Here is a 54,966-nt window from a genome sequence, read left to right on the forward strand (position 1 = left end):
GTGACGGCGCTCTTGTGACAGCAAGGCCCCTATCGGGACACGCCCCCAGCCGCCCGGTGGCAGCAAGCACCGCACGCGACGACAGGCCGACAGATCCAGTCAAAGGCAAACCAGACCAGGCACAAGTTGGGTCAGACCCACCGCCGCGAACGGCACTTGACGATCCTCACAGGCACAAGTGCAGCGACACGCCGCCAGAACGCCTGCTTTTGTGCCCGGTCGGCGGAGTTTGTTGGGGGGGTCAGGTCAGGGGGAGGTACATCACGTGGAGGCCGACCAGGCCGTGTTCGCGGTGGTCGAAGGCGTCGGGGACGGTGCCGATGATCATGAAGCCGAGGGCCTGCCAGAGGTGGACGGCGGCGGTGTTGGTCTCGACGACGGCGTTGAACTGGATGCCGTGGAAGCCGTTCCGGCGGTGCCAGTCGATCATGTACGTGGCGAGGGAACGTCCGACGCCGCGGCCGCTGCGGGTGGGGTCGACCATGAAGCTCGCGGTGCCGATGTGGCTGCCGGCGCCGGGCCGGTTCGGGCCCATCTTGGCGCTGCCCAGCACCTCGCCGTCCTCGACCGCCACGACGGCATGGTCCGGCGGCGGCTGCAGCCACAGGTCGCGGGCCTGGACGGCGGTCAGGTCGAGCGGGTAGGCGTAGGTCTCGCGGGCTTGCACGATGCGATCGAAGAACGGCCAGATCTGCGGCCAGTCCTCGGCCGTCGCGGTACGGATCTCCACGGGATCACGGTATCCGGCTCTCACCCCGGTGATGATCGAGCAGTCGCCCGAGCAGCCGGACCAGGGTCTTCCGCTCGGCCGCGCTCAGCGGCGCGACGAACTCGTCCTGAACGCCGGTGACGATCCGGTGCAGCTTGCGCAGCCGGCGCTTGCCGGCGCCGGTGACGGTGACGACGTTGCGCCGCCGGTCCGCCTCGTCCGGGGTGCGCTCGATCAGGCCGTCGGCCACGAGTTCGTCCAGGGCGGCCACCACGTCGCTCCGGTCGATGCCGGTACGGCGGCCGAGCTCGGCCTGGCTGAGCGGACCCGACTCGTCGAGAGCCGCCAGCAGCCGGAAGTGGTACGGCCGCGCACCCTCCTCGGCCAGCCGGTCGACCAGCAGCCGGTGGCTGAACAGGGAGGCCTGGCCGACCAGCCAGCCCGGCATCTCGGCGAGCTGGGAGAACGCGGGCTTCTCGGCAGGGCTCATGGACGGAGTCTAGCGAATTCATTGGTATCCCCCACGGAATGGGTTACTGTTGGCGGCACCAACATTGGCAACACCAACAGATTCGGGGAACTCCCATGAAGACGATCGACGTACTGGACTCCTTCCTCGCCTACCGCGAGGCCGGCACTGGCGGCCCGACCGTGGTCCTGCTGCACGGCAACCCGACCTCCTCCCACATCTGGCGCAACGTACTGCCGGTGATCGCCGAGCACGCCCGCGTGCTGGCGCCGGACCTGATCGGCATGGGCGAGTCCGGCAAGCCGACGCTGGCGTACACGTTCCATGATCACGCTCGCTACCTGGACGCCTGGTTCGACGCGGTCGGGATCGACGAGGCGGTGCTGGTCGGCCACGACTGGGGCGGCGCGCTGGCGCTCGACCGGGCCGCCCGGCTGCCCGGAACCGTCCGCGGGATCGCTGTGCTGGAGACGTTCCTGCGCCCGCTCAGCTGGTCGGACTATCCCCCGCCGGCCGTCGAACTGTTCCAGGCGCTGCGCACCCCTGGCGTCGGCGAACGGATGGCGATCGACGACAACTGGTTCATTGAAACCGCCTTGCACGCAACGAATCCCGGCATCTCCGACGACGACCTCGCGGTCTACCGCGCACCGTACGCCGACCCGGCGAGCCGGCTGCCGCTGCTGCAGTGGGGCCGGTCCCATCCGGTGGACGGTGAGCCGGCCGACGTAGTGGAACGGGTGCTGGCGTACGACCGCTGGCTGGCCGACAGCCCTGAGGTGCCGAAGCTGCTGCTGACGACCGAGCCGGGCAGCCTGGTCTCCCCCGCGATCGTCGACTGGGCCCGGGCGAACGTCCCGTCGCTCGAGGTGCAGAGCATCGGCCCGGCCGGCCACCATGCGCCAGAAGATCAACCCAACGCGATCGCCTCGGCGGTCACCGGCTGGCTCGACCGAGTCGGCAGTTCAGCAGCGACACGCCGCTGAAACGCCTGCTTTTGTGCCCAGTCAGCGGGGGTGGTGTGGGTTATTGGTTGATGCGGTAGACGTCGTAGACCGAGGGGACGCCGCGGACGCCGCGGAGGACGTGGTCCAGGTGGGTCGGGTCGGCGGTCTCGAAGGTGAAGCGGGCCTTGCAGATCCGGTCCTTGGTGGTGGACAGGGTGGCCGACATGATGTTGACGTGCTGGTCGGACAGCGCCCGGGTGATGTCGGAGAGCAGCCGGTTCCGGTCCAGCGCCTCGACCTGGATCGCCACCAGGAAAGAGCTCTTCGCGGTCGGCGCCCAGCTGACCTGGACCAGCCGTTCCGGCTCGGACTGCAGGTTCGAGGTGTTCACGCAGTCGGTCCGGTGCACCGAGACGCCCTGGCCCTTGGTGACGAAGCCGATGATGTCGTCGCCGGGCAGCGGCGTGCAGCACTTGGCCAGCTTGACCAGCAGATCACCGGAGCCGTCGACGTGGATTCCGCAGTCGTTCGCCGAGGTCGACGGACGCCGCCGGCGGCCGGTGACGACCTGGTCCTCGCCTGCCTCGTCCGCGGCCGCGTCCGCGCCGCCCTCGACGCTGATCAGCCGGTTCAGCACCGCCTGGGCACCGACGGTGCCCTCGCCCACCGCCGCGTAGAGCGACGACACGTCGGGCATCTTGAAGAAGCCGGCGACCGCGGTCAGGTGCTCGAAGGTGAGCAGCCGCTGCAGCGGCAGGCCGCCCTTGCGGAGTTGCTTGGCCAGCGCCTCCTTGCCGATCTCGATCGACTCTTCGCGGCGCTCCAGCGTGAAGTGGTGCCGGATCTTGTTCTTCGCGCGCGGGCTCTTGACGAAGGTCAGCCAGTCCCGGCTCGGCCCGGCGCCGGCGGCCTTCGAGGTGAAGACCTCCACCACGTCGCCGTTGGCGAGCACGGACTCCAGCGGCACCAGCCGGCCGTTGACCCGGGCACCGATCGTCTTGTGCCCGATCTCGGTGTGGATCGCGTACGCGAAGTCGACCGGGGTGGCGCCCTGCGGCAGCGAGATCACGTCGCCCTTCGGCGTGAACGCGTACACCTCGGTGCTGTTGATCTCGAACCGCAGCGAGTCGAGGAACTCGCTCGGGTCGGCGGTCTCGCGCTGCCAGTCGAGCAGTTGGCGGACCCACATCAGGTCGGTGCCGTCGCCCTTGATCTGGTGGCTCGGGCCGCCCTTGCCTTCCTTGTACTTCCAGTGCGCGGCGACGCCGTACTCGGCCCGGCGGTGCATCTCGTCGGTCCGGATCTGCAGCTCCACCGGCTTGCCCTGGGGGCCGAGCACCGTGGTGTGCAGGGACTGGTACATGTTGAACTTCGGCATCGCGATGTAGTCCTTGAACCGCCCGGGCAGGGGGTTCCAGCGGACGTGCATCTGACCCAGCGCGGCGTAGCAGTCGCGCACGGAGTCGACCAGGATGCGCAGGCCGACCAGGTCGTAGATGTCGTTGAACTCGCGGCCGCGGACGACCATCTTCTGGTAGATCGAGTAGTAGTGCTTCGGCCGGCCGGTGACCGTCGCCTTGATCTTGGCGCCCTTCAGGTCGGCCTCGACCTGGGCGATCACCTCGGACAGGAACTCGTCCCGGCTCGGCGCCGCCTTGGCGACCAGCCGCACCACCTCGTCGTACACCTTCGGGTGCAGGGTGGCGAAGCAGAGGTCCTCGAGCTCCCACTTGATCGTGTTCATGCCGAGCCGGTGGGCCAGCGGCGCGTAGATCTCGAGCGTCTCGGTGGCGGTCTTGGTCTGCTTGTCCGGCCGTACGTAGTGCAGGGTGCGCATGTTGTGCAGCCGGTCGGCGAGCTTGATCACCAGCACCCGGATGTCGCGGCTCATCGCGATCACCATCTTGCGGATGGTCTCCGACTTCGCCGACTCGCCGTACTTGACCTTGTCCAGCTTCGTCACGCCGTCGACCAGCAGCGCGATCTCGTCGCCGAAGTCGCGGCTCAACTGGGCCAGCGTGTACGGCGTGTCCTCGACCGTGTCGTGCAGCAGGGCCGCACACAGCGTCGACTCGGTCATGCCCAGCTCGGCCAGGATCGTGGTGACCGCCAGCGGATGGGTGATGTACGGGTCGCCGCTCTTGCGCAGCTGACCGGTGTGCCAGCGTTCGGCCGTCCGGTACGCCCGCGCGATCAGGCCAAGATCGGCCTTCGGGTGGTTCGCCTTGATCACCGCGAACAGCGGATCCAGCACCGGGGTCGCGCTGCGGCCGCCGCTGCCGAACCTGGCCAGCCGCTGCCGCATCCGGACCCGCGGCTGCTCCGGGCCGGTGGTCAGCCGGACCGGGACCGCCGGGCTGGCGGGCGCGTGACCGTTCGTTCCGTTCGAGGTGCCGTTGCCGTTGCTGCCGTTCGGGTCGAGTTCGTCGAGCGGCGGCCGGACCCGGGGGGTCAACGGCGAAGGAGGACGGGAGTTGTTGCCGGTGGGAGCCGGTGCCGGCCGGGCGCGCCGGGGCGTCGGGCTCGTCTCCGGGCCCGGGTCGACTGCCGGGTCAACGGCAATCCGCGGGTCGCTCACGGCGAACACCCCCTCACCAGTTCCTGCCCAAGTCTAGGGGTCGTACCGGACCGGGAGTTCAACCGCTTCGGCTCCCACGCCCGCCACGCCCGAGACTGTTCTCGCAGTTGAAACGCTCAGACTGCCTCCTGGCATTCCCGCTGGCAAGTCCTCAGCCAGGAACGCCGGGCCGGGCTTGCCCCCGAAGCCGCTTTCGTGCTGTCGCCGTACCGGCGGGAATCAGACCTCCGGTTCGGGGATCCGGTCGCCGGTCCGCTCCGCCTCGGCGCGACGCACGACGACCACCTGGTCGCCGGTCTGCAGGCTGGCCACGGTCGGGTCGTAGAACCGGCGCAGCGTCTTGTTCCGGACCACCGCGACCACGTGCTCGGTCCGGATGTCGGCGGGCTGGCGGCCCACCTCGTCGGCGGTGATCTGGCGTTCGGCGACCTCGAGTCCCTCCCGGGTGGACAGCAGGTCCTCGATCACGGTGCCCAGGTTGGGGCTGACCGCGGACAGCCCGAGCAGCCGGCCGACCGCCTCCGAGGAGGTGACCACGGCGTCGCCGCCGGACTGCCGGACCAGGGACGCGTTGTCCTCCTCGCGGACCGCAACGACGACATGGGCGGACGGGTTCAGCTGCCGTACGGTCAGCGTCACCAGGATCGCCGAGTCGTCCCGGTCCAGGGTGATGATCACCTCGCGGGCCTTGACGATCTCGGCCCGGCGCAGGATGTCCCGCCGAGTCGCGTCACCCTCGATGGCGGCGTAGCCACGCAGGTTCGCGTCGTTGATCGCGGTGGCGCGGCCGTCGATGATCACGATCTTCGACGGATCGCAGCCGCTGTTCTCCAAGGTCTCGACGGCGCTGCGGCCCTTCGTGCCGAAGCCCACGATGACGACGTGGTTGCGCATCCGTTTCCTCCACCGTCCGTCCATGAAGATCCGCCGGCCCTCGGTGGCCAGCACCTGCAGTGTCGTACCGACCAACAACACCAGGAACATGACCCGGAGCGGTGTGATCAAGATCGCGTTCAGCAGCCGCGAGTGCGGCTCGATCGGGGTGATGTCGCCGTAGCCGGTGGTGGTGACGGTGACGGTCGAGTAGTAGATCGCATCGATCAGCGACACGTGGCCGTCGAGGTTGTCGGTGTACGCGTCCCGGTCGAACCAGACCAGCGCCACCGAGGCCGCCAGCAACAGGGCCGCCAGCAGGATCCGCTGGAACAGCTGCTGGGCCGGCGACGGCCGGGTGTCCGGCAGACTGACCAGCGCCTGGTTCCGCCACCGGCCGCGGTTGGTCCGGACCCACTGCCGGCCGAAGGCGCTCACCGAGGTTCGGCGGTCTCGCCGGGCTCGGCGGGCTCCGAGCCCGCCGCGTCCTCGGCCTCCCCCGGGGCGTCGAACTGCAGCACCGAGACGACCTCGGTGATCCCCTGCTCGGCCAGCCGCTGCCGGCCGCCCAGGTAGGCCAGCTCGATCAGGACGGTGACGCCGACCAGTTCTGCACCGCTGGACCGGATCAGCTCCGCCGCGGCGCCGATGGTGCCGCCAGTGGCCAGGACGTCGTCGACCAGCAGCACCCGATCGCCCGGGGACAGCGCATCGGCATGGATGGCGAGCGACTCGGAACCGTACTCGAGGTCGTACTTGGTCTCGAGGACCTCGGCCGGCAGCTTGCCCGGCTTGCGGACCGGGACGAACCCGGCGCCCAGCGAGAGCGCCACCGGGCTCGCGAACACGAAGCCGCGGGCCTCGACGCCGAGCACCGTGTCGACCTCGGTCGGGGACAGCCGGACCAAGGCCTCCACGGCCTTGGCCAGGCCGCCCGGCGAGGCGATCAGGGGCGTGATGTCCTTGAACAGCACGCCGGGTGTCGGAAAGTCCGGCACGTCGCGGATCAGCCCCGCCAGCTGTTCCTTGGTCTGGTCGGTGACGAGGGTGGTCACGATTTCCTCCGCTGGCTCCTTGGCTTGTTCTGCGGTTGCGGCCGCTTTGCCGCGGCTTCGGACAGCGGCCGGGTCACCCGCGACGGCGGGGTTGCGGCCGAACCGACCGAGATGGGCATCGACGACTTCGACTTCGGGTAGTTCTCGAACTCGGTGTCGTCCTCCGTCGACGCCTCAGCGGCCTCGACGTCGTCGGGTTCGGCGGGCTTCTTCGCCGCCTTGGCCGCAGTCGCCGCCGGCTCCGTCGGAGCGGAGGCCTTCTCCTGCTTCGAGCGCCGGGCCAGCACCCGCGCGGCCAGCTTCTTCATCTCCGGCTCGCGCTCCTTGAGCTGGGCCAGCAGCGGGGTCGCGATGAAGATCGAGGAGTACGCACCGGAGACCATGCCGACGAACAGCGCCAGCGACAGGTCCTTCAGCGGACCGACGCCCAGGATGAACGCGCCGGCGAACAGCAGCGCCGCCACCGGCAGCACGCCGATCACCGTCGTGTTGATCGACCGGACCAGCACCTGGTTCACGGCCAGGTTCGCGGCCTCGGAGTAGGTCCGCGAGTTGCTCGTCTTGAGGTCGCGGACGTTCTCCCGGACCTTGTCGAAGACCACCACCGTGTCGTACAGCGAATAGCCGAGGATGGTCAGCATGCCGATCAACGTCGCCGGCGTGATGGTGAAGCCGGACAGCGCGTAGATCCCGACGGTCAGGATCAGGTCATGGATCAGTGCCGCCAGTGCGGTCAGCGACATCTTCCAGTTCCGGAAGTAGACGCCGATCATCAGCGACACCAGACCGAGGAAGACGAACAGCGCGATCACGGCCTGCTGGGTGATCTGCTGCCCCCAGGACGCGCCGATCAGGCTGTACGTCACGTCGTCGCCGGGGACGCCGGCGACCTCACCGATCGACTTCCGAACCTCCGGCACCTCGGACTCGGCATCGAGCGTCCGGGTCTGCACCCGGACCGTGTTGTCACCGATCGTGGTGACCTCGATGTCGTCCAGGTCGGGCACGCCCGAGCCCTTGACGGCTTCGCGCACCTGGTCGACCGTCTGCGCGTTGACCTGCATCCCGACCTGGAAGTCGGCGCCGCCGACGAACTCGATGCCGAGGGTGAGCCCACGGATCGGGATCGCGGCGAGCGAGATCACCAGCAATGCCGCGGAGATCAGGTAGAAGATCTTCCGCTTGCCGACGAAGTCGTACGAGACCTCTCCGGTGTACAGCTTGTGGCCGAACTGGGACAGCCTGGACATGTCAGGCCTCCTTCGGGGCCGGGTCGCCGACCTTGACGGTGCGCCGGCGGCCTCGGCTGCCGGGCAGGGCCGCGACACCGAGGTGGTTCGGATCGAGGCCGGACAGCTTGTGCCCGCCGCCGAAGAACTTGGTCCGGGCCAGCACGCTCATCAGCGGCTTGGTGAACAGGAACACCACGGCGACGTCGATCAGCGTGGTCAGGCCGAGGGTGAACGCGAAGCCCTTCACCGCGCCGATGGCCAGGAGGAACAGGATGATCGCCGACAGCATCGACACCGCGTCCGCGATCAGCACGGTCTGCCGGGCCCGCAGCCAGCCGGTCTCGACCGACGTACGCAGACTGCGCCCGTCGCGGACCTCGTCGCGTATCCGTTCGAAGTAGATGACGAACGAGTCCGCCGTCACCCCGATCGCCACGATCGCGCCGGCGATGCCGGGCAGGTTGAGCGCGAAGCCGACCGAGGAACCGAGCAGCACCATGAAGGCGTACGTCACGGCCGCCGCGACGACCAGCGAGGCCAGGACCACGATGGCCAGGCCGCGGTAGTAGAGGATCGCGAACGCCATCACGAGGATCAGGCCGATGATGCCGGCGATGATGCCCGCCTGCAGCTGCTCGCCGCCCAGCGTCGCTGACACGTTGTCCACCGACGACACCTCGAAGGCCAGCGGCAGCGCGCCGTACTTCAGGATGTTGGCCAGCTCGGTCGCCGTGGCCTGGTTGAAGCTGCCCTCGATCTGCGCCCGGCCGTCCGGGATCGACACCGTGGTCGGCGCCGAGATGACCTGGGCGTCGAGCACGATCGCGAACCGGTTCTTCGGCTCGGTCTGCGCCGACAGTGCCTTCGTGACGGCGGCGAACTGCTTGGTGCCCTCGTCGTTGAACTGGAGGTTCACCACCCAGCGGACATCGTTCTGCGGGATGCCGGCCGAAGCGGAGCTCAGCTTCTCACCGATGATCAGGGTCGGGCCGAGCAGGTACTTCTCGGTCTTCTCCCGGTTGCAGGTGATCAGCGGCTGGTCGGCCACGTCGGGGAACTTGTCGCCGCACTGGTACGACGCGAAGTCCGCCTGGTCGTTCTGATTCGGCTGCCAGGCCAGCGCCTTGTCCTCCGGGGTGCCCTGGCCGGGCTCCGTCGGCCGCGGCACCTTCGGCGGCGGCGGCGCGGTCGGCAACTGCGGTGCCGGACGGCCGTTGCCCGTCGGTGACGAGGTCGGCGACTCGCTGGGCGCGGGCGACCCGCTGGGCGACGGCGACCCGCTCGGGGTCGGCGTCGGTTCCGGCTCAGGCTGCGTCGGCGTCACCTGCTCGGCCGCGTAGACCGCACGGAACCGCAACAGCGCGGTCTGCCCGACCAGCCGGACCAGTTCGTCCTGCTGGACGTTCGGCACCGAGACCGTGATCTGGTTGCCGTTGGCCGTCGTCACCTCGGACTCGCCGACGCCGAGGCTGTCCACCCGGTTCTGAATGATGGTCTGGGCCTCGCTGAGACTTTTCTCGTCGACCGGCCCACCGCCGGTGACGTTACTCACCGTCAGCGTGATCGTGGTTCCACCCCGCAGGTCGAGACCGAGCTTCGGCGTCCAGGTCTGGTTGAGCGCCATGATCCCGAAGAGGGCGGCGACCAGGACGGTGAAGACGATCAGGATACGGCCCGGGTGGCCGCTGTTCGATGCCACGTGCTTGCTAATTCCTTGTCGAGAGCTGGTGCGATGTCATTCCTGGGACGCGAACGTCATTCCTTGGGCGAGGCCTTGTCGGACGGCTGCTCCGAGGCCGGCTGATCGGTCGCCGGCTGGTCCGCGGAGGCCTCGTCGGCGTCGTCGTCCTGCTTGATCGAGTACTCGCGCCAGGTCTGCTCCCCCGGCTCGTCGGCCTCGGGCTTGGCGGCGTCGGCATCGGCGTCGTCCTTGAGGTCCAGCGTCGAAGCGGGCTCCTCGGGCTCCGGCACGGTGCTGTTGACCGTCTCCGGGTTGTCCTCGTCCTCCGGGCCGGCCACCCGCACGATGGCCTGCTTGAGCACGGTCAGCTCGTTGCCGGGCGACAGCTCCAGCACGGCCTGCTTGTCGCCGATCCGAAGGATCGTGCCGAACACACCGCTGCCGAGCAGCACCCTGGTCCCCGGCTGCAGCGCGTTCAGCGTCTCCTGCTGCTTCTGCTGCCGCTTCCGTTGCGGCCGGATCATCAGGAAATAGAACGCGACGACCATGAGACCGATCAGGACGATCGTCATGACTGGCGAATTGGGGTCCATGTCTCCACAAATCAGCGTCGGGGCGCGGGGTGCGATGCCCACGCCGGATGTGCGCCGGCAAGCGCCGACCGCCGTACTCTACCCAGTCTCCCTGGGAACAGACAGGCGGCAGCGGCCGCGAGTCCGGACCGATGTCCTGACCGTGACCTCCGGAGCCGACTCCGGTCCCGGTCCCGGCGGGAGTCTCAATCCGGCGGCAGGCCCGGGCTGGAGAGCAGGCCGCCGTCGACCGGGAGGACGTGGCCGGTGATCCAGGACGCGTCGGACGAGGCGAGGAACGCCACCGCCCCGGCGATGTCCTCGGGCTCGCCGACGCGGCCGAGCGGATACAGGCCTACCAGCCGGTCGGCACCACCCGGCTGGTCGTCCCAGACCCGGGTCCTGATCGTGGCCGGCGCGACGGCGTTGACCCGGATGCCGTCCCGGGCCAGCGCGGTGGCCAGGTTCCCGGTCAGCGAGGTCAGGCCCGCCTTCGCCGCGGAGTACGGCGCGCTACCCAATGAGGTCAGCGCGTTGATCGAGGAGATCGTGACGATCGCCGGGCCTCGGGTGCTCCGCCGCAGGTGTGGCACCGCGGCCCGGCAGCAGCGGACCACGCCGAGCAGATTCAGGTCCAGCATCCGCGACCAGACGGCGTCGTCGGTCTCCTCGAAGGCGCCGTGCGCCGTGTCGCCGCCGGCGACGTTGATCAACAAGTCGAGCCCGCCGGCGGCTGCCGCCGCGAGGTCCACGGTCCGGGCCACGGCGTCGGGATCGGTGACGTCCAGCCGGTGGGCCGCATGATCACCGCCGCTCACTCCAGGGAGTTCGGCCGCCACGGCACCGGCCGCCGGCGCGTCCAGGTCGGTCACCACGACCCGGGCGCCCTCGGTCGCCAGCCGCAGCGCGCAGGCGCGGCCGATCCCGTACCCGGCACCGGTGATCAGCGCTGTGCGGCCGTCGAACCGCGAGAGTCCCGTCATGCTGAACCGCCTAGGAGAAGAGGTCGGGTGGATCGTCCACGGCGCCGCGAGCGCCGGCCGGCGCGGTCAGGCCGAGATGCCGCCAGGCGGCCCCGGTGGCCACCCGGCCGCGCGGCGTCCGCATCAGGAAGCCCTCCCGGACCAGGAACGGCTCGGCCACCTCCTCGACCGTCTCGGCCTCCTCGCCGACCGAGATGGCCAGTGTGGACAGACCGACCGGCCCGCCGCCGAACCGCCGGCAGACGGCGTCGAGTACGGCGCGGTCCAGCCGGTCCAGGCCCAGCTCGTCGACCTCGTACAACTCGAGGGCCGCGCGGGCGACGTCGCGGGTGACCAGGCCGTCGGCGCGGACCTGGGCGTAGTCGCGGACCCGGCGGAGCAGCCGGTTCGCGATCCGTGGCGTACCGCGGGACCGGGACGCGATCTCCCGCGCCGCGTCCGGCCGGACCTCCACCGTGAGCAGGACGGCGGACCGGTTGACGATCCGCTCCAGGTCCTCGTCCGCGTAGTAGTCGAGCTGGGCGGTGAAGCCGAACCGGTCCCGCAGCGGACCCGGCAGCAGCCCGGCCCGGGTGGTCGCGCCGACCAGGGTGAACCGCGGGATCTCGATCGGGATCGCCGTCGCGCCCGGGCCCTTGCCGACCACGACGTCGACCCGGAAGTCCTCCATCGCCAGATACAGCATCTCCTCGGCCGGCCGGGACATCCGGTGGATCTCGTCGAGGAAGAACACCTCGCCCTCGACCAGCCCGGACAGGATCGCGGCCAGGTCGCCGGCGTGCTGGATCGCGGGCCCGGACGAGATTCGGATCGGTGCGCCCAGCTCGGCGGCGATGATCATGGCGAGAGTCGTCTTGCCCAGGCCGGGCGGGCCGGACAACAACACATGATCAGGTACGGCCTCGCGATGGCGCGCCGCGTCCAGCACCAGGCCGAGCTGGTCGGAGACCCGAGCCTGACCGGTGAACTCGGCCAGCGTGCCGGGGCGGGTCGCCGACTCCAGCGCCCGCTCGTCCGGCTCGGCGTCCGGGTTGGTCAGTTCGATCTCGCTCATCGTGGCCATTGTGTCAAGGGCTGACGAATCGGAGCGGCCGACGGGCCGACAGGAACTGGTCCACCGGGAGTCATTGACGCGCGGGGCTCTCGCTGGCGACGATGAATGCGTATACAACGCTATCTACGGAGCCACCTGAGGTGAGCTCGACGCCCGGGAGGCGAGATGCGCTCGACACGTGTGTCCGGACGGAACCCGATCTTGATGCTGGCCCTGCTGGTCCCCGTGCTGCTGGCGCTCGGGCTCTGGGTCGTACCGGACCGGGCCGAGGCCGAACCGGCCGCCGCTCCGGCCCAGACGGTGCGCAACCCGCTCCGGGAGGGCGTCGCCGATCCGTGGCTCTTCACCCATCGCGGCAGCTACTACCTGACGTACACGACGGTGGACCGGATCGTGCTGGTGAAGGCGAAGTCCGTCGCCGAGCTGGCGACGGCGCCGTCGACGACGATCTGGCAGGACTCCTCGCCGGAACGCTGCTGCCACATCTGGGCGCCCGAGATCCACTTCCTCAACGGCCGCTTCTACGTCTATTACACGGCGCAGGACAGCAGCTCGGACCTCTCCAAGCACCGGATGTACGTGCTGGAGAGCCAGGGGTCTGATCCGATGGGCCCGTACTCCTTCAAGGCGAAGCTGGCGACGCAGAACGACTTCTCCATCGACGGCACCGTGCTGACGATGCCGAACGGGAAGCTCTACCAGGTCTGGTCCGGGCACCTGAACGGCAGCCCGCAGAGCCTGTTCATCGCGCAGATGAAGAACCCGTGGACGCTGGCGGGGCCGACGACGCTGCTGTCCGAGCCGACCTATGACTGGGAGAAGCACGGCCTGGTCAACGAGGGGCCGACGGCGCTGCGCCGCGGCGGCCGTACCTTCCTCTTCTTCTCCGCCAGCCAGTGCGCGACGCCCGACTATGCGGTCGGCACGCTCGAGTTCACCGGCGGCAACGTGCTGGACCGGCGGTCCTGGAAGAAGTCGACCAGCCCGGTGTTCCAGCGCAACGACGCCAACTGGGTCTTCGGCCCGGGACACAACAGCTTCTTCACCTCCCCCGACGGCAAGGAGGTCTGGAACGCCTACCACGCGGTGACAAGTTCCAGCGGAGCCCCGTACGGCAGCTGTGGCGGCGACCGGTCGCTGCGGATCGACAAGGTCAGCTTCGCCGCGGACGGCACCCCCAAGCTCGGCGTGCCGTCGGCGAGCTGGCAGAACGTCGCCCTGCCGTCCGGCGACCCGGGCGTCGCCCCGGTGCCGGACGGGACGTACCGGATCGCGCCGAAGAACATCCCGGCCGGAGCGCTCGACGTGCTCGACTGCTCGACCGCGGACGGCGCCGACGTGTCGGTCTGGAACGACGTCGGCAGCGCCTGCCAGCGGTGGCGGCTCAGCTACCTGAACGACGGCACCGGGACGTACAAGATCATCAACGACGACACCGGGAAGGCCCTGCATCTCGCCGGGTGCTCGTCCGACCTCAACACCGATGTCGTGCAGTCCGGCTACACCGGGGCCGACTGTCAGCGCTGGTACGTGGACCGGCTGCCCGGTGATCACGTACGGATCACCTCGAAGCTCGGCGGCCGCTCGCTCGACGTGGCCGGCTGCTCGAACACGCCACGCGCCGATGTCCGGGTCTGGAACTACTGGCAGGACGACTGCCAGAAGTGGAAGCTGAACCCGGTCTAGAGCTTGATCATTTCTTGGCCAGCGACTTCAGCGCGGCCCGCATGATCTCGGCGACGCCGAGATCGGGGTCGTCCGCGACCAGGGATTCCACGTTGTCGCAGGCGGCGTCGGCATCGCGGGCGGACCAGCCGAGGCCCTGCAGGCCCTGGCTTACCTGATCCCGCCAGGCCGCCGGCCGGCTCGGCGCGGGCGCGGCCGGGCGGTCGGCCAAGCCGACGGAGTTGATCTTGTCCTTGAGTTCGATCACGATCCGCTGGGCACCCTTGCGGCCGATGCCAGGGACTGCGGTGAGCGCGACCAGGTTCTCGGTGGCGATCGCGGCCCGCAGGTCGTCCGGGCTGAGTACGGCGAGCGACGCCTGAGCCAGCTTCGGCCCGACCCCGGACGCCGTGAGCAGCAGCTCGAACAGCTCCCGCTCCTCGGTGGTGCCGAAGCCGTACAGCGTGAGCGAGTCCTCCCGGACCACCAGCGAGGTGGCCAGGGTCGCCGGCTGGCCGAGCCGGAGCGCGGCGGCGGTGTTCGGGCCGCACTGGACCAGCATCCCGACGCCGCCGACCTCGAGCACCGCCGAGGTCGCGCCGAGCTGGACCACCTCGCCGGTCAGCCGCGCGATCACGAGGCCCGCCCGCGGGTCGCCCGGCCGGTCGCCGCGGCGTAGGCCGCCCGCTGCCGGGCCTGCTGGGCCGCCGCCGCGCCGGCCGCGTCGGCCAGCCGGGACGTCCCGCCGCCGCGCCAGACGTGGCAGATCGCCAGCGCCAGCGCGTCGGCCGCGTCGGCCGGCTTCGGCATGGCGTCCAGCTTGAGGATTCGGGTCACCATCTGTCCTATCTGTTCCTTGCCGGCCCGGCCGGAACCGGTGATCGCCGCCTTGACCTCGCTCGGCGTGTGCAGCGCCACCGGCAGGCCGTGCCGGGCCGCGACCAGCATCGCGATCCCGGCCGCCTGGGCCGTACCCATCACGGTCTGCACGTTGTGCTGGGCGAACACCCGCTCGACGGCGACCGCCGCCGGCCGGTGCGCCACGACCCACTCCTCGATCCCCTGCTCGATCTGCAGCAGCCGGCGGGACGGGTCCAGGTCGGCCGGCGTCCGTACGACCCCGACGGCGACCATCGTCGGCGGCCGCCCGGGCCGCCCGTCGACCACGCCGAGCCCGCACCTGGTCAGCCCGGGGTCGACCCCGAGCACGCGCAGCGACCCATCCGAACACACGTTCGGAACCTTATCCGGTGGCCCGCTCCACGCTCGGGCGACGCGCCGTCGAGGTCGGCGTCGGGCCGCTCAGCAGGAACCCGCCTTGTGATAGCCGATCCAGAACTCGCCGTTGCCGTTCACATTCGCGTTCGTTCCGGGGTCCCCGACATGGTTGGTCCCCCAGATCTTGGTGCCGGCGATGAGCACGTACGGGTGCACGTGGCCGGCCGGCGTGATGTAACCCTGCTTGAAACTCGCGGTCGCGTTCGTGGCGCGGGTGCCGGAGGTCCAGCAGGCCCGACCCGTCGAGATCTTGCGCAGCACCAGGTCGCCGTTGGTCTGCATCCGGACCAGGTAGTTGCCGTTGCAGATCGCCTCCCCCGGCCCCAGCGATCGTGATTCGTTGAAGTTCTTGCCGATGCATCCCGGCGGGTACGCCGCGGCCGGCGACGCCCCCGCGGCCAGCACTCCGCCGGCCGCGATCACGGTTGCGGCTCCGGCCACCAATCCCGTCATCCAACGCATGTCAGACCTCCTCGACCGAGTGGCGGGCCCGCGGTTCGGGCCCCACGCAGTTCCCGCTCGGTCCCTCTCACCGACCAGTGGACCTCCGCCCACTGACGTGGCGCTGACGCGGCGCTCACGGCACCCGAGCGGGCATTTTCACAAATTGTTTGACCAAAGGGTGGAACGTTGAAACGAAGGCGCTGACCGGGCCCCGTCGGCGTTGGTACGTTCACCGCAACTGGCGGGGACTCGTGCCCCGGGGATCACCACACAAAGGAGTGGCGCCATGGTTTCCCGACGCAGTTTTCTCAAGATCAACACCGCCCTTGCGACAGCCGGTCTGACCGCCGGCTGGCTCGGCACGACGGCCTCCGGTGCCGCCGCGGCCGGAACGGGCCTGACCTGGACCGAGGGCCGACTGCTGCCCTCGTTCGCCCGGCCCAAGCATCTCGACGTGGCCGACATCCACACCCTGCACGGCGAAGATCAACTTCTGCTGACGACCCTGCAGGGCGCGGTGAACCGGACCCGGCCGGAGCTCTACTTCGCCTACGACGACTCGGGTGTCGACGACAAGTGGCTGGCCGGCATCGACGTACCGAAGACCGTCCATGATCAACCGCTGGACCTGGTCGGCCGGTACGCCGACAAGGTGGCCGGTGCGATCGTGTACGACCCCGCGGTGCGGGACACGGTCAACGTCGCGACGACGCTGGCCGGTCTGAAGGGTGCCGTGGTGGCCACGGCCGAGCAGGCGGAGACGTACCAGCTCAAGATCATCGAGGACCTCCGCGGCAAGTTCGACGGGCAGTCCAAGACCCAGATCTACCAGTGGCAGCTGGACCACCTGTGGCCGCAGTGCGAGCAGCGGCTGCTGACCGGTCTGCCGCCGACCCGGGTGGTCGATGTCGACGGCGTCACCTGGCGCGAGGTGGCCCGCGAGACCGAGCAGATCCGGGACTCCTCCAACCGCGACTTCTACACGTTCGATGTGTCGGCCGAGCTCGGTGGCGAGGCGGTCTTCGTGAAGTTCGGCGACGCGTTCGGCACCGATGGCTGGGGCGCGTCGGTCGCCTCGGTGAAGGTGCTCGCCGACGGCACCGAGATCGCGAACTTCCTGCCGGACACCGCCGAGGAGGCCGAGTTCCTGGTCGAGGGCGGCAACTCCTCGATCGGCGGCGACGCCAACCGGTTCGCCGACGGCGGCAACTTCTTCGTCTACCGGTTCGCGCCGCCCGCGGGCACCGCGAAGCTCGAGGTGACCGTCGACCTGTGGAACCAGTACCTGGTCTCGGCGACCGACACCGCGCCGACCCGGATCGAGCCGTTCCCGCACTTCCGCGACTACGTGGTGGCGACGAAGGCGATGGTGGTCTGGCTGGATCCGAACGGCGAGCCGGGCGAGCTGCTCCGGACGATCTTCGGCGCGACCGAGCCGACGACTCCGTACCTGGGCTGGTTCTCCAACGACGTCGCCGGCGAATGGGGCGGAGTTGATCTTGCTGCGACGCAGAGCGTCGAGGTGTTCGCGGCCGACTTCTTCACCAACGGCACCGTGCACGGCGGCGTAGCGGCCGACATCTCGGCCCGGATCCGGCCGATTCACCCGGTCGAGATCGAGAACAAGGCCTACGTCACGATGACCGTCGGCGAGGGCGACAACATCCAGTACTGCCAGCGGCACATGCGGAACCTCTGGGACAACCCGGACCGCGGCAAGGCGCCGACCAACTGGACGATCAGCCCGGTGCTCGCCGACACGGCTCCGGCGCTCTATCGGTACTACCAGGAGACCGCGACCGAGAACGACCTGCTGGTCTGCGGGCCGTCCGGGGCCGGCTACACCTACGGCGGGTCCTGGCCGCAGGCCGACTTCGACGCCTACACCGAGGTGACCGGACGCTATCTCCGGCTGACCGGACTTGATCTTGTGTACGCCTACAACAACCGGGACGAGAACGGCTGGATCCCGATGCCGGACTGGGTGATCAATTCGTACCGGGAGAACACGCCGTTGCGCGGGATCATGCAGTCCTGGGACGGCGGCGGGGTGATCGCGGCCGGGAAACTGCCGGTGATCGGACACTTCGGTGCGCCGGGTCAGGCGGTCGAGTTCAAGGCCGGGCTGGACGCCTACATCGCCGACTGGGATGGGAAGGCGCCGTTCTTCATCTCGGCCGGGATCTTCGCCTGGGGCTGGAACCCGACCGACATCGCCCAGCTGAACGACCTGCTGGCGGCCGACGACCGCTACCAGGTGCTGCTCGGCGACACGTTCTTCGATCTGCTCCGCCGGACGCCGAACCCCGGTCCGCCGCCACCCCCGCGGACCGCGTCGGCCCAGCAGCGCACCGGCGCCGCGACCCCGGAGCCGCGGATCACGCCCCGCTGACCGGATCCGTCCGAGGTCCCGGTCCGCCCAGCGGGCCGGGACCTCGGACGTTCAGTCGAGGCAGAACTCGTTGCCTTCCGGGTCGGCCATGATGATGAAGCCCTGGCTCATCGGCGGTGCCGGCGCGTTCCGCTTCAGTTGCTTGGCCCCCAGCGCCACCAGCCGCTCGCATTCCGCGTCCAGCGCGGCCATCCGCTGCTCGCCCTCCAGCCCGGGTGCGGCACGGACGTCGAGGTGGAGCCGGTTCTTGGCCGCCTTGCCCTCCGGCACCTGCTGGAAGTACAACCGCTGACCGGTCCCGTCGGGGTCGTGCACCGCCGATGCGCTGTTGCGCTGGTCCGCCGGCACGCCCCACGCGTCGAGCGCCGCGTCCCAGGTGTCAAAGCCGGGCGGCGGCGCGTCGAACTCGTACCCGAGCGCCTCGGCCCAGAAACCGGCCAGGGCGCCCGGATCGGCGCAGTCGAACGTCACCTGAAACGCCTTGGACATCTCATGACTCCTGTCGAACTCAGAACTTCCTGGTTAGAGCTCACTCTGCCAGCGGCCTCGGACAGTTCCGGGCCGCTGACCGTTCCGTCCGAGTCGGCGGTCGTGGCATGATGCGAAGGTACGGCCACGGCAGCCGGCTGCCTGCCCCGGCAACGGGACGGCGAATGCCGAACGTCCGCAGAGTTGATCATCGACGATGACACCGCCCGCGGAATGACTTCGGGTAACGCAGGCACCCCATGAGTTCACTCCGCGGAGAGGACATCTCATGATCATCCTGCCCACCGCACGCGAGGCCAAGGACCAGGCGAAGCGCCTGCGCCGCGCCCTGGCCGGCCGCGGCGTCGACCTCGGACATGCGCAAGCCCTGGAGCTCATCGCGGCTACGCACGGGGTCCGGGACTGGAACACCCTGTCCGGGCTCGCTCCCGCCGAAGCATCGGCCGGAGCCGTGGTCCCCATCTTGCGGATCTTCGACTGGGACGCGACCCAGGCGTTCTACCGCAAGTTCCTCGGCTGGACCGTGATCAGCCATCAGCAGTTCGAGGGCCACGCCCCGCGCTACCTGCGGTTGCGTGGCCCGGACGGCGTCCGGATCGATCTTTCCGAGCACCCCGGCGACGGCACGCCGGGCACCGCGATCTTGATCGAGGTCTCTGAGGCCGCCTCCTTGCACGCCGAACTGCTCACCCGGGATTTCGGGTACGCGCAGCCGACTCTGGAAGACTCGGAACACGGGCGCACCGTGACGTTGCACGACCCTTGCGGCAATCGGATCACGTACCTGGAGGTGCGGGCAGCCGTCGCCGACCGAGTGCCGGACGAGCTCTCGCCCATCGTGCACGAACTCCGTGTCGATCTTGAACCGGGCGCCGCGTTCGACCGCTTCACGTCCTTCTCCTGGTGGCGGAACTACGGCATCAAGGAAGGCGGCCGCGCCGTGATCGAGGACGGCGAGGTGATCTTCAAGAACCCCAACGGCGCGTTCTCGATCGGCACGATCACCGACTGGCAGCCGGGCCGCCGCTATGCGCAGACCTTCACCCTCGCTCAGGACCCGGACTTCCCGTCCAGCCTGACGGTCACCTTCACCCCGGCCGACGACGGCACCCTCGTCCGGTTCGAGCACGGCGGCTGGAACGCGACCAACGCCGGCCGCCGCGGCCACTTCGCGGAGTGGCCGATCATCCTGGCCGGCTACACCGAGCTGTCCTGACCTACCGTCATTCGACCGGGCCCGAGTACGCGCTGCAGGCGATGATCATGCACCCGCCGTAGAGCGCACCCGTGATCACCACGGCACCGGCCGCCAGCAGTCCGAGCGAGAGCAGGGCATCCCGGACGAGGTGGCGGCCGGGGATGCGGAAGCGCCAGGCGGCCCAGGCCGCGATCCCGCCGAGTGCCAGGGCTGCCGGCGGGATCTGCAGGATCAGCGGTCCCGGCAGGAAGACCATGCCGAGGAACATGCCGACCGCGACGACGAGGGCCCCGACCGTCGTCGCCCCGACCGCGGCAAGGAGACGGGTGCTCGAGCCGGGCGTGAACACGTTGCGGACCCAGCAGGTGACGAGCGACGCGACGAGGCCGGCGGCCACGGCGGTCACCGGAACGATCACCTGCGGCGGCACCGCCAGTCCCAGAACCAGGAGCGGCAAGATCACGATGAAGGCGACGATGGACGCCAGGACCCAGCTCAGCGGCCCGGCGGCGGGGCTGGTGGTGTCGGAACCCGTGGTGATCGTCATGGTCGGCATCCTCGGCTGGAAACTCGAGCCTAGTCCGATGTCGACGGCGGCGGGTCGGCTCCGACCTCGGGGGTGAAGGAACCCATCCAGACGAGGAGCACCGCCATGAACGATCAGATCAAGCCCGCACCGATCCAGGTACCGGATGCCGAGCTCAAGGAGCTCAAGGACCGGCTGGACCGGACCCGGTGGGCGCCCGAGCCGGTCGGCGGCGATGTCGGTTACGGCACCTCGAACGCCCGGGTCCGGGAACTGGTGACGTACTGGAAGGACCGTTACGACTGGCGGGCCTGGGAGGCCAAGCTCAACGCGTACCCGCACTACGAGACCGAGATCGACGGCACCCGGGTCCACTTCGGCTGGATCAAGTCGCCGGAGCCGAACGCGATCCCGCTGATCCTGTGCCACGGCTGGCCGGGCTCGGTGTTCGAGTACGTCAACGTCCTCGGCCCGCTCAGCGATCCGCGGGCGCACGGCCTCGACCCGAGCCTGGCCTTCGACCTGGTGCTGCCCTCGCTCCCCGGCTTCGGCTTCTCCGGGCCGACCACGGACACCGGCTGGGGCGTGGGCCGGATCGCGGCCGCGTTCGTCGAGCTGATGCGGCGGATCGGCTACACCAGGTACGGGACGGTCGGCAACGACTGGGGCTGCGGCATCGCCCCCGAGATGGGCCGGCTGGCGCCGGACGCGGTGATCGGGGCTCACGTCACCGAGGCCTGGTTCGACGCGCCCGACGACCCGGAGCTGATCGCCGGCCTGACGCCTCGGGACCGGGGCGCGATGGAGGCCTGGCAGGAGTTCTCCACGACGGCCGCGTACGGCATGGTGCACAGCGAGCAACCGCAGAGCCTGGCCCACGCGATCACCGATTCGCCCGCCGGACTGGTCGGCTGGAACGTCCAGTGCATGGGTGATCAGGAGATCGAGGCGATCCTCACCCACGCCTCGGTGCACTGGCTGACCAACACGGCCGGGTCGGCGATCCGGATCTACGCCGAGGCGGGCCGGGAGCAGTTGCCCGTCGCGGCAGACGTGCCGCTCGGCGTGATCCAGTTCCCGCACGACCTGCCGTCGGTCCGGGCCTTCGTCGAGCGGAACCACAACCTGGTGTCCTGGACCGAGGCGGACCGGGGCAGCCACTACGGCGCCTACGACGCGCCGGACCTGTTGATCAACGACCTGCGCCGGTTCTTCCCCGGACTCCGCTGACCCGATATTCGGTTCCGTCGGCAGGCGGGATCCTGCTATTCCGTGGGACATGATCGCCTCGGATCCACGCAGCCTCTGGCTCAGGCAACTGCGGCTGGAGGGCAAGGAACTCGACGCCGACGGCCGGCTGGTCCGCCTCCCCGGCGTCGAGCCGGACCCGATCCCGGACTGCGCCGTGACCAGGTTCGCCGATCACGACGAGCTGTCCTTCAGCAGTACGGCCGACGCTGCGCTGCTCGGGTTGCTCCGTGGCGTCGATCCGAGCCGGTTCTTCACCGCGAGCGATGACGCGTGGCTGACCGCCCACCGGCTCTCCGTGCTGCGATGCTCGACGTACCGATTCGCCGAGCCGGTGGCCGCCGGCCGCGACGGGCCGGCCGAAGTGGTTCGGCGCGGGCCGGAGTCGTTCACGGTGATCGCCGACGGCACGCCCGTGGCGTGGGCTGAATCGGTCCGCTCCGACGACGAGTCCGCGGAACTCTGGGTCCACACCGATCCGGCGCACCTGCGCCGCGGGTACGCGAGCCGGGCCGCGACAGCCTGGGCAGTGGCCATCACGGGCAGCGGCAGGACCGCGTTCTACAGCCACCTCGCCGCGAACGAGCCGTCCCGGCGGCTCGCGCGGAGCCTCGGCGTCACCCACCTGTTCGAGCTGGCGGCGCTCACGGCCGAACCGTGAGCTTGATCAGCACGGCCCGGACGCGACTTCGGCCGGCCGTCGTCGGGTACCGTCGGGCCGGATCGGAGGTGGGCAGTGCGTGATCCATGGGAGGGCGTCGACGAGCGGGGCCGGATCGTGACCGGCGCCGCCCGGTTCCGGGTGCCCGGTGCCTTCGAGCCCGTTCTCGAGGCGGCGCTGGCCACGGTGAACAAGATCGACCCGGCCGCGGACCTGCTCCTGTACGGATCCGTCGCGACCGGGCAGGCCGTGGTCGGTCGTTCCGATGTGGACCTGCTGGCGGTCGGGCTGTCGGCCGAGGCGGCCGGCGCGATCACCCGCGAGCTGTCGGTCCGGTTCGCCGGGCTCTGCCGCTCGGTGGAGGTCGGCGCGGTGGGCCGGCACGAGTACGTCGGCGACGGCGACATCCCGTACGGGAACCGGGTGTTCCGCCGCCACTACGGCGTGCCGCTGACCCGGCCGGACCGGCCGGACGAGCCGCCCTACCCGGCGGACCGGCGTGCGGCCCGGGCCTTCAACGGGGATCTGGCCCGGCACGCGGCCGGCTGGCGGGCCGACCCGGGCACGGACCGGGCCCGGCTGGCCCGGAGGGTCGGCCGGAAGACGCTGCTCGCCGTCGCCGGGCTGGTCAGCATCCAGGATCGGACCTGGACGACCGACCGCGAGTCGGCCGCGCAGCGCTGGGCCGAGGTCGAGCCTGCCTGGGCCGGTCCCCTGCACACCCTGTTCGCCTGGGGCGAGTCGGTCGTCGTCCCCGACCGGGCCGAGTTGGCGGAAGCGCTGGCGGCCGACGGCGTCGTGGCGGCCGTCGAGGCGTCGTTCGCCGACCGGATCGGGTTCTGGCAGGACGGCGCCGGCAGTTCCTGACGAACCGTGATCAGCGAGCCGCGGCGGCCCGGACGCTGAGGTCGGTGGCGATCCTGGTCGCGGCCAGGCCGTCCCGGCCGGTCGGCAGCAGGTCGGTCGGGCCGCCGGTCAGGGCGTCGGCGAACGCGGCGTACATGCCGTCGAACGACTTCTCCGGCGACCAGTCCAGCTCGCGGATCCCGGACCGACCGATCGCGACGAACTCGCGCTCCTCGCGCCGGTAGCGGAGCACGCCTTCGCTGCCGATCACTTCGTAGCTGAAGGTCGGCCGGGTGGCCGGCGCCGTGTGCCCGTACGCGATGCTGATTTCGATCATGACCTGGCAGCCGTCGACGTCGAGGTGGGCGACCAGGTGATCCGGCGTCTCCCGTCCCTCGACCCGGATCCCGACCACCGAGGTCGGCACCGGCTCGCCGCCCAGCCACCAGCGGGCCAGGTCGATCTGGTGCACGCCGCAGTCGATCATCGGGCCGCCCTCGGCGATCCGGCCCTCGCGGCGCTCGTTGACGCCGGTGAAGTGCTCCCGGTCGGCGAAGGCGCCGTGCAGGTCCCAGAGGTAGATCAGCCGGAGCGCCCGGGGTGTCCCGACGGCGCCTTCGCGGATCAGCCGCCGGATCTCCAGCGCCGCCGGCGCGAACCGGTACGTGAAGCCGACGTAGAGCGGCCGGTCGGCCTCCTCCATCAACTCGATCGCCCGCACCGAGCCGGGCTCGTCGAGGGTGAGCGGCTTCTCGCAGAGCACCGGCAGCCCCTGCCCCGCCGCCCAGGCGAGGTGCTCCTCGTGCAGCGTCGCGGGTGAGGTGATCACCACGGCGTCCAGGTCGGCGCCGGCCAGCTCGTCCAGCGTGCCGCACGGCCGGGCTCCGGTCGCGTCGGCGACCTCGGCCAGCCGCTCGCGGTCGACCTCGCAGACGGCCGCGAGGTCCAGACCGTGGGTCCTCAGGATGGCGGGCAGATGGCCGTACTGGGCGACCGCACCGCAGCCGATCAGTCCGACCCGGACCGATTTCTCGGGCACGCGGGATCCTTCCGATTCTGCCGAGTGGTCACCTCTGCAGCGACACGCCGCATTTTCGGCTGCTTTAGTGCCCGGTCGGCGGAGTTGGTTTGGGGGGGTCTAGGCGTCGACGAGGGCTTCGTCGGGAGCGTCGAAGTTCGCGTAGACGTTCTGGACGTCGTCGGAGTCCTCGAGCGCCTCGATGATCTTGAAGACCTTCTCCGCCGTCGGCACGTCGATCTCCTGGGTGAACGACGGGACGAACGAGACCTCGGCCGACTCGTAGTCGAGGCCGGCCTCCTGGACCGCGGTGCGGACCTGGACCAGATCGTTCGGGTCGGTGATCACCTCGAAGTTCTCGCCGAGGTCGTTGACCTCCTCCGGCCCGGCCTCCAGGGTCGCCTCCAGCAGGTCGTCCTCGGAGAGCGTCTTGCCCTCCTGCTCCTTGCCGACGATGACGACGCCCTTGCGGTTGAACATCCGGGCGGTGGACCCGACGTCGGCCATGGTGCCGCCGTTGCGGGTGACCGCGACCCGGACATCGGAGGCGGACCGGTTCCGGTTGTCGGTGAGGCACTCGATCAGCAGCGCGACGCCGGCCGGGCCGTACGCCTCGTACATCAGCGTCTCGTAATCCGTGCCGCCGCCCTCGGCGCCCGAGCCGCGCTTGACGGCGCGGTCGATGTTGTCGTTCGGCACCGACGACTTCTTGGCCTTCTGGATCGCGTCGTACAAGGTCGGGTTGCCGGCCGGGTCACCGCCGCCGACCCGGGCCGCCACCTCGATGTTCTTGATCAACTTGGCGAACAGCTTGCCCCGCCGTGCATCGATCACGGCCTTCTTGTGTTTGGTGGTTGCCCACTTGGAATGACCCGACATGCAGCCGATCCTAGTGCCCCGAAGCTGGGCTGGGTTCAGGCGTCGCCGGGCGGCCGTACGTTCATCACGTCGCAGGTGCCGCCGGAGCCGGTGCCCAGGTAGCGGAGGCCCAGTTGCTTCCAGTCGCTCGGGTGGCCGGTCGACAGATACCAGTCGCCGATGTAGGCCGCCCGGTTGATGCCGTCCGGCAATGCCCACTCGACCCGCCAGAAGTAGCCGTTGTTGCTGACGTGCCGCTGACGCGGGATCAGTCGCCCGACTCGGGCGCCCGCTGCTCCAGCTTCGCGTACATCACGATCGTGCTGGACGCCGTGTAGCCGAGCTCCGGATAGAGATTGATGGTGCCGGTCGGGCTGTCGGAGTCGACGCCGATCCCGGCGCCGTCCAGGCCGGCCTCCGCGAACGACGTCATCGAGGCGGTCAGCAGGGCCCGGGCGATGCCGCGGCCGCGAAAGGCGTGCCGTACCCCGAGCCGTTCGGTCCAGCCCTCCGAGAAACCCTGCTCCTCCCAATCCTGCTCGTAGGCGGAGTTGATGGCGTAGCCGGCGACCTCGCTGGTCGCCGCGTCGAGCGCCACCCAGGACCAGCTCGGCCGGGCCACCGAGCGGCTCAGCTGGTCCTCCCACGGGCCGCGCGCGACCGGCTGCGAACCCCAGTGGTCGGCGAACGCGTCGTTGTGCGCGAGCCGGACCGCCTCGGAGAGTTTCTTGCTGTACGGGACCAGCCGGATCCCGTCCGGGGCGGGACCGACGGGCGGGGGCACCGAACGGTCGTCGGTCCCCTTGTCGAAGGTCAGGCCCATGTCGGCGAACCAGCGCACCGGCTCCAGCCCGGCGGCCCGGTAGAGGCGCTGGTGCACCTCGAGCTTCTCGTCGACGTAGGCGGTCAGCTGCAGCGGTCCCATCGGCGGCGCGTACGTCTCGTCGTACCAGTCCCGGGCTCGGTTGAGCTGCCAGGCGAGCAACTGCCGGCCGATCGCCTGACTCCGCCAGCCGGGATGCACGCCGCCGGTCAGGTAGACCCGGCGCGGGTCGACGTCGGTGGCCACCGGATGATTCCAGGCGTACGCGACCGCCATGCCGCCGCCGTCGCGGCCCAGCAAGGTGTCGGCGCTCGGACTGGTCTCGGCGCCGACGAAGGCGTCCGCCAGGGTGTCCATGCTGTGCCGCTCGCTCGGTTCGTCGAGGTGCTCGATCGCGGTCAGCAGGGCGCCCAGGTCGTCCAGGTCGGCCGGGGTGATGGGTTGCCAGATCAGGCCGTCGGTGGCCGGCTGGTCTACCACTGTGCTCCTTTACCTGCTCGGGTTGGCGGCACGCGGGAAGTTCCACTCTTCGGCGAATGGCCGTGCCCGGGGATCGCTGCTCAGCGTTGCCAGATCCGGCGGGCCGGGCGCGGACCGCCCAGCACCGGCGGCTCGGTCTGCTGCCAGGTCCGCCGCCAGCCGCGGACGGCCGGTGCCTCGGCGGCGGCCGGCAGACCATCGGCCTGCCGTCGTCGTACGGTCCACCAGGTGGCGGCATCCTCGGCGACCAGGGCCTCGATCGCCTCGACGGACCGGGCGGCCAGGGCCAGCGGGGATTCGCCGACCCGCGGCTCCAGCGGCGTACCGTACCGGAGGACGACGCGGGGCCGGCCCGAGACCGGCCGGATCCGGCCCGGCTCGATCGCCGCGGCACCGCCACGGACCCCGACCGGGATGACCGGCACCCGGAACCGGACCGCGATCGCGGCGATCGCCTGGTCGGCGGTGCCGACGACGTTCCAGCCGCGGTCCAGCAGACCGGGCGCCTGGCCGGCGTCGGCCACCGGAACGGTACGGCGGCGCAGCGACCGGGGCAGCCCGGCGACCGCGAGCTGGCGGTCCGCCCGGCTGCCGTCGCCCACCAGCAGCACCAGCGGGCCGGTCCGGTCGCGCAACTCGTCGGAGCCGTACGTCTCGAGGGAGAGCCCGGCTCGCAGCGCCGGCCGGAGCAGCGTCTGGTAGGCCACCTCCACGGCGGCGGCGACGGTGCTCATGTCACCTCCGCGAGCAGCCGCGGCGGACTGTGCAGGTAGCTGATCGTCGGATCCGAACCGACCGAAGCGGCGGTCATCTCCAGCGCGTCGGCCAGGCTGGACGCGGCCCGGAAGCCCATCCGGGCCACCGTGCTGCGGTCGCCGCCGACCCAGACGACGTCGGACAGCCGCGCCGTTGCCGCGGTCACCTCGGCCCAGGTCAGGAACGGGTGCACGCCGTGGAACGCGTGGCTGGTCCGGTACAGATGCCGGTACCACTCGTCGGTGGCGAACCGGCCGAACGCCTCCGCGGTCACGCCGGTCGGCAGCACCTCGTCGAAGAAGTCGACGTAGGACGGGTGGTGCAGCGGCGAGAACTCGGTCCGCGCCGGGTGGTAGAGGATCACCGCGCCGCCGTCGCGGACCACCGGTTTGCCGGTCGCCGCGCCGAGGGTGCCGACCAGCCCGGTCCAGGCGGCCAGGATCGGGTTGGTCACCGAGCCGACGCTGCCCGGCCCGGCCTGCGGTACGCCGACCACGGCGACATCGGCCTGGCCCTCGATCTCGACCAACTGCTGAGCCCGTACGGTCTCGGCGGCCGCATCGGCCACCAGGGCGGGATCGCCGGCGACCACGCGCACCACGCCGTACCCGCCGGGCAGGTTGCCGGCCAGGCTGCGCCGGAGCTTGGCCGGGACCAGCCCGAGCCCCTGCCGAAGGCCGTACGCACGGGCCTGGTCGCGCAGGCTCCACTCCCATTCGCGCTTGCCGAGGAACTCCACCGGCGCGCCGAAGGTGCGGTTGTCCAGGACGGCATCGACGGCGAACGCGGTCACCGAACCGCCGACCAGCCGGGCGACCGACTCGCCGTCCGGGCCGGTCAGGCCGGTGATCGTCGCGGTCGAGCCGAGGCTCGCGGCGAGCCAGTGGCCGAGGCTGCCCTCCGGGACGTCGAACGCCGGCGCCGGCTGCCCGGCGACCCGGACCACGACGACCAGGTCGGACTCGACGACCCGTCGGTCGATCCGGACGGTCAGCAGATCGGAGACGGCGCCGACGGCGGCCAGCCGGGTCTCGTCCTCGGCGTCGTGATGGCGCAGTCGTCCGTCGCCGACGAAGGAGCGGTACACCCGCTCGCCGACCAGGCGGCGCAGTTCGGCGCCGGTGAGCCGGCGGCGCAGGCCGGTCCCGACGATCACCTCGACGTCGTCGACGCCGGCGTCGGCCGCGCGGCTGAGTACCTCTTCGACGATCACGCCGCGGACGTCGGGGTCCGGCATCGACGGGACCGGGACGCTCAGGTCCTCGACGACGACGGTCAGCTTGCTGTCCGGCCGGAGCAGGGCGGCCAGCGGGTCACCGCCGAGCGGCTGGTCCAGCGTCCGGCCCACCTCGCCACGGACGTCGGCGAGCGCGGGCAGCGGATCAGGCGGGTAGACCACCTTGGCGCCGAGGGGGAACAGCTGACGCACCACAGTGTCGCCGGAGTGGACGACGAGCGGCGGCGTGCGTTCGTCGACCTCGAGCACGAAGCCGGGACGGGCCATCTCTAACGTTCTCCCCTGTTGTTCGACTGTTCCATGATCGGCTGCGGTACGTGAGCCGTCACTGCTGTGGACCGGGCAGCGCCCAGCGTGAGTTGTCGGGCCTGATCCTCCATTCCACCACCGACCACTGGTTCGCGGCAGCAGCGCGCATCAACGCGATGTCCGGTGTCACCGCGACCGCGTTGCCGACCGCGGTCAGCATCGGCAGGTCCGAGTGGGAGTCGGCGTAGGCGTAGCTCTTGGCCAGGTCGATCCCGTGCGTGTCGGCGTAGTGCCGCAGCCAGGCCGGCCGGGACTCGCCGACCAGCGGCGGGCCGGTCAGGAAGCCGGTGCAGCGGCCGTCGGCGTCGGTGGCCAGCTCGGCCGCGACGATCTCGTCGAACAGCGGCCGCAGCGGCCGGGTCAGCGGCGCGACCACGCCGGTGATCAGGATCGTCGTGTGCCCGGCGGCCCGGTGCGCCCGGACCCGCCGTACCGCCTCGGGCGACAGCCGGCTCAGGATGTGCGGGGCCAGGTCGTGGTCGATGTGTTCCTCGAGCGCGGCCAGGTCGGCGCCGGCGTAGCGGCGGTAGACGGCGCGGAGGAAGCTGCCGCGGTCCCGGCGCTCGGTGCGCAGGTAGGCCGGCAACCGGCGCAGCACCTGGCCGACCTCGGCCAGCTGGGCCGACCGGGACAGCTCCGGCAGCCGGGTCCACAGGTACTGCTCGATCACGTTCGTCGACATGATCGTGCCGTCCAGGTCGAACACGGCCAGCGCCGACGAGCCCGCGGTGTCCTTGGCCAGGTCGCGCATCGTCGTCGCCCGGTTGCCGCGCTTGCGGCGCAGCGCGTCCATCCGGCGCACCGGCGCGGTGATCGACGGGCAGTGCACCTCTTCCAGGTACGTGGTCCAGTCGAACACCGACGTGTCGAAGGCGAACCCGTCCTGGTCGTCGGCGTGCAGCGCCCGGTTCAGGGCCAGCGTGTTGTCGTCGACGAAGTGCAGCTCGGACTGGGCGTACTCGTTGTAGAGCGACAGGTACTTGCGCAGGAAGTCGAGCCGGCCCCGGGTCCGGTCCAGTTCCTTGGCCATGGTCCGGGTCCGGTTGGACCGCGGGGCCAGCGACAGCACCCGGTCGGCCACCTTGTGGGCCCGTTCCGAGGTGGACAGCAGCCGCTCCACCGACGCCGCGCCGGGGAACTTCCACTGCGGCAGGTGGGCCGCGCCGCGGGCGCCGCCGACGAACGGGTGCGCCGTGAAGTAGGCGCGGACGTGGCCGTACAGATCCTTGAAGGTGAGCGCGTTCCGGGCGCCGGACGACACGTGGTAGAACTCCGGCTCGCCGACCTCGGGCTCGGTCGCGGCGACCGCGATGATCGCGTTGACCACGTGATCACAGGGCACGATGTCGACGACGGAGTCCGGCGAGGCCGGGAACTCGGGCAGCTCGCCGCGCCCGTACGCGAGGATCAGCGGCTCCGCCATCTTGAAGCCCTCGATCCAGCCCGGGTACGGGTGCCGCCAGCTCGACTCGACGATCGACGGGCGGACGACGGAGACCCGGATGCCGGCCGCGTGATCGGCGACGGCGCGCTCCCCCAGTGCCTTGGTGAACGTGTAGACGTCGGTCCAGCCGAGCGACCGGGCCCGCTCGGTGCCGGCCTTGACCAGCTCGGCGGTGACCCATTCCTTGCGCCGCCGCTCGGTGTCCTCGGCCGTGGTCAGGAAGCCGGCCGCGCGGTGCTCCCGTTCGGCCTCCTTGCGCAGCTTGGTCAGCCGGTCCGAGGTGCGCGACTCGGCCTCGATCAGCTCCCGCATGGCCAGCCCGGCCTTGGTCTCGGCCTGGTAGTCGATGTCGTGGGTGTGCTGCGCCTCCGGGATCACGCCGCGGCGCCGGCCGGCCGTGTAGGCGGTGGAGATGTGCACGTAGTGCGGCAGCTTGGTCAGCGTGCCGTCGGCGCCGGTGTTGGCCTCGATCAGCCGGTCGATCAGCGCCGTGGTGCCGAGGACGTTGGTGGTGAAGGCCTGGTCGATCGGCGGGTCGAAGGACACGTCACCGGCCGAGTGGATCACCACGTCGACGCCCGCCGGCAGCTCCGGCACGTTCGGCAGGTCGCCCTCGACGACGATCATCCGGGCGTCCAGCAGTTCCTCGGCGCCGCCGGCCGCGTCCCGCAGGTCGCTGAAGATCTTCTTCTTCAGCAGCGTCAGGATCCGGTCCCGGCCGCTGGCCGAGCGCTTCCGCCGGACCAGCACGGCCGCCTTGGTGTCCGGCAGCTCGGTGAGGATCTTCCAGAGCAGGTGTTCGCCGATGAAGCCGGTGACGCCGGTGACCAGCACCGTCGAACCGGCCAGCCGGTCCCGCAGCCGTACCCCGCCGAGCGGGGACGGGCCCGCGGCGGTCTCGGTGAGCAGGGTCATGAAACCGGTCCGCTCGGGGCCGCAGCCGGCTCGTTCCGGGCCACCCGCAGGGCGTCGGTCAGGGTCAGATTGCCGACGTACAGGGCGGTGCCGATGATCGCGCCCTCGACGCCCTCGCCGACCAGGCCGGTCAGCGCGGCGATGTCGTCCAGGCTGGACACGCCGCCGCTGGCAATCACCGCGGCGTCGGTACGGGAGCAGACGTCCCGCAGCAGGTCCAGGTTGGGGCCGGCCAGCATGCCGTCGGAGGCGACGTCGGTGACCACGTAGCGGGCGCAGCCGGCGGCGTTCAGCCGGTCCAGCGTCTCGTACAGCTCGCCGCCCTCTTCGGTCCAGCCGCGCGCGGCCAGCCGGGTGCCGCGCACGTCCAGCCCGATCGCGATCTGCTCGCCGTGGTCGGCGATGATCTTGGTGCACCAGTCCGGCCGCTCCAGCGCCGCGGTGCCGATGTTGACCCGGGCGCAGCCGGTGGACAGGGCGCGGGTCAGGCTCGCGTCGTCCCGGATCCCGCCGGAGAGTTCGACCTTCAGGTTCGGATGATCATCGGCAAGGCCGGCGATCACGTCGGCGATCAGCGCCGCGTTGTCGCCGCGGCCGAAGGCCGCGTCGAGGTCGACCAGGTGGATCCACTCGGCCCCCGCCTCGGCCCAGCGCCGGGCCGCCGCGTTCGGCTCCCCGAACCGCTTCTCCGTGCCCGCCTTGCCCTGCACGAGTTGCACGGCCTGTCCTCCGGCCACGTCGACCGCCGGTAGCAGCACCAAAGAATCCACGCGCCAGACCCTATCTTCCCGCTCACCCTGATCAGCAATCCGTCCACCCAGCTCTGAGCATGCGCGATCCCGCCCACCTTTGTAAATCCACCCTTCAAAATCCGCCGACCGGGCACCAAAGCAGCCGTTCTGGCGGCGTGTCGCTGCACAGGTGACGAGTCGGCGAACGGCGCGTTGAGAACAGCCGCGGACTCGGGATCCGATGCTGGCGTGGAAGGAAAGGAGTCGCGCGGTCGGGACGGGCCTGGCAGGTTGGAGCGGTGGACATCGAAGAGCCGCTGACCGGCGGCAACGCTTCGGCCGAGGTGGTCCGGGTCGGCTCGACGGTACGGAAGCCCTGGCTGCCGACCACGCCGAGCGTCCACGGCTACGTCACCCACCTGATCGCCGCCGGCATCGACGCGCCCCGCCCACTCGGCCGGGACGACCGGGGCCGCCAGATCCTCGAGTACGTCGACGGCACTCTCGCCCAGACCCTGCCCCGGTTCGGGCCGGACGACCTGCGGCGGGTCGGCGCCCTGGTCCGGGCCATCCACGACGCCAGCACGCACTACCCCGTCGACCACACCGGCTGGGACGTCCTGCTCCCGGCGCCCGACGCCGACCTGATCTGCCACAACGACCTCGCCCCGTGGAACCTGGTCGTCGGCGAGCGCTGGGTCTTCATCGACTTCGACGGTGCCGGCCCGAGCACCCGCCTGTGGGACCTCGCCTACGCCGCCCAGTCCTTCGCCGGCCTCAACCCCGACGAGCTCGACGGCGCGGCCGACCGGCTCACCGCGTTCATCACCGGCTACGACGCGGACGACGACCTGCGAGCCGGGCTCCCCGACGCCATGACCAGGCGGGCCCAGGCCAGCTACGACCGTCTCCGCGACGCCCACGCCAACGGCGAGGAGCCGTGGGCCTCGATGTTCCTCGAGGGGCACGGCGACTACTGGGGCTCGGTGGCGAGGTTCCTCGCCGCGAACTCGGCGACCTGGGCCGCGGCGCTGCGCTGACCTGTCGCGAAAGCCGCGACAGAATTTCGGGTCGATGTCAAAATCGGCGCGGCGGCAACGACTACGGGGCGTCGCGTCGCGAGGACGCAACCGCCGAGAAGGGAATCGAATGAAGTTCTTGTTGATCATGCACATCAACCCGCAGATCTGGGACGCGCTCACCGAAGCGGAACGGGAGGAGGTGGGCCGCGGTCACACCGAGTTCCTGGACACCGTGCGCACCTCGGGTGAGCTGCGCGGCGCGGTCGCGCTGGCCGATCCGAAGGAGAGCGCCGTGGTCCGGGTCCGGGAGGGCGTGCCGGCCGTCAGCGACGGGCCGTACCTGGAGGCGAAGGAGTTCCTCGGCGGCTACTACCTGCTCGAGTGCGCCGATCGCGACCGGGCGCACCAGCTGGCCGCGCTGATCCCCGACGCCAAGGTGGACGGGGTCGGCATCGAGGTCCGGCCGGTGGTCTTCTCGGCCGGGATCGACGCCGACTAGGCCCGGCATCGCCGATGCGGTTCCTGCTGAGCCTGTACGGGCCCGCGAGCGGCTCGCCGCACCGGCCGCCGGACGACGACTTCGTCGCGGCGGCCCGGACCAGCGGCGAGCTGGTCGACGCCCAGGTGGTGGCCGACCCCTCGACCGCCGTGCCGATCCCGGGCCGACCCGGCCCCAGCGGCGCGGACGGTCCCAGCCGGCTGCTGGCCGCGTACTACCTGCTCGATTGCGCCGACGACGAGCGGGCGGCGCAGCTTGCGGCCACCCTCCCGGCCGGTCCCGAGATCACGCTCGAGTTGAGGCCGGTGATGGTGCGGTCGGGACCGGAGCCGTGGACGTGACGAGCGACGACCTCGGCGAGCTGTGGCGCGAACTGGCACCGCAGGTGCTCGGGACGCTGGTCCGGCGTTACCAGGACTTCGACGGCTGCGAGGACGCGACGCAGGAAGCGCTGCTGGCGGCCATGACGCAGTGGCCGGCCGAGGGGCTGCCCGAGCAGCCCCGGAGCTGGCTGGTCACCGTCGCCTCGCGGCGCCTGCTCGACCACCGCCGCAGCGAGAGCGCCCGGCGGGCCCGGGAGCGGCTCGACGCCGAACGGGACGTCGCCGGTCCGCCCGGCGAGGACCATGATCACGACGACAGCCTGGAACTGCTGTTCATGTGTTGCCACCCGGCGCTGACCCCGCCGTCCCAGGTCGCGCTGACCCTGCGCGCCGTCGGTGGCCTCACGACGACGGAGATCGCCAGCGCCTTCCTGGTCCCGCCGGCCACCATGGGACCGCGGATCAGTCGGGCCAAGGGCCGGATCAAGGCCGCCGGCGCCACCCTGCACCGCCCGGATCCGGCCGAGTACGCCGAGCGACTGCCCGCCGTGCTGCAGACGCTCTACCTGATCTTCAACGAGGGCTACACGGCGAGCTCGGGCCCCGAGCTGCAGCGGACCGACCTGACCGCCGAGGCGATCCGGCTCACCCGGACCCTGCACCGTTCGCTTCCCGGCGACGGCGAGGTCGCCGGCCTGCTCGCCCTGATGCTGCTCACCGACGCCCGCCGGGCCACCCGGACCGGGCCGGACGGAGGCCTGGTCCCGCTCGCCGAACAGGACCGGTCGCGCTGGGACGGCGGCCGGATCGAGGAAGGTTCGCGGCTGATCACCGAGGCGATGCAGGCTTCGCCGCTGGGCCCGTACCAACTGCAGGCGGCCATCGCCGCACTGCACGTCCAGGCCGCGACGGTGGCGGACACCGACTGGCGGCAGATCCGGATCCTCTACCGGGTGCTCTGCCGGATCGCGCCGAACCCGATGGCCTCGCTCAACCACGCCATCGCGATCGCCATGACCGACGGGCCGCGGGCCGGACTGGACCGGCTCGCCGAACTCGCGGCCGACGAACCGCTGGCCGGGCACCACCGGCTGCCGGCCACCCGGGCCCACCTGCTCGAGCTGGCCGGAGATACCGCCGCCGCCCGGGAGGACTTCCTGCTGGCTGCGCGGCTGACCACCAGCCTGCCGGAGCAGCGCTACCTCCGATCCCGCGCCGACCGGCTGCGGACCGACCCGACCGACGAAAGGCCACCCCATGACGACTCCACCAGGTGACGAGACCGAGCTGGCGGTCCGAGCCGTCGGCCGCGGCGTCGAGACCGGTGCCACCGCGCCCGCCGGGCCCGGCCCGGAGCACGCCCGGCTCGGGGTGTTCATCGGCCGCTGGATCAACGAGGGCGAGACCGTCAACGTCGAGCCGGCGATGAAGATCATCACCAGCGACGTGTACGACTGGATCCCGGGCGGCTTCTTCGTCCTGCACACCGCCTACGGGAAGACGGGTCCGTTCGGCGGCGGGGCCACCGAGATCATCGGCTGGGACGAGACGGCCGGACGGTACCGGTCCTGGCTCTTCGACAGCGGCGGCAACGCCACCGAGCACACCCTCAGCCACGACGACGGCCGCTGGACCTGGCAGGGCGAATCCACCCGTTGTACGGCCACCTTCAGCAAGGACGGCCGGGTCCAGAGCGCCCGTCACGAGCGGCTCGACGGCGACCGCTGGATCCACACGATGGACGTCGCCCTGACCAGGATCGACTGATCCCGGTCAGGGCGGGAGGACGGGTCAGTCGGCCAGGTCGGCCCGTTCCTCGTCGGTGAAGGCCGGCATCGCGGCGCCGGGGTCGGTCAGCCGGGCCGAGCGCATGGCGGCGATCTTGGCGCTGTTGGTCGCCATCGCCGCCGCGCTCCGGTTGCGCCCGTACGTCACGGAGTAGTCCCGCTGGATCCCGATCGAGGCACCGACCTCGATGGCGTCCTGGTCGGCACCCATGTAGAGGAACTGCCAGTGGTAGCTGGTGGTCTGCTGCTCCACCAGCGCCTTGATCGCCGGGTGGGTCCACTCGCGGCTGGCGTTCTCCCGGCCGTCGGTCATGATCGCGACGACCACGGTGCCGGGCCGTTGGTCCTCGGGCAGCGCGGCCAGCCGGGCGCCGGCGTCGGTGATCAGCCGGCCCATCGCGTCCAGCAGGGCGGTCGAGCCGCGCGGTTGTAGCTCCAGCGGCGGCACCTCGGCCACCGGCCGGTCGCTGTAGACCTCGTCGTAGCGGTCGTCGAACTGGGCCAGGCTGACCCGGCAGGTCCCCTGCCCTTTCCGCTGTTCCTCGATGAACGCGGCGAACCCGCCCTCGACGTCGGACTTGATCGACTGCATCGAGCCGCTGCGGTCCAGCAGCACGTAGATCTGGGTGAGCGTGTGGTCGGTCATCTCCGGAAATCCCCTCTCCTCGTTGGTCAGCCGGCCGGCCGGCGCGGCTTGAACCGCATCGGCGCGCCCCGCTCGGGGGTCGTGCGTGGTGTGCCCGACTCCTCGTCGTACCTCGCCCGTTCCACCCCGGCGGCGGTCACCCGCCCGCGTTCGTCGGCGTACGCCCCCAGCTGCCGGGTCCGGGCCAGCCGGGGGCCGACCGCGTTCTCGGACAGGCCGGCCCGCGCCCCGGCGGCGCGCAGGCTCGACCGACCGCTCAGCACGGCGGCGGCGAGCGTGTCGTCGATCAGCTCGGTGAGCCGGTCGGCGGCCTCGCGCAGGTGCGGCAGCGCCTCCTCCGGGGGCGAGCCGTCCGCCGCGTCGAGTGCTCGTCGTACGTCGTCGACCGTGGTGTCTTCGGACATGCCCCGAGCATACGCACAATCTGCGGACACGCAAGAACTTCGAATCAGCCAATTCTGCGGGTACGCCGAACGCCCCCGAACCGTCCGGCTCGGGGGCGTTGCGTGGATCCGGCCTCAGCAGGCCGCGGCGGTCAACCCGTGCGTCAGTCGCGCGCTGGTCGCCACGTGACTGAGGAACGTGCTCGAGGCTGCACTGGTCTTCGTCGTGTACCAGTCCTGGTTGATGTCGCAGACGACCAGGTCGGCCGCGGTGTCGGCCAGCACCACCGGCAGCGTGTGCACCACCGTCGACGGGAAGCTGATCACGTGCCGGCCGATCGGCCCCATCCGCGCGGTCAGCTCGATCGGCAACTCCGGCCGGACCACCTCGATGCCGAGCGCGGTGATCCGGTCCAGCTTCGCCTGCTCTTCCTTGCGGTGCGCGAAATAGCGGTCCACCTTGTAGCGGGCCGCCAGGCTCGCCACGCCGGCCAGGTAGGCCTCCTCGTCCACCACCCCGGTCTCGACGAGAGAGGTGCCGACCAGGTCGCCGGTGATCTTGACTGTCGGCTGCCCGTACTGGCTCCGGGTCCAGCCGAAGTCGTTCTTGATCACCGGCAGTTCGACCTCGAGCGGCAGGCAGCTGAACACGCTGATCTTGCTGCCGGTCGCGGCGGTCATCCGGCGCCGGGCCAGCGAAGCGATCTGGCGCCGGTGCGGTGCGGTCTTGGTCGTGTGCCAGCGGACCAGTTCCTCACCGTTGGACCAGAGCCGGGCGAACTCCATCGTGGCCGTACCGTCGTCGACGATCACCACCTCGGGCACCCGGGTCACCCCGAGCACCACCTGGATCACCCCCGAGAACGGGTCGCCGACCACCAGCCGGTCGATCCCGATCAGCTCACCGGCCATCGCCCGCACGGTGCGTGCGGTGGACGCCGCGCCGAGCCGTGGCTCGTGCCAGCGGACGACGTGCCGCAGGTTGCGGGCGATCTCCGTCATCCGCCGCAGTTGCAGCCGCGACTGTTCCGGGCGCGGCGCCAGCACGACCGTGGTCAGGTCGTCCCGCTGTACGTCGTGCCGGTGGGCCCATTCCAGAACGTTCAGCAACTGGGCCGGGCTCTCCACCAGAGCGAGCGTCTTCATCCCGCCTTCCTCACCCCGCAGTGACGACCGGTCGGTCAGGCACCGACCAGCTGCGGCGACTCCTGCTCGGCCAGCACGCCGGGGACCCGGCGCAGCTTCTTCATCGCGGCGAGTTCGCCCTCGTACACCTTCTTCACCCCGTCGCCGAGCGACTCGGAGATGATCCGGATGTCGCGGACCAGCCGCTGCAGGCCCTGCGGCTCGACGGAGGCGGCCTGGTCGGAGCCCCACATCGCGCGGTCCAGGGTGATGTGCCGCTCCACGAAGACGGCGCCCAGTGCGACGGCGGCCAGCGTGGTCTGCAGGCCGGTCTCGTGGCCGGAGTAGCCGATCGGGACGTTCGGGAACTCGGACTGCAGCGTGTGGATCATCCGCAGGTTGAGCTCTTCGGCCTTCGCCGGGTAGGTGCTGGTGGCGTGCAGCAGCACGATGTTCTCGCTGCCCAGCACCTCGACGGCGTGCCGGATCTGCTTCGGGGTGGACATGCCGGTGGAGAGGATGATCGTCTTGCCGCTGGCCCGCAGCCGAACCAGCAACTCGTCGTCGGTCAGCGAGGCCGAGGCGACCTTGTGCGCCGGCACGTCGAACTGATCAAGGAAGTCGACCGACTCGACGTCCCACGGCGAGGCGAACCAGTGGATCCCGCGGGCCTTGGCGTGCGCGTCGATCTCCTGGTACTCCTCGACGCCGAACTCGACCCGGTGCCGGTAGTCGATGTACTTCATCCGGCCCCAGGGGGTGTCCCGCTCGATGTCCCACTGATCCCGCGGGGTGCAGACCTCGGGCGTCCGCTTCTGGAACTTGACCGCGTCGCAGCCGGCGTCGGCCGCGATGTCGATCAAGGCCTTGGCGTTGTCGAGATCACCGTTGTGGTTGATGCCGATCTCCCCGGTGACGTAGACCGGGTGATCGATGCCGACCTCGTGATCACCGATCGAACGGGTCGGCGAGGTGAACGAAACGTTGGCTGTCATGACAGCGAAGCTAGGAACCGTACGTGGCGAGATCGCACCGCCGAATTGAACGTCCAACGAACAAACCACGACATCTGGTGTCACTCGGTGGGACCACCGTGAACGGTCGGTGAACCGACTGGGAACTCCGCCCCACGACGACCCGGTGGGCGCGACGCTCCCTTGCCGCCTGGCCGATTCCGCGGTCCGCTCGGAACCTTCGGGTTACGGTCAGATGACAGTAGCCGCCGTTCACCCGTGGGCCGTCCAGTGTTCACCTGACTCCCCAATGATGACGGACCGATGCCGTGGCCCCGGCCGCAGCAGCCGACCAGTCTGCGACCAACGAGGAGGACGATGCATCGCGCCGACGGCGGCCAGCCGACGCGACTCTGCGTGATCATTCCGTGTCACAACATCGAGGCCTATGTCGGGCCGATGCTGCAGAGCCTACGTCGAAATTCCGGCCCAGGGATCAGATTCCTGTTGATCGATGACGCCTCGACCGACGCGACCGCGTCGATCATCGAGCGACAACTTGATCGCGTCGCCGGCGCGGAGTTGATCAAGTGTCCGGACAACGTCGGGCTGGCGGCAGCCCGCAACGTCGGCATTGATCATGCCGGCGACGCCACGTACCTGACCTTTCTGGACGGCGACGACTTCGTCCGGCCCGGCTACTACCCGGAGCTGCTGGCGACGATCGAACGCCTCGGCTGCGACTTCCTGCGCACCGATCACGTACGCGTGGTGGGGCGGAAGCGGACCGTGCACCGGATCAACCACCAGCACCGCAACGCCGTTGCCAATCCGCGGCAGGCGATCCTGCCGGTGGACCGGACCACCTCGGTGGACGCGCCGAACGCGTGGGCCGGGGTCTTCCACCGCCGGCTCGCCGACAGTGGTCTGCTGCGCTTCAACGAGAAGCTCAAGACCTGCGAGGACCGGCCCTGGAACTGGCGGCTGCACCTCAAGGGCGATTCGTTCGCCGTGGTCGGACTGCTCGGCGTCTTCTACCGGCGCGACGTCTCCACCTCGCTGACCAAGATCTCCGATCGGCGCCAGTTCGACTTCATCACGGCGTTCGACCAGATCATCGGCGACGTCACGGCCGACCGGGACGCGGAACTGCTGCTGCCGAAGGCGATCCGCAGCTACTGCAGCATGATCTGCCACCACCTCGGCCGCTTGAAGACGTACGAGGAGCCGCTCGGCGAGGAGTTGTACGCGCTCTGCGCGGCGGCTCTGGACCGGCTCCCCCGGCGCCAGCTGACCGAAGTGGTCGCCGGGCTGGATCCCCGTCGCCAGAAGGTGATCAGCGAGGTGATGGCCGCATGACCACCCAGCTGTTCGTCGCCTCCACCCCGTTCGGGCTGTCCACGCTCGCGGCCGCGCTGGCCGACGGGGCCTGGCCCACCGCCGACCAGCGGATCCTGGTCACGACCAACAACAGCACCGCGCCGGAGGCCAGTCCCGGCCTGCTCGGCTCGGCCGGGATGGAGCAGCTGACCGGGCTGTTCGACCGGACCTACGACTACAACGAGCTGATCTCGCCGCTGCACCCGTCCGAGTGGCGGCCGCCGGACACCGAGCTGCCGCTGCTGCAGCGGCTGTTCGCGCACGAGTGGGGTGTCGTTGATCATGATCTTCACCTGATCGTGGAGAGCATCCAGGCGGCACCGGCGCTGACGATCGCCCGGTTGTTCCCGGACGCCGTGATCGACGTCTACGCCGACGGCCTGATGTCGTACAGCCCGACCCGGGTCGGCCTGTACACCCAGATCGGGTCCCGGGTGGACCGGGTGCACCATCTCGACCTGGTGCCCGGCGTGACGCCGCTGCTGCTGCGCGAGTGGGACGCCACGCCGGCCGTGATCAACACCGCGTCCTTCCGTACCGTGGTGAGCAGCCTGGGCATCGAGGTGCCGAAGGTGATCACCACGGCGGAGCCCGGCTCGGTGGCCGTGCTGCTCGGCCAGTACCTGTCGGCGATCGGCATCCTCAGCGTGGAAGAGGAACAGGAGCTGCTCCGCGAGCTCGTCGCCGGCGCGGTCGCGGCGGGCTTCAGCACTCTCGTCTTCAAGCCGCACCCGAGCGCCCCGGATCTACTCACCACGACCCTGGTCGCCGAGGCCGAACGGCTGGGCGCCGAGCTCACCGTGCACGCCGAGCCCGACCTCGTCGAGGCCTGGTTCGACCAGCCGAGCATCGGCCTGGTCGCCGGCTGCTTCTCCACCGCACTGCTGACGGCGGCCAGCTGCTACGGCCTGCCGACCGCCCGGATCGGCACCGAGCTGGCCATGGAACGGGTCCGGCCGTACGAGAACAGCAACCGGATCCCGATCACCCTGGTCCACGCGACACTGCCCGACCTGCATCAGCTCGCCGCCGGACCGGCGCTCGCCCCGGCCGCCGCCGGCGCGGTGTCGACCGACGACCTGGTCCGTACGGTGGGCTACTGCATGCAGTCGGTCCGCAACCCGGACCTCCGGCCGACGGCCGAACGGGTGCTGGCCGAGCACTGGGACGAGGTGCGGGGGTACGTCAAGCGACGCCGCCTCACCATCCTCGACCTGCCCGGCCGACTCCCGCCCGCGCCGCCCAAGAAGCGGCCGAGCAAGAAGCAGTCGCCGCTGCGCCGTACCGTCCGCCGAATCCTGGGCCCGAAGCTCAGCCGGACGATCGGACGGGGCAAGCGGAAGGTCCTCCGGATCTTCCGCCCCGCGCCCCGCCCGGTCACCTCCTCCTAGCCGGACCGCCCACCGATTCCCGCCGACCGGTCACCGAAGCAGCGCCACGCAGCCGAGTGACCGGTCGGCCCGGAACGGCGGACTCCCCGACCCCGAACCAAGAGCGCCGAGTGTGACGCTTCCGACCGCGACATCGATGATCGCGGTCGGAACCGTCACACTCGGCGCGGTTCTGCTTGGGGTGGTGGTTCAGCCGGTGCGGAGGCCGTTCAGGGCCGGGCCCAGCTTGGTGATCAGGCGCTCGCTGATCCGGTCGATGTCGGCGTCGGACATGGAGCCCTTGGCCGGCTCCTTCTTCTTGATCAGATTCAGCCGCGGCACCGGCCGGCCGAGGATCTCCTGCTCCTCGCCCCAGACCCGGTCGTCGTTCTTGATCAAGTCCCGGACCACCGCGAGGTACGGTTCCGGGTCACCGTAGACGCCGTAGAACTTGGTCGGCGTCAGCGCGAACGGGACCAGGCCGTCGGCGAACACCGACTCGAAGACCGCCGCGGTGACGCCCGGCGTGTGCTCCCCGCGCCAGTCGTCGAAGACCACGACGCCGTCGGACCGCAGCATCGACTTCGCGTTCCGGGCGTCCTCGCGGACGTACGGGTACAGGTGCGAGGCGTCGACGTGCAGGAACCGCACGGTGTCCGGCTGCACCGACTCCACGATCGCGGTGCTCGGCGCCTCGATGATCTCCGGCAGTTGATCATGGAGCGCGAGGTAGTTCTGCTCGAACTTCACCCGGTCCAGCGTCGCGTACGAACGCTGGGCCTCGGACCGGTTGGCCTGGTCGGCGGCCGTGTCGGTCAGCAGGTCGGTGCGGCCGAACAGGTCCAGCACGACGAACCGCTCGCCGGGCCGGACGTGATTGCCGATGATCACCGCACTCTTGCCCATGTAGGTGCCCAGTTCGACGAGCACGCCGGGCGCCGAGTCGACCTGCGATTCGAGGATGGTCGCGAAGAGCTGGCGGTCGATCCACCAGAACCAGCCTGGGATGTCGGAGTATCCGCGGATGGGCTTGCTCATAGGGTCCTTCCGTTCCTGATCAGATTCCGGAGTGAGCGGTTGAGGATCGGCGGCAGCAGGGAGACCGAGGCCTGGGCGAGCATGCCCTTGACCGGGCCGTGGCGGACCATCCGCCGACGCAGCGCGACCAGGCTGTGCTGGCCGTTCGGCCGGCCGCCGCCGGGGCCGGCCGAGGTCTCCCGATGGAACTCTGCCGCGCTGCGCAGGTAGTCGGTCTCCCACGCGACGTGGGCGGGCCGGGTGCCGGCAGCGAGCAGTGCGTCGGCCCGGTCGGCGATGATCGCCGTCGAGGTACGGTCCCGGTCGAAGAAGTAGCTGTCCAGGAAGGACGGTTCCGGCGTGCCCAACTGGTCGGCGCCGATCGCGTCGAACGTGCGCAGCAGCCCGCTGTCCAGGAACACCTGGTTGCCGTACCGCTCGTGCACGCCGAGGTCGAGCACCAGGGCCACCCGGCAGCCGCGGTCCAGCGCCTCCAGGCAGGCCGTCGACGACATCGTGATCATCAGGTCGATCGATTCCAGCACCTCACCGATCGGCGTGTAGTCGATCTTGAAGTTGTGCGGCTGCTCGATCCCGGCCAGCACCGCTTCCGGGTGGTAGAGCATCTTGTGGAAGGTGTCCTCGCCGGGCCGGTGCCGCGGCTTCAAGATCACTTCGCGGTCCGGGTGCTCGTACGCGTAGTCGACCAGCTTCTGATACACGTACCGCCGCTCGACCTCGCGGCCGGGCACGGTCGGTTGGTCGGCGAACAACACCCGCCGGATCGGGCCGGTCCGTTGCGGCAGCGGTCGCGGGCTGAGGAACGGCAGGCCGGTCAGCACCAGGTTGTCCGGCGGCAGTCCGAGCCGGCCGCCGACGGCCGTGAAGTGATCGAAGTCGGCCACCGAGTTGACCGCGACGATGTCCGAGCCGCAGCGGTCCAGGTAGCCGGCGGTGATCTTCTCGATGATCACGCCGACCCAACCGGTGATCAACACCGGTCCGGCGACCCCGGCGGCGCGGCGGCGGTCGGCCAGCTCCACGCTGAAGCCCTTGGTGATCGGTCCGGACAGCCCGCAGACCACGACATCACTGGTCACGGCGAGGTCGAGCAGCTCCGACCAGCTCATCGAGTCCACCCGGTCGAAGCCGGCGTCGGTGATCTGCTGGGCCGACAGCGCTGACCGTACGTCCGGCACCACGACCCGGCACGCGTAGCCGCGGCCGGCGAACTCGTCGCGAATCCGCCCGCACCATTTCAGCTGCGAGTCGAAGGCAGCGATGAACAACGCGTTTCTCGGCACCCGCGGAGACTAGGGACCGACGCTGAACACCGAGTGAACTGACGGCAACGTGTCCGAAACGAGGAGCTTCAGTGCCCAGAGGGAACGTTCGGGCTGAGCGGTTCGGCCCGGACCCGGTCCAGTGGGAGCTGCGCGTAGAGATGCGGGTACGGCTCGCCGGCGTCCAGGTCCTCGGCCACGATCGGGTCGCCTGGCTCCGGGTCGAGCCGGAGCAGCACCAGGTCGGCGTCGGCGTGCTCGGGATAGGCACGTTTGCGGACGCCGTCGACCTGGTCGGCGAAGCTGAGGTGGACGTACCCCTCGGTGTCGTAGGGCACGTCGCGGGTGGACCACGGGTACTCCCCGGCGGCCTGGGCGGCCTGCCAGGTGGCGGCCTCGGTCAGGTGGAAGACCGGCCCCTGCACCGGTTCGCGGTCGCCGAGCAGGCCGAGCTCGACCAGCCGGGCCCGCAGGGCCGCGGAGTCGGTGAACTGGATCCCGGTCAGCCCGACCTCCTCGGAGCCCGCGATGTTCGCGGCGACGTCGTCGATGAAGACGGTGCTGCTCGCGTCGAGCCCGTACCGCTCGATCAGGAGGCGGAAGATCGCCGGGTCCGGCTTGGCCAGCCGCTCGGCGCCGGAGACCAGGATGTCCTCGAACCGGTTGAGCAGGCCGAACCGGCGCCGGGCGTGCGGGAAGGTCTCGTGCGACCAGTTGGTCAGCGCCAGCAGCCGGACCCCGGCACGCTGCAGTTCGGCGATCACGGCGCCGGTGCCAGGGATCATCCCGGTCAGCGTCTTGGGGAAGTTGAGCCGGTAGGCCTGGATCGCGTCGGTGTGCTCCGCGCCGTGCTGCTCGACCAGCAGGGCCTCGCCCGCCTCGAAGGTCCGGCCGGCGTCCTGGGTGTGATTCCAGGTCCGGAAGTCGATCTTGTCCAGGAACGCCGGCACGTCCTCCGCCGGCAGTACGGTCGCGAAGGCGGGCACCGGGTCCCAGCCCAGCACCACCGCTCCAAGATCGAACACCACCGTGGAATAGCTGGATTCGGGCATGCGCGCCAACCTATCCGACGCCGGTCCGGCCCTTCCGTTCAGGCCTCGACGATCTTCCAGTACGAGTCCTTCCGGGAGATTTTGTCGCCGCGGAACTCCCAGTGGTCACAGCCGCGCGCCCGGATCGTGGTGCCGTCGGCAGCGGTGCCGGTGATGGTCCACTCCGAGACCCCGAGATCGCCGCTGACCCAGTGCCGGCCGTCCTCGTACCGGACGTCGGGAAGGCCGGCGAAGCGGGCCGCGAAGGCCTCCCGCACCGCCGCTCTGCCGGTCACCCGCCGGCCCCACGGTTCGGGTCCGCGCGGGGCGTCGAAGGAGCAGTCGTCGACGAAGTGCTCCATGATCGCGTCGAGGTCGTGCGCGGTGAACGCCGCCATCACCTGCTCCAGCACCGCGATCCGGGTGCTCGCCGAGTCGGTGGTCTCCATGAACCCTCCTGGACGGTCAGCGACGATGCGGCTCGGGCAGGCCCCGGCCGAGCTGGTCCAGGGCGTCGGCGACCAGGTCGGCCAGCGGCAGCGGGCTGCGCCGGTCGGACCAGACCCGCAGCGCCGCCTTGATCGCGCCGCCGGCGGCGGTGGCGACCAGCGCCGGGTAGAGGTCGTGTTCCGGATCGGTGCCGGTGCGCGCGGCGATGGCCGAGACGAGGTGCCGTTCCATCTCGTGCACCCGGGCCATGAAGTACGGCAGCAGGCTCGGCTCGCGGCGGGCCAGCCGGAATTGGGCGACCCATTCCCGCGCGTCGTCGTCGCCGAACTCCATGGTGTCCATCAGGGCGTGGTGGATGGCGTCCAGGATCGGCTCCCCGGCCGGACGCTCGGTCAGCGCGGCGACGAACCGGTCCAGTTGATCTTCGGTGTCCGCCATCACCGCCTCCTCCTTGGTGGAGAAGTAGTTGAAGAAGGTCCGGGCCGAGACGTCCACCTCGGCCGCGATCCCCTCCACGGTGACCTTGTCCCAACCCAGCTCGAGGGTCAGCCGCAGTGCGGCACGACTCAGCGCGACCCTGGTCGCGCGCTTCTTGCGCTCCCGCAGTCCAGTGGGAACGGACATGGCCTCACGGTAGCAAGGCCACCCTGTGTGCACTGATTCACATCAAGAAACTTTGCAGATCGCGCAAGATCACTTCTAGGGTGGATGAACTGGCGGAATCCACCGAAGGAGTACGTGCACCATGACGCAGCCGTACGCGACCGAGACCCTCACCCCGCTCCCGACCCAGCGCAACACCCCCTTCGATCCGCCGCCGGCGCTCCGCGACCCGGCCTGGCTCGGCCCGGTGCGGCCGATCCTGATGGCCGGCGATCGCCGCGGCTGGCTGGTCACCGGCTACGAGGAGGCGCGTCAGGTGCTGGCCGATCCGCGCTTCTCCGCCGACCGGGCGAAGGCCGACTCCCCGATCCGGACCCGCCGCGCGCAGGACGGCCGGGAGACGCCGCCCGGCATGTTCATCTCGCACGACCCGCCGGACCACACCCGCTACCGCAAGCAGCTGACCGGGCTGTTCACCGTACGGCGGATGCGGGCGCTGTCCGGCCGGATCGAGGAGTACGTCGACGAACGGCTGGACGCGATGGAGGCCGCCGGCGGGCCGGCCGACCTGGTCGCCGAGTTCGCCATGCCGGTGCCCTCGCTGGTGATCTGCGAACTGCTCGGCGTCGACTACGCGGACCGCTCCCAGTTCCAGGAGTGGACCGCGAAGCTGCTCAACCTGGAGACCCCGGTCGAGGAGGTCGGCGAACTCTGGCAGCGGCTGGACGACTTCATGCGCGACCTGGTCCGGCACAAGCGGCGACACCCGGCGGACGACATCCTCGGCGGCCTGATCGACTCCGACACCGCCTTCACCGACGAGGAACTCGCCAACATCGGCAAGCTGCTGCTGATCGCCGGCCACGAGACCACGGCCAACATGATCGGGCTGAGCACCTTCGCCCTGCTGCAGCACCAAGATCAACTGGACCGGCTGCGGCGCGACCCGGAGCTGATCCCCGGCGCCGTCGAGGAACTGCTCCGCTACCTGACGATCGTCCAGTTCGTGGCGGTACGGGTGGCGCTGGAGGACGTGGAACTCGGCGGTCACCTGATCCCGGCCGGCGAGACCGTGGCGATGCACCTGCCGGAGGCGAACCGCGACCCGAACCAGTTCGCCGACCCGGACGCGCTCGACGTGACCAGGGAGCGGGTCCGGCACGTCGCCTTCGGCCACGGCATCCACCAGTGCCTCGGCCAGCAACTGGCCCGCACCGAGCTGGTCGTCGGCCTGGGCAAGCTGCTCGCCCGCTTCCCCGGCCTCCGACTCGCCGTCGACCCGAGCGAAGTCCCGCTGCGACACGACATGGTGATCTACGGCGTGCACCGACTCCCGGTAGCGTGGTGAGCATGCCGATCAAGATCATCGCCGACCGCGACGTCTGCGTCGGCTCCGGCAACTGCGCATTCACCGCGCCGGAGCTGTTCGACCAGAGCGAGGACGACGGCACCGTCCTGGTGATCAAGGACGTGCCCGACCCGGACCAGGAGGAGGCCGCCCGCGAAGCCGTATCCTTCTGCCCCTCCGCCGCCCTCTCCCTCCAGGAGTAGACGCCCCCAGAACCCCGCCGACCGGGCACAACCGCAGGCCTTCTGGCGGCGTGTCGCTGCGGAATTGACCAGTCAGCCGGCGCACCGGGGTCGGGCACGACCGAAGGCGGCGCGCTCGCCATCGCAGAGGTCCGGAGCAGCCCGACCGCCAACGACCTCGGCAACCCCACCCACTAGCGGAGCGGGAGCACACCGAGTGGACGCGTTGACCCCGATCTGAGCCGATTTGCCGGTCAAGGCGTCCACTCGACGACGTCGGCCGGCCTAGGCCGAGATCATGGCGCGGCTCGGTGCTCGTGTTGGCACAGCGGGCAGGGCGAGCTAGTCGCAGCGCGGCGCCTGGTCGAGCAGGGCCTCCCAGTAGCGCGCCACGACGACCGCGTCGTCGAAGTCGGCGATAGAGTCCCGCATCGCCTCGGCGTACAGGTCGAACCGGCGGCCGACCGTGCGGCGCCGAAGCTGATCTGGGCCCGGCGGCCGTCGCAGGGGAGCTCGGACCGGGTCACGTACCCGTCGGCCTCCAGGCCCCCGAGCCCAGGCCCATCTCCTTGACCACCCGCTCGTGCAGCAAGATCATCTGCGACACCAGGTGCTGGAATCGGTCCCTGATCGTCCGCTTACCTTGTGACGCCGGGCCGCGCCGATTCGGAGTTGATCATGGAGCGGTGAGCGACACCGCGGGGATCAGAGCCGGCCCAGCCAGTTGGTGATCAACTGGCGGCCGGCATCGCCGGACTTCTCCGGGTGGAACTGGGTGGACCAGACCGGGCCGTCCTCGACCGCGGCGACGAACCGGTCCCCCTCGTGATCGGCCCAGGTGATCTTGCCGGCCAGTTCGGGGTGCAGCCGGATCGAGTCCGCCCGCACGCCGTACGAGTGGACGAAGTAGAAGCGTTGCCGCTCCACCCCGGCGAACGCGGCGCTGTCCGGCGGCGGCTGGACGACGTTCCAGCCCATGTGCGGCAGCCGTACGGCCTGCAGGCGCTCGACCGTGCCGGGCCAGACGCCGCAGCCCTTGGCCTGCTCGCCGTGTTCGATCCCGTCGGTGAACAGCACCTGGTGCCCGACGCAGATCGCCAGCACCGGCCGCCCCGCGGCGATCCGCTCGGCGATGATGTCGTCACCGCCGACCGAGGTCAGCCCGTCCATGCAGGCGGCGAACGCGCCGACGCCCGGCACCACCAGGCCGTCCGCGCGCAGGGCCGCCTCGCGGTCGGCGGTCAGCTCGACCTCGGCCCCGGCCCGGGCGACGGCCCGTACGGCCGAGCGCACGTTGCCGGAGCCGTAGTCCAAGATCACGACGCGGGGTCCGCTCATGATCTACAGCGCGCCCTTCGTGCTCGGCACGCCGGTGACCCGTGGATCCGGCTCGATCGCCGTCCGCAGGGCCCGCGCCAGCGCCTTGAACTGGGCCTCGATGATGTGGTGCGGATCCCGACCCGCCAGCACCCGTACGTGCAGGCAGAGGTGGGCGTGGAAGGCCAGCGTCTCCAGCACGTGCCGGGTCAGCGATCCGGTGTACGGCACCGTGCCGCCCGCCGAACCGGCCGGCCCGCCGCCGATCCGTACGTACTCCTGACCGTCCGGCTCGCCCGTGTGCACGCAGTACGGCCGCCCGGACACGTCGACGACGGCCTGGGCCAGCGCCTCGTCCAGCGGCACCAGCGCGTCGCCGAACCGGCGGATCCCGGCCTTGTCGCCGAGCGCGGTCCGGATCGCCTGGCCGAGCACGATCGCGGTGTCCTCGACGGTGTGGTGGGCGTCGATGTGGATGTCGCCCACCGTGTGCACGTCGAGATCGATCAACGAGTGCTTCGAGAACGCGGTCAGCATGTGGTCGTAGAAGCCGACCCCGGTCAGGATGTTGGAGCGGCCGGTGCCGTCCAGGTTGAGGCTGAGCTTCACCGACGACTCGGACGTCTCGCGCTCCACCTGAGCCGTCCGATCACCTGCAGTCCGGTCGGTCACCGCTGTGTCTCCCTTCGTCACCCGGACAGTGTCCTCCCCCGGAATCCGGGACACAATTCACGGGTGCCCGGGCAGCAACTCTGCCAGCGGGCGCGCCTCCACGTCCGCGGCCGGACGGGACAGGTAGAACTCGGCGTGCAGGTAGCCGTCCGACTCCTTGCCCGCCGGGTCGAGTCCGCGAGAACTGACCTCCGAGACCGCCCACTGCTTCTCCTCCGGCCCGGTGAACCGGCGCTGCGGAAAGGTCTGCGTCACCCGTTCGGTCTGCAGGCCGCGGGCTTCCAGGGCGTCCTCGATCGGTTGATAGTCGTACGTGCGCAGGCAGAACGCCGCCACCCAGGCCGAATCCGCCGTCACCTCGGTCAGCCGGCCGAAGGTCCGGTCGGTCACGTAGCCCACCCCGCCCGTGGTCGTGATCAGGTCGACGTCGGCGACCTGCGCGGTGAGCTCGTCCGAAGGTTCCTCGAGCTCCAGGTTCGCCACGATGCCCGCGTCGAGCGCACCGGTCTCGACCGCGTAGTCGAGCGCGTTCCGGGCCACGTCCAGGCCGACGACCTCGGGGCCGCCGGGGCGTGCGTGGTCGGCCAGCAGTTTCTGATCGAGCTCGACCAGCCGGTCCCGGGACAGCGACTGGCTGGCGGCACCGCGATAGTGCGCGTAGACGTCGCTGAGGTCGAGATGGGTCTTCATCAGGGTCGCGACGACCCCGTAGGAGCAGCAGACGTCGAGGATCTTCGGCGGCCTGCCGTTGTCTGCGGTACGGGCCTGCAGGACCTCGGCGAACAGGTCCGCCCCGTGCTGGGGTACGAGATAGTCGAACGCCTCGAGTGTCGAGAAGTACTGGCGTGGATCCGGTTGGTCGTAGATCGAGTCGAAATCGGTCTTCTGAGTTTGCGGATCCGTGGTCATAGCCCTCCCGTGGCCGACTCCCGAGTCGTTGCCGACCCCGCGCCGGCAACCGGTTACCAACCTACCCGGTGCCCTCCGGCGCGAGGACGGCGGTCAGCGCGGCCTTGAACGCCGCCATCTCCTCCGGCGTCCCGGCGCTGACTCGGAGCCAGCCGTCCGGCCCGGTCTCCCGGATCAGCACGCCGCGGTCCAACAGCCCCTGCCACACCGCGTGCCGGTCGGGGAACCGGCCGAACAGGATGAAGTTCGCGTCCGACTCGGCCACCTCCAGGCCACGGCCGGCGAGCCAGCCGGCCAGGTCGTCCCGGGCGTCGCGCAGGTCGGCCACCCGGGCCAGCAGTTCCTCGGAGTGGGCCAGTGCTGCGCGGGCCACGGCCTGGGTCACCGCCGACAGGTGGTACGGCAGCCGGACGATCCGCAAGGCGTCGACGAACGCCGGACTCGCCGCGAGATAGCCGAGCCGGCCGCCGGCGAAGGCGAACGCCTTGGACATGGTGCGGGACACCGCCAGCCGCGGATACCGCGGCAGCAGCTCCAGGGCACTCGGCGTGCCGGCCCGGGCGAACTCGTAGTAGGCCTCGTCGACCACGACCACCCCGGGCGCCGCCTCGATGATCAACTCCAGCGTGGACAGCGCGACGGCGGTGCCGGTCGGGTTGTTCGGGCTGGTCACGAACACGACGTCGGGCCGGTGTTCCTTGATCGCCGCGACGGCCTGGTCCGGGTCGATCGTGAAGTCGTCCGCCCGCGGCGCGGTCAGCCAGGCGGTGTGGGTGTCGCGGGCGTACTCCGGATACATCGAGTACGTCGGAGCGAACGACAGCACACTGCGGCCGGGCCCGCCGAACGCGCCGAGCACGTGCAGCATCACCTCGTTGCTGCCGTTCGCGGCCCAGACCTCGTCGGCGGTCAGGCCGTGGCCGAGGTAGCGGGCAAGATCATCACGGAGTGCCCGGGCCTCCCGGTCCGGGTAGCGGTTCATGTCCGTCGCCGCGGTTGCCGCTGCGGCCGCGATGTCGGCGATCACCGCCGCACTCGGCGAGTACGGGTTCTCGTTCACGTTCAGCCGGTACGGCACGTCCAGCTGCGGCGCACCGTACGGCTCCTCGCCGACCAGTTCCGGGCGCAGCGGAAGATCATCGAGGCTCGCCTTGGCGGTGGCGGCGGCCTCGGCCTTGGCGTTCACCGGTCGCCCTGGAACCGGACCGACACGGCAGCACCGTGCGACGGCAGGTCCTCCGCGTTGGCGAAGTTCTCGATCTGGCCGGCGATCTCGGCCAGCGCGGACTCGGTGTAGTCGATCACGTGCACCGCCTTGACGAAGCTGCGTACGGTCAGCCCGGCCGAGTGACAGGCGCAACCGCCGGTCGGCAGCACGTGGGTGCTGCCGGCCGAGTAGTCGCCCAGCGAGACCGGCGCCCACGGACCGAGGAAGATCGCGCCGGCGTTGCGGATCCGGCTGGCCACCGAGGTCGCGTCCTCGGTTTGCACCTCGAGGTGCTCGGCCGCGTAGCCGTTCGCCACGGCGATGCCCTGATCAAGATCATCGACGAGCACGACGGCCGACTGCTGGCCGTTCAGCGCGGTCAGGATCCGGGCGGTGTGCTTGGTGGCCGGCAACTGGCGCTGCAACTCCGCACCGACCGCCTCTGCCAGGTCCTCGTCCGGAGTGATCAACACCGAGGCGGCTTGCGGATCGTGCTCGGCCTGGGAGATCAGATCCGCCGCCACGAACCGCGGATTCGCGGTGTGGTCGGCCAGCACCGCGATCTCGGTCGGGCCCGCCTCCGCGTCGATGCTGACCCGGCCCTTGAGCAGCCGCTTCGCGGCGACCACGTAGCTGTTGCCGGGCCCGGTGATCACGTCCACCGGCTCGCACAGGCCTTCGACCCCGTACCCGAACATCGCGATCGCCTGCGAGCCGCCGACGGCGTACACCTCGGTGACGCCGAGCAGGTGGCAGACCGCGAGGATCGACGGGTGCGGCAGGCCGCCGAACTCCGCCTGCGGCGGCGAGGCGACCGCGATCGACCCGACCCCGGCCACCTGGGCCGGGACCACGTTCATGATCACGCTGGAAGCCAGCGGCGCGCGGCCGCCGGGCACGTACAGGCCGACCCGGTCGACCGGGATCAGCCGCTGACTGACCCGTGCTCCGGGGGCCAGTTCGATCATCGACTCCGGCTCGCCCCGCTCGACCACGCACACCTCGCGGCGCCGCCGGATCGACTCGTTGAACGCGCCGCGCAGGTCGTTGTCGAGCTCGTACGCGGCGCGGGCCAGGTCCGCGGCCGGCACCCGGAAATGCTGCGGCACCACATGATCGAATTCCTCGGAGAACTTCTCCAGGGCGGGCACGCCGCGCTCCGCGACGTCCTCGACGATCGGCCGGACCGCTTCGACGGCGGCTTCGATGGCGAACTCGGCCCGCGGCACGACCGAGCCGTAGTCGATCGCCTCGCCATGGGCGGACCGGCCGCGGAGGTCGATCCGGCGCAGGTTCAGTGAGGTCTGTGGCACGGGCCGATTCTACGGAGCGGGGCCGGGAACGCCTCGCCAATATCCCATCGTGGCCGTCGGGCCCGTCTGCCACAATCCGCTGGGTGACCGAGCCCGCCGCCGAACCGTCCGAACCTCGACAACGTGGGCGGATCGTCCGGTCCGCCGTCGCGATCGGGCTCTACGCCGGAGCGTTCGGGGCCTCGTTCGGCGCGGTGTCGGTCGGGTCCGGGCTCTCCGTCGGGCAGACCATGGTGCTCAGCCTGGTGCTGTTCTCGGGCGCGTCACAGTTCGCCTTCGCCGGAGTGGTCGCGGCCGGCGGCGCCCCGTTCGCCGCGATCCCGGCTGCCCTGCTGCTCGGTGTTCGGAACGCGTTCTACGGCGTACCGGTCGCCGAGATGCTCACCCCGCGCTGGCCGGCCCGGCTCTGGACCGCGCACTTCGTGATCGACGAGACCACGGCGATGGCGTCCGGGCAGCCGGACCGGCCGTCGCAGCGGTACGCCTTCTGGTCGACGGGCGTGATCCTGTTCGTACTGTGGCAGTGCGGCAGTCTGGTCGGTGCCCTGCTGGGCAGCGTGATCGACCCGGCGACCTTCGGCCTGGACGCCGCGGCGCCCGCGGTGTTCCTGGCCCTGCTCTGGCCGTCGTTGCGCCGGCCGCGCGCCCGCTGGACCGCCGTCGGCGCGGCGGCACTGGCCCTGCTGCTGATCCCGCTCGCGCCGACCGGGGTGCCGGTGATCGCGGCGGCCGCGGTGGCGGTGGTCGCCGGCCTCGCCCCCGACCGTGACCGGCCCGCGGCCGCCGGAGCGCCGGCATGACCGCGCTCTGGGTCGCGGTGATCATCGCCGCCGTGGGTTCGTACCTGCTCAAGCTGGCCGGCCTGTCGCTGCCCGAGTCGGTGCTCAATCATCCGAAGGTGCAGCGGATCGCGCACTACCTGCCGATCGCCATGCTGTCCGCGCTGGTGATCACCGAGCTGTTCGACGGCGGCCGGCGGTTCAGCGTGGACTGGACGGTGCTCGCCGGATTCGCCGCCGGCGTGCTGATGTTGATCTTGAAGCGGGGCCTGCTGGTGGTGTTCGTGGTGGCGGTCGCGGTCACCGCGGTGCTCCGGCTGATCTTCTGATCATGAGCCCGACTCCACTACCGGGAGCACGGAGTAGGTGACGGCGATCCGGCGCCGGCCCTCCCCCGCTACCGGCCGGTCGCCACGGTAGGACCTGAGCAGCCGGTCCAGCTCGCGCCGCACCTCGGCCACCTCGTCGTCGGTCATCCAGTAGGTCGAGACGCTCATCGAGGTGAACCCTTCCTGATCTTGCTCGGGCAGCGTCCGCAGGTGCCGGATCCGCTGCCGTTGGTCGTCCAGCATCGCCTCGAACAGCGCGTCCGCAGCCCCCGCGTCGCCGGCGCCGTGACCGGCCCGGATCGCGAGCACCGTACCGGCCGCCCGCCAGGGCCGATTCCGCCCGTCACCGTCCGCGGCTTCGTCCCGGATCACCACGCCCCAGCGCTCCAGCGCCCGCAGGTGGTAGCTGAGCGCGCTCGGACTGAGCGACGTGCGACCGGCCAGCTGAGTGGCGGTCATCGGCCGCTGCTCGGCGTACAGGATGTTGATCACCCGCTGTCGGGCCTCATGCGCGATCGCCCGGATCGCCCTGGCGTCGGAGAGCTCGACCTGTACCTCGTCCTCGTCACGCATGGCCCCAGGCTAACGAAGATCTGAAAGAAGTGCTTGACATCTTCCTCGGGGATTCCTAGGCTCATATCTGAAAGAGTTGCTTCAGATCGGAGAGTCATGACGTACGGGCACGAAATCTGGCTGACCACCCGCCTCGGCCTGCCCGGCCCCGGCTCCGCCGACCGGCAGGATCCCGACCAGGCCCGGCACCTCGCCGCAGCCGTCCGCCTGCGCAGCGAGTCCCGCCGCCAGGCCCGAGTCCACCACCGGGCCACCCGCCTCCGCCGCCGAGCCGCCCTCCTCCTCCGCCGCGCCCACCACCTCGAACCCGCCCTCTGAAGCGCGTCCGGCCCGAGCGACCTCGTCGAGTGTGAGGGTTCGCACCCATGATCACGATGTCAGCCGGTCGTAACCTCACACTCGATGGAGGCCACGGCCCGGTCGGGGCTCAAGATCGCGTGGTGCGTCGCGACAGTCCAGGTGGGCCTAGCGGTGGCGGTGAACCCGACCCCTAGTCGACCGAATCGCTGGCTCGGGTTCCCAAGTCTTCGGCGCTACACGTACTTGACCTCCACCCCCATCCCCCTCCGCCGACTCGGCACAACTGCAGCGACACGCCGCCAGAAAGCCTGCGTTCGTGCCGAGTCGGCGGAGGGACTAGGAGGCGCGGAGGCGGAATTCGAGGGTGCTCAGGCCGAGGCCGAAGGTGGCGTAGCCGGCGTTGCAGTCGATCGCGCTCTCGTCCTGCTCGTCGTTGGGGCCGGTGCAGGTGGTGCCCAGGTAGTGGCGGCCGTTGTCGTCGGCCAGGGCGACGGCGGATTCGATGATGGCCGTCGCCTTCGCGGAGGCGGGGTCGCGGCGCAGGGCGGACAGGGTGGACCAGGCCCGGCGGGCGGCGGGGCGGCAGTCCTCGAGGCGGTCGTCGATCGTGCAGTCGAACATGGCGCGGGTGTCCTGGCGCAGCCGGTCCCCGAAGCGCCGGCACAGTTCCCGCGCCGCAACCTCGCTGGCCATC

Annotated in this window: 57 protein-coding genes and 1 pseudogene (1 of these 58 only partly in view); 18 read left to right on the forward strand and 40 right to left on the reverse strand. The window is 70.5% G+C overall.

Features of this window, described 5'->3' with window-relative positions:
• Nucleotides 1-241: 241 nt before the first annotated feature.
• A complete protein-coding gene (locus ACFQU4_RS31200; protein WP_377499705.1) occupies nucleotides 242-730 on the reverse strand; it encodes a GNAT family N-acetyltransferase in 489 nt (162 codons plus the stop codon).
• Between the two features lie 4 nt (nucleotides 731-734).
• A complete protein-coding gene (locus ACFQU4_RS31205; protein WP_377499707.1) occupies nucleotides 735-1,199 on the reverse strand; it encodes a MarR family winged helix-turn-helix transcriptional regulator in 465 nt (154 codons plus the stop codon).
• 95 nt (nucleotides 1,200-1,294) lie between these two features.
• Here ACFQU4_RS31205 and ACFQU4_RS31210 point away from each other — a divergent pair, with 95 nt between their 5' ends.
• A complete protein-coding gene (locus ACFQU4_RS31210; protein ID WP_377499709.1) occupies nucleotides 1,295-2,164 on the forward strand; it encodes a haloalkane dehalogenase in 870 nt (289 codons plus the stop codon).
• 40 nt (nucleotides 2,165-2,204) lie between these two features.
• Here ACFQU4_RS31210 and ACFQU4_RS31215 read toward each other — a convergent pair whose 3' ends face one another.
• The 8 genes and pseudogenes from ACFQU4_RS31215 to ruvB all read right to left on the reverse strand — a co-directional run bounded on the left by ACFQU4_RS31215 (nucleotide 2,205) and on the right by ruvB (nucleotide 12,153).
• A complete protein-coding gene (locus tag ACFQU4_RS31215) occupies nucleotides 2,205-4,430 on the reverse strand; it encodes a RelA/SpoT family protein (protein ID WP_377500006.1) in 2,226 nt (741 codons plus the stop codon).
• A 492-nt stretch (nucleotides 4,431-4,922) separates the two neighbouring features.
• On the reverse strand, nucleotides 4,923-6,014 hold the full coding sequence (locus tag ACFQU4_RS31220) for a potassium channel family protein (protein WP_377499711.1): 1,092 nt from the start codon (nucleotides 6,012-6,014) through the stop codon (nucleotides 4,923-4,925).
• A gap of 77 nt (nucleotides 6,015-6,091) precedes the next feature.
• Nucleotides 6,092-6,631 (reverse strand): annotated as a pseudogene (locus ACFQU4_RS31225) (adenine phosphoribosyltransferase); the annotation flags it as partial.
• On the reverse strand, nucleotides 6,628-7,881 hold the full coding sequence (secF, locus tag ACFQU4_RS31230) for a protein translocase subunit SecF (RefSeq protein ID WP_377499713.1): 1,254 nt from the start codon (nucleotides 7,879-7,881) through the stop codon (nucleotides 6,628-6,630). The gene secF and the pseudogene ACFQU4_RS31225, both read right to left, overlap by 4 nt.
• 1 nt (nucleotide 7,882) lies before the next feature.
• Nucleotides 7,883-9,562, reverse strand: coding sequence for a protein translocase subunit SecD (gene secD, locus ACFQU4_RS31235; protein ID WP_377499716.1), 1,680 nt, complete (start codon nucleotides 9,560-9,562; stop codon nucleotides 7,883-7,885).
• Between the two features lie 56 nt (nucleotides 9,563-9,618).
• Nucleotides 9,619-10,116 carry a preprotein translocase subunit YajC gene (gene yajC, locus ACFQU4_RS31240; RefSeq protein WP_377499718.1) on the reverse strand — a complete coding sequence of 166 codons (498 nt, stop codon included), beginning with the start codon at nucleotides 10,114-10,116 and terminating at the stop codon, nucleotides 9,619-9,621.
• 206 nt (nucleotides 10,117-10,322) lie between these two features.
• Nucleotides 10,323-11,099, reverse strand: coding sequence for an SDR family NAD(P)-dependent oxidoreductase (locus tag ACFQU4_RS31245; RefSeq protein WP_377499720.1), 777 nt, complete (start codon nucleotides 11,097-11,099; stop codon nucleotides 10,323-10,325).
• A 10-nt stretch (nucleotides 11,100-11,109) separates the two neighbouring features.
• Entirely contained in the window at nucleotides 11,110-12,153 is a 1,044-nt protein-coding gene (ruvB, locus tag ACFQU4_RS31250) for a Holliday junction branch migration DNA helicase RuvB (RefSeq protein WP_377499722.1), read from the reverse strand.
• A gap of 165 nt (nucleotides 12,154-12,318) precedes the next feature.
• Here ruvB and ACFQU4_RS31255 point away from each other — a divergent pair, with 165 nt between their 5' ends.
• Nucleotides 12,319-13,839 carry a family 43 glycosylhydrolase gene (locus ACFQU4_RS31255; RefSeq protein WP_377499724.1) on the forward strand — a complete coding sequence of 507 codons (1,521 nt, stop codon included), beginning with the start codon at nucleotides 12,319-12,321 and terminating at the stop codon, nucleotides 13,837-13,839.
• Nucleotides 13,840-13,846: 7 nt separating this feature from the next.
• On the opposite strand, the gene ruvA is transcribed toward ACFQU4_RS31255, so the two are convergent.
• The 3 genes from ruvA to ACFQU4_RS31270 all read right to left on the reverse strand — a co-directional run bounded on the left by ruvA (nucleotide 13,847) and on the right by ACFQU4_RS31270 (nucleotide 15,558).
• Complete coding sequence (ruvA, locus tag ACFQU4_RS31260; protein ID WP_377499726.1) at nucleotides 13,847-14,455, reverse strand: Holliday junction branch migration protein RuvA; 609 nt, start codon at nucleotides 14,453-14,455, stop codon at nucleotides 13,847-13,849.
• Nucleotides 14,452-15,033 (reverse strand): crossover junction endodeoxyribonuclease RuvC, encoded by a 582-nt coding sequence (ruvC, locus tag ACFQU4_RS31265; protein ID WP_377500008.1) that lies wholly within the window; start codon nucleotides 15,031-15,033, stop codon nucleotides 14,452-14,454. The genes ruvA and ruvC overlap by 4 nt, the downstream gene beginning before the upstream one ends.
• An 87-nt stretch (nucleotides 15,034-15,120) precedes the next feature.
• A complete protein-coding gene (locus tag ACFQU4_RS31270) occupies nucleotides 15,121-15,558 on the reverse strand; it encodes a hypothetical protein (protein ID WP_377499728.1) in 438 nt (145 codons plus the stop codon).
• Nucleotides 15,559-15,826: 268 nt separating this feature from the next.
• On the opposite strand from ACFQU4_RS31270, the gene ACFQU4_RS31275 reads away from it, so the two are divergent.
• Nucleotides 15,827-17,932, forward strand: coding sequence for a GxGYxYP domain-containing protein (locus ACFQU4_RS31275; RefSeq protein ID WP_377499730.1), 2,106 nt, complete (start codon nucleotides 15,827-15,829; stop codon nucleotides 17,930-17,932).
• Between the two features lie 51 nt (nucleotides 17,933-17,983).
• Here the strand turns inward: ACFQU4_RS31275 and ACFQU4_RS31280 are convergent, their stop codons facing one another.
• Nucleotides 17,984-18,421: a VOC family protein gene (locus tag ACFQU4_RS31280; protein ID WP_377499732.1), complete on the reverse strand. Its 438-nt coding sequence runs from the start codon at nucleotides 18,419-18,421 to the stop codon at nucleotides 17,984-17,986.
• Between the two features lie 268 nt (nucleotides 18,422-18,689).
• Here ACFQU4_RS31280 and ACFQU4_RS31285 point away from each other — a divergent pair, with 268 nt between their 5' ends.
• Nucleotides 18,690-19,637 carry a glyoxalase superfamily protein gene (locus ACFQU4_RS31285; protein ID WP_377499734.1) on the forward strand — a complete coding sequence of 316 codons (948 nt, stop codon included), beginning with the start codon at nucleotides 18,690-18,692 and terminating at the stop codon, nucleotides 19,635-19,637.
• Nucleotides 19,638-19,644: 7 nt separating this feature from the next.
• On the opposite strand, the gene ACFQU4_RS31290 is transcribed toward ACFQU4_RS31285, so the two are convergent.
• Entirely contained in the window at nucleotides 19,645-20,166 is a 522-nt protein-coding gene (locus tag ACFQU4_RS31290) for a hypothetical protein (RefSeq protein WP_377499736.1), read from the reverse strand.
• Nucleotides 20,167-20,271: 105 nt separating this feature from the next.
• Here ACFQU4_RS31290 and ACFQU4_RS31295 point away from each other — a divergent pair, with 105 nt between their 5' ends.
• The 3 genes from ACFQU4_RS31295 to ACFQU4_RS31305 all read left to right on the forward strand — a co-directional run bounded on the left by ACFQU4_RS31295 (nucleotide 20,272) and on the right by ACFQU4_RS31305 (nucleotide 22,921).
• Nucleotides 20,272-21,375 (forward strand): epoxide hydrolase family protein, encoded by a 1,104-nt coding sequence (locus ACFQU4_RS31295; RefSeq protein WP_377499738.1) that lies wholly within the window; start codon nucleotides 20,272-20,274, stop codon nucleotides 21,373-21,375.
• Between the two features lie 49 nt (nucleotides 21,376-21,424).
• Nucleotides 21,425-22,054 (forward strand): GNAT family N-acetyltransferase, encoded by a 630-nt coding sequence (locus tag ACFQU4_RS31300; RefSeq protein WP_377499740.1) that lies wholly within the window; start codon nucleotides 21,425-21,427, stop codon nucleotides 22,052-22,054.
• A gap of 75 nt (nucleotides 22,055-22,129) precedes the next feature.
• Entirely contained in the window at nucleotides 22,130-22,921 is a 792-nt protein-coding gene (locus ACFQU4_RS31305) for a hypothetical protein (RefSeq protein ID WP_377499742.1), read from the forward strand.
• 10 nt (nucleotides 22,922-22,931) lie between these two features.
• Here ACFQU4_RS31305 and ACFQU4_RS31310 read toward each other — a convergent pair whose 3' ends face one another.
• From ACFQU4_RS31310 to priA, 8 genes are all read right to left on the reverse strand, one after another.
• Nucleotides 22,932-23,939 (reverse strand): Gfo/Idh/MocA family protein, encoded by a 1,008-nt coding sequence (locus ACFQU4_RS31310; RefSeq protein WP_377499744.1) that lies wholly within the window; start codon nucleotides 23,937-23,939, stop codon nucleotides 22,932-22,934.
• A 99-nt stretch (nucleotides 23,940-24,038) separates the two neighbouring features.
• Complete coding sequence (locus tag ACFQU4_RS31315; protein WP_377499746.1) at nucleotides 24,039-24,797, reverse strand: YebC/PmpR family DNA-binding transcriptional regulator; 759 nt, start codon at nucleotides 24,795-24,797, stop codon at nucleotides 24,039-24,041.
• Nucleotides 24,798-24,832: 35 nt separating this feature from the next.
• Nucleotides 24,833-24,988, reverse strand: coding sequence for a hypothetical protein (locus tag ACFQU4_RS31320; RefSeq protein ID WP_377499748.1), 156 nt, complete (start codon nucleotides 24,986-24,988; stop codon nucleotides 24,833-24,835).
• Between the two features lie 56 nt (nucleotides 24,989-25,044).
• Complete coding sequence (locus ACFQU4_RS31325; RefSeq protein ID WP_377499750.1) at nucleotides 25,045-26,079, reverse strand: GNAT family N-acetyltransferase; 1,035 nt, start codon at nucleotides 26,077-26,079, stop codon at nucleotides 25,045-25,047.
• A gap of 80 nt (nucleotides 26,080-26,159) precedes the next feature.
• On the reverse strand, nucleotides 26,160-26,813 hold the full coding sequence (locus ACFQU4_RS31330) for a hypothetical protein (protein ID WP_377499752.1): 654 nt from the start codon (nucleotides 26,811-26,813) through the stop codon (nucleotides 26,160-26,162).
• Nucleotides 26,810-28,339, reverse strand: a complete 1,530-nt coding sequence (locus ACFQU4_RS31335; RefSeq protein WP_377499754.1) for a lactate racemase domain-containing protein — start codon at nucleotides 28,337-28,339, stop codon at nucleotides 26,810-26,812. Before ACFQU4_RS31335 ends, ACFQU4_RS31330 begins: the two co-directional genes overlap by 4 nt.
• Nucleotides 28,340-28,397: 58 nt before the next feature.
• Entirely contained in the window at nucleotides 28,398-30,740 is a 2,343-nt protein-coding gene (locus ACFQU4_RS31340) for an HAD-IB family hydrolase (RefSeq protein ID WP_377499756.1), read from the reverse strand.
• Complete coding sequence (gene priA, locus ACFQU4_RS31345) at nucleotides 30,737-31,510, reverse strand: bifunctional 1-(5-phosphoribosyl)-5-((5-phosphoribosylamino)methylideneamino)imidazole-4-carboxamide isomerase/phosphoribosylanthranilate isomerase PriA (protein WP_377499758.1); 774 nt, start codon at nucleotides 31,508-31,510, stop codon at nucleotides 30,737-30,739. Before priA ends, ACFQU4_RS31340 begins: the two co-directional genes overlap by 4 nt.
• A gap of 260 nt (nucleotides 31,511-31,770) precedes the next feature.
• On the opposite strand from priA, the gene ACFQU4_RS31350 reads away from it, so the two are divergent.
• The 5 genes from ACFQU4_RS31350 (at nucleotide 31,771) to ACFQU4_RS31370 (ending at nucleotide 35,082) form a co-directional block, all read left to right on the forward strand.
• Nucleotides 31,771-32,511 carry a phosphotransferase gene (locus ACFQU4_RS31350; RefSeq protein WP_377499760.1) on the forward strand — a complete coding sequence of 247 codons (741 nt, stop codon included), beginning with the start codon at nucleotides 31,771-31,773 and terminating at the stop codon, nucleotides 32,509-32,511.
• A 109-nt stretch (nucleotides 32,512-32,620) separates the two neighbouring features.
• Nucleotides 32,621-32,992, forward strand: a complete 372-nt coding sequence (locus tag ACFQU4_RS31355) for a YciI family protein (RefSeq protein WP_377499762.1) — start codon at nucleotides 32,621-32,623, stop codon at nucleotides 32,990-32,992.
• 14 nt (nucleotides 32,993-33,006) lie between these two features.
• Nucleotides 33,007-33,333: a YciI family protein gene (locus ACFQU4_RS31360; RefSeq protein ID WP_377499764.1), complete on the forward strand. Its 327-nt coding sequence runs from the start codon at nucleotides 33,007-33,009 to the stop codon at nucleotides 33,331-33,333.
• On the forward strand, nucleotides 33,330-34,592 hold the full coding sequence (locus ACFQU4_RS31365) for an RNA polymerase sigma factor (protein ID WP_377500010.1): 1,263 nt from the start codon (nucleotides 33,330-33,332) through the stop codon (nucleotides 34,590-34,592). The genes ACFQU4_RS31360 and ACFQU4_RS31365 overlap by 4 nt, the downstream gene beginning before the upstream one ends.
• Nucleotides 34,573-35,082, forward strand: a complete 510-nt coding sequence (locus ACFQU4_RS31370) for a hypothetical protein (RefSeq protein WP_377499766.1) — start codon at nucleotides 34,573-34,575, stop codon at nucleotides 35,080-35,082. The genes ACFQU4_RS31365 and ACFQU4_RS31370 overlap by 20 nt, the downstream gene beginning before the upstream one ends.
• 24 nt (nucleotides 35,083-35,106) lie before the next feature.
• On the opposite strand, the gene ACFQU4_RS31375 is transcribed toward ACFQU4_RS31370, so the two are convergent.
• The 4 genes from ACFQU4_RS31375 to ACFQU4_RS31390 form a co-directional block, all read right to left on the reverse strand.
• Complete coding sequence (locus ACFQU4_RS31375; RefSeq protein WP_377499768.1) at nucleotides 35,107-35,748, reverse strand: VWA domain-containing protein; 642 nt, start codon at nucleotides 35,746-35,748, stop codon at nucleotides 35,107-35,109.
• A gap of 26 nt (nucleotides 35,749-35,774) precedes the next feature.
• Nucleotides 35,775-36,152: a hypothetical protein gene (locus tag ACFQU4_RS31380; RefSeq protein WP_377499770.1), complete on the reverse strand. Its 378-nt coding sequence runs from the start codon at nucleotides 36,150-36,152 to the stop codon at nucleotides 35,775-35,777.
• Nucleotides 36,153-36,266: 114 nt separating this feature from the next.
• Complete coding sequence (locus ACFQU4_RS31385) at nucleotides 36,267-37,277, reverse strand: hypothetical protein (protein WP_377499772.1); 1,011 nt, start codon at nucleotides 37,275-37,277, stop codon at nucleotides 36,267-36,269.
• Between the two features lie 35 nt (nucleotides 37,278-37,312).
• Nucleotides 37,313-38,251: an N-acetylneuraminate synthase family protein gene (locus tag ACFQU4_RS31390; RefSeq protein ID WP_377499774.1), complete on the reverse strand. Its 939-nt coding sequence runs from the start codon at nucleotides 38,249-38,251 to the stop codon at nucleotides 37,313-37,315.
• A gap of 336 nt (nucleotides 38,252-38,587) precedes the next feature.
• Here ACFQU4_RS31390 and ACFQU4_RS31395 point away from each other — a divergent pair, with 336 nt between their 5' ends.
• Both ACFQU4_RS31395 and ACFQU4_RS31400 read left to right on the forward strand, forming a co-directional pair.
• Nucleotides 38,588-39,568: a glycosyltransferase family 2 protein gene (locus ACFQU4_RS31395; protein ID WP_377499776.1), complete on the forward strand. Its 981-nt coding sequence runs from the start codon at nucleotides 38,588-38,590 to the stop codon at nucleotides 39,566-39,568.
• A complete protein-coding gene (locus ACFQU4_RS31400; RefSeq protein ID WP_377499778.1) occupies nucleotides 39,565-40,980 on the forward strand; it encodes a polysialyltransferase family glycosyltransferase in 1,416 nt (471 codons plus the stop codon). Before ACFQU4_RS31395 ends, ACFQU4_RS31400 begins: the two co-directional genes overlap by 4 nt.
• 189 nt (nucleotides 40,981-41,169) lie before the next feature.
• On the opposite strand, the gene ACFQU4_RS31405 is transcribed toward ACFQU4_RS31400, so the two are convergent.
• From ACFQU4_RS31405 to ACFQU4_RS31425, 5 genes are all read right to left on the reverse strand, one after another.
• Nucleotides 41,170-41,997, reverse strand: coding sequence for a class I SAM-dependent methyltransferase (locus ACFQU4_RS31405; RefSeq protein WP_377499780.1), 828 nt, complete (start codon nucleotides 41,995-41,997; stop codon nucleotides 41,170-41,172).
• Entirely contained in the window at nucleotides 41,994-43,280 is a 1,287-nt protein-coding gene (locus ACFQU4_RS31410; protein WP_377499782.1) for a DUF6716 putative glycosyltransferase, read from the reverse strand. The genes ACFQU4_RS31405 and ACFQU4_RS31410 overlap by 4 nt, the downstream gene beginning before the upstream one ends.
• 68 nt (nucleotides 43,281-43,348) lie before the next feature.
• Nucleotides 43,349-44,311, reverse strand: a complete 963-nt coding sequence (locus ACFQU4_RS31415) for an HAD-IA family hydrolase (RefSeq protein ID WP_377499784.1) — start codon at nucleotides 44,309-44,311, stop codon at nucleotides 43,349-43,351.
• 38 nt (nucleotides 44,312-44,349) lie between these two features.
• Complete coding sequence (locus tag ACFQU4_RS31420) at nucleotides 44,350-44,739, reverse strand: nuclear transport factor 2 family protein (protein WP_377499786.1); 390 nt, start codon at nucleotides 44,737-44,739, stop codon at nucleotides 44,350-44,352.
• A 16-nt stretch (nucleotides 44,740-44,755) separates the two neighbouring features.
• Entirely contained in the window at nucleotides 44,756-45,364 is a 609-nt protein-coding gene (locus ACFQU4_RS31425; protein ID WP_377499788.1) for a TetR family transcriptional regulator, read from the reverse strand.
• Nucleotides 45,365-45,485: 121 nt separating this feature from the next.
• Between ACFQU4_RS31425 and ACFQU4_RS31430 the strand changes: the two genes are divergently transcribed.
• Entirely contained in the window at nucleotides 45,486-46,691 is a 1,206-nt protein-coding gene (locus ACFQU4_RS31430; RefSeq protein WP_377499790.1) for a cytochrome P450, read from the forward strand.
• Between the two features lie 2 nt (nucleotides 46,692-46,693).
• Nucleotides 46,694-46,894 (forward strand): ferredoxin, encoded by a 201-nt coding sequence (locus ACFQU4_RS31435; RefSeq protein WP_377499792.1) that lies wholly within the window; start codon nucleotides 46,694-46,696, stop codon nucleotides 46,892-46,894.
• Between the two features lie 684 nt (nucleotides 46,895-47,578).
• Here ACFQU4_RS31435 and hisH read toward each other — a convergent pair.
• The 5 genes from hisH to hisD form a co-directional block, all read right to left on the reverse strand.
• Nucleotides 47,579-48,211 (reverse strand): imidazole glycerol phosphate synthase subunit HisH, encoded by a 633-nt coding sequence (gene hisH / locus ACFQU4_RS31440; protein WP_377499794.1) that lies wholly within the window; start codon nucleotides 48,209-48,211, stop codon nucleotides 47,579-47,581.
• A 3-nt stretch (nucleotides 48,212-48,214) separates the two neighbouring features.
• Nucleotides 48,215-48,862, reverse strand: a complete 648-nt coding sequence (gene hisB, locus ACFQU4_RS31445; RefSeq protein ID WP_377499796.1) for an imidazoleglycerol-phosphate dehydratase HisB — start codon at nucleotides 48,860-48,862, stop codon at nucleotides 48,215-48,217.
• A 57-nt stretch (nucleotides 48,863-48,919) separates the two neighbouring features.
• A complete protein-coding gene (locus ACFQU4_RS31450) occupies nucleotides 48,920-49,771 on the reverse strand; it encodes a hypothetical protein (RefSeq protein ID WP_377499798.1) in 852 nt (283 codons plus the stop codon).
• Nucleotides 49,772-49,832: 61 nt separating this feature from the next.
• The gene (locus ACFQU4_RS31455) at nucleotides 49,833-50,957 is read right to left on the reverse strand and encodes a histidinol-phosphate transaminase (RefSeq protein ID WP_377499800.1); all 1,125 of its coding nucleotides are present in this window, start codon (nucleotides 50,955-50,957) and stop codon (nucleotides 49,833-49,835) included.
• Nucleotides 50,954-52,261, reverse strand: coding sequence for a histidinol dehydrogenase (hisD, locus tag ACFQU4_RS31460; protein ID WP_377500012.1), 1,308 nt, complete (start codon nucleotides 52,259-52,261; stop codon nucleotides 50,954-50,956). The genes ACFQU4_RS31455 and hisD overlap by 4 nt, the downstream gene beginning before the upstream one ends.
• A 113-nt stretch (nucleotides 52,262-52,374) precedes the next feature.
• On the opposite strand from hisD, the gene ACFQU4_RS31465 reads away from it, so the two are divergent.
• Together ACFQU4_RS31465 and ACFQU4_RS31470 are read left to right on the forward strand one after the other, a co-directional pair.
• Nucleotides 52,375-53,091 carry an AzlC family ABC transporter permease gene (locus ACFQU4_RS31465; protein ID WP_377499802.1) on the forward strand — a complete coding sequence of 239 codons (717 nt, stop codon included), beginning with the start codon at nucleotides 52,375-52,377 and terminating at the stop codon, nucleotides 53,089-53,091.
• The gene (locus tag ACFQU4_RS31470) at nucleotides 53,088-53,399 is read left to right on the forward strand and encodes an AzlD domain-containing protein (RefSeq protein ID WP_377499804.1); all 312 of its coding nucleotides are present in this window, start codon (nucleotides 53,088-53,090) and stop codon (nucleotides 53,397-53,399) included. The genes ACFQU4_RS31465 and ACFQU4_RS31470 overlap by 4 nt, the downstream gene beginning before the upstream one ends.
• On the opposite strand, the gene ACFQU4_RS31475 is transcribed toward ACFQU4_RS31470, so the two are convergent.
• The 3 genes from ACFQU4_RS31475 to ACFQU4_RS31485 form a co-directional block, all read right to left on the reverse strand.
• Nucleotides 53,400-53,972 carry an ArsR/SmtB family transcription factor gene (locus tag ACFQU4_RS31475; protein WP_377499806.1) on the reverse strand — a complete coding sequence of 191 codons (573 nt, stop codon included), beginning with the start codon at nucleotides 53,970-53,972 and terminating at the stop codon, nucleotides 53,400-53,402.
• An 81-nt stretch (nucleotides 53,973-54,053) separates the two neighbouring features.
• Nucleotides 54,054-54,335, reverse strand: a complete 282-nt coding sequence (locus ACFQU4_RS31480) for a hypothetical protein (protein ID WP_377499808.1) — start codon at nucleotides 54,333-54,335, stop codon at nucleotides 54,054-54,056.
• A gap of 273 nt (nucleotides 54,336-54,608) precedes the next feature.
• Nucleotides 54,609-54,966 carry the 3' portion of a hypothetical protein gene (locus ACFQU4_RS31485; RefSeq protein WP_377499809.1) on the reverse strand. The gene runs 314 nt beyond the window's last position, so the window shows 358 of its 672 coding nt (coding positions 315-672); the start codon falls outside the window, past its right edge; it ends in the stop codon at nucleotides 54,609-54,611.

It is taken from the genome of Microlunatus sp. GCM10028923 (assembly GCF_042666975.1).
Taxonomy (GTDB): Bacteria; Actinomycetota; Actinomycetes; order Propionibacteriales; family Propionibacteriaceae; genus Microlunatus.

Excerpts from the sequence above, each read along its gene's own strand:
- ACFQU4_RS31205 (WP_377499707.1), bottom strand. The coding sequence starts at position 1,199 with ATGAGCCCTGCCGAGAAGCCCGCGTTCTCCCAGCTCGCCGAGATGCCG.
- ACFQU4_RS31210 (WP_377499709.1), top strand. The coding sequence starts at position 1,295 with ATGAAGACGATCGACGTACTGGACTCCTTCCTCGCCTACCGCGAGGCC.
- ACFQU4_RS31215 (WP_377500006.1), bottom strand. The coding sequence starts at position 4,430 with ATGCGGCAGCGGCTGGCCAGGTTCGGCAGCGGCGGCCGCAGCGCGACC.
- secF (WP_377499713.1), bottom strand. The coding sequence starts at position 7,881 with ATGTCCAGGCTGTCCCAGTTCGGCCACAAGCTGTACACCGGAGAGGTC.
- yajC (WP_377499718.1), bottom strand. The coding sequence starts at position 10,116 with ATGACGATCGTCCTGATCGGTCTCATGGTCGTCGCGTTCTATTTCCTG.
- ACFQU4_RS31245 (WP_377499720.1), bottom strand. The coding sequence starts at position 11,099 with ATGACGGGACTCTCGCGGTTCGACGGCCGCACAGCGCTGATCACCGGT.
- ruvB (WP_377499722.1), bottom strand. The coding sequence starts at position 12,153 with ATGAGCGAGATCGAACTGACCAACCCGGACGCCGAGCCGGACGAGCGG.
- ACFQU4_RS31255 (WP_377499724.1), top strand. The coding sequence starts at position 12,319 with ATGCGCTCGACACGTGTGTCCGGACGGAACCCGATCTTGATGCTGGCC.
- ACFQU4_RS31270 (WP_377499728.1), bottom strand. The coding sequence starts at position 15,558 with ATGCGTTGGATGACGGGATTGGTGGCCGGAGCCGCAACCGTGATCGCG.
- ACFQU4_RS31275 (WP_377499730.1), top strand. The coding sequence starts at position 15,827 with ATGGTTTCCCGACGCAGTTTTCTCAAGATCAACACCGCCCTTGCGACA.
- ACFQU4_RS31280 (WP_377499732.1), bottom strand. The coding sequence starts at position 18,421 with ATGTCCAAGGCGTTTCAGGTGACGTTCGACTGCGCCGATCCGGGCGCC.
- ACFQU4_RS31285 (WP_377499734.1), top strand. The coding sequence starts at position 18,690 with ATGATCATCCTGCCCACCGCACGCGAGGCCAAGGACCAGGCGAAGCGC.
- ACFQU4_RS31290 (WP_377499736.1), bottom strand. The coding sequence starts at position 20,166 with ATGACGATCACCACGGGTTCCGACACCACCAGCCCCGCCGCCGGGCCG.
- ACFQU4_RS31295 (WP_377499738.1), top strand. The coding sequence starts at position 20,272 with ATGAACGATCAGATCAAGCCCGCACCGATCCAGGTACCGGATGCCGAG.
- ACFQU4_RS31300 (WP_377499740.1), top strand. The coding sequence starts at position 21,425 with ATGATCGCCTCGGATCCACGCAGCCTCTGGCTCAGGCAACTGCGGCTG.
- ACFQU4_RS31315 (WP_377499746.1), bottom strand. The coding sequence starts at position 24,797 with ATGTCGGGTCATTCCAAGTGGGCAACCACCAAACACAAGAAGGCCGTG.
- ACFQU4_RS31330 (WP_377499752.1), bottom strand. The coding sequence starts at position 26,813 with ATGAGCACCGTCGCCGCCGCCGTGGAGGTGGCCTACCAGACGCTGCTC.
- ACFQU4_RS31335 (WP_377499754.1), bottom strand. The coding sequence starts at position 28,339 with ATGGCCCGTCCCGGCTTCGTGCTCGAGGTCGACGAACGCACGCCGCCG.
- ACFQU4_RS31340 (WP_377499756.1), bottom strand. The coding sequence starts at position 30,740 with ATGACCCTGCTCACCGAGACCGCCGCGGGCCCGTCCCCGCTCGGCGGG.
- ACFQU4_RS31355 (WP_377499762.1), top strand. The coding sequence starts at position 32,621 with ATGAAGTTCTTGTTGATCATGCACATCAACCCGCAGATCTGGGACGCG.
- ACFQU4_RS31360 (WP_377499764.1), top strand. The coding sequence starts at position 33,007 with ATGCGGTTCCTGCTGAGCCTGTACGGGCCCGCGAGCGGCTCGCCGCAC.
- ACFQU4_RS31370 (WP_377499766.1), top strand. The coding sequence starts at position 34,573 with ATGACGACTCCACCAGGTGACGAGACCGAGCTGGCGGTCCGAGCCGTC.
- ACFQU4_RS31375 (WP_377499768.1), bottom strand. The coding sequence starts at position 35,748 with ATGACCGACCACACGCTCACCCAGATCTACGTGCTGCTGGACCGCAGC.
- ACFQU4_RS31380 (WP_377499770.1), bottom strand. The coding sequence starts at position 36,152 with ATGTCCGAAGACACCACGGTCGACGACGTACGACGAGCACTCGACGCG.
- ACFQU4_RS31385 (WP_377499772.1), bottom strand. The coding sequence starts at position 37,277 with ATGAAGACGCTCGCTCTGGTGGAGAGCCCGGCCCAGTTGCTGAACGTT.
- ACFQU4_RS31390 (WP_377499774.1), bottom strand. The coding sequence starts at position 38,251 with ATGACAGCCAACGTTTCGTTCACCTCGCCGACCCGTTCGATCGGTGAT.
- ACFQU4_RS31395 (WP_377499776.1), top strand. The coding sequence starts at position 38,588 with ATGCATCGCGCCGACGGCGGCCAGCCGACGCGACTCTGCGTGATCATT.
- ACFQU4_RS31400 (WP_377499778.1), top strand. The coding sequence starts at position 39,565 with ATGACCACCCAGCTGTTCGTCGCCTCCACCCCGTTCGGGCTGTCCACG.
- ACFQU4_RS31405 (WP_377499780.1), bottom strand. The coding sequence starts at position 41,997 with ATGAGCAAGCCCATCCGCGGATACTCCGACATCCCAGGCTGGTTCTGG.
- ACFQU4_RS31415 (WP_377499784.1), bottom strand. The coding sequence starts at position 44,311 with ATGCCCGAATCCAGCTATTCCACGGTGGTGTTCGATCTTGGAGCGGTG.
- ACFQU4_RS31420 (WP_377499786.1), bottom strand. The coding sequence starts at position 44,739 with ATGGAGACCACCGACTCGGCGAGCACCCGGATCGCGGTGCTGGAGCAG.
- ACFQU4_RS31425 (WP_377499788.1), bottom strand. The coding sequence starts at position 45,364 with ATGTCCGTTCCCACTGGACTGCGGGAGCGCAAGAAGCGCGCGACCAGG.
- ACFQU4_RS31430 (WP_377499790.1), top strand. The coding sequence starts at position 45,486 with ATGACGCAGCCGTACGCGACCGAGACCCTCACCCCGCTCCCGACCCAG.
- ACFQU4_RS31435 (WP_377499792.1), top strand. The coding sequence starts at position 46,694 with ATGCCGATCAAGATCATCGCCGACCGCGACGTCTGCGTCGGCTCCGGC.
- hisH (WP_377499794.1), bottom strand. The coding sequence starts at position 48,211 with ATGAGCGGACCCCGCGTCGTGATCTTGGACTACGGCTCCGGCAACGTG.
- ACFQU4_RS31450 (WP_377499798.1), bottom strand. The coding sequence starts at position 49,771 with ATGACCACGGATCCGCAAACTCAGAAGACCGATTTCGACTCGATCTAC.
- ACFQU4_RS31470 (WP_377499804.1), top strand. The coding sequence starts at position 53,088 with ATGACCGCGCTCTGGGTCGCGGTGATCATCGCCGCCGTGGGTTCGTAC.
- ACFQU4_RS31475 (WP_377499806.1), bottom strand. The coding sequence starts at position 53,972 with ATGCGTGACGAGGACGAGGTACAGGTCGAGCTCTCCGACGCCAGGGCG.